The organism is Shewanella sp. SR43-4 (assembly GCF_014163845.1).
Lineage (GTDB): Bacteria > Pseudomonadota > Gammaproteobacteria > Enterobacterales > Shewanellaceae > Shewanella > Shewanella vesiculosa.
The window spans coordinates 1-57,671 of the sequence record NZ_JACJEB010000002.1 but is presented as its reverse complement, the minus strand read 5'-3'; the positions used below and the strand labels follow the sequence as shown (position 1 = coordinate 57,671).

The 57,671-nt window shown below is 41.8% G+C and carries 53 protein-coding genes and 1 riboswitch (1 of these 54 running past the window's edge); of the genes, 39 read left to right on the top strand and 14 right to left on the bottom strand.

Going from position 1 to position 57,671, the window contains the following annotated elements; all coding sequences use genetic code 11:
- A protein-coding gene (gene rne / locus H5123_RS02575; protein ID WP_182696941.1) for a ribonuclease E crosses the window boundary here: on the bottom strand, nucleotides 1-569 show its beginning. Its footprint begins 2,824 nt before the window's first position; only the first 569 of its 3,393 coding nucleotides appear in the window; it begins with the start codon at nucleotides 567-569; its stop codon lies off the left edge, out of view.
- Nucleotides 570-1,021: 452 nt separating this feature from the next.
- On the opposite strand from rne, the gene H5123_RS02570 reads away from it, so the two are divergent.
- The 3 genes from H5123_RS02570 to H5123_RS02560 are packed head-to-tail and all read left to right on the top strand — an operon-like array spanning nucleotide 1,022 to nucleotide 2,832.
- Entirely contained in the window at nucleotides 1,022-1,207 is a 186-nt protein-coding gene (locus tag H5123_RS02570) for a hypothetical protein (protein WP_182696940.1), read from the top strand.
- Complete coding sequence (gene rluC / locus H5123_RS02565; protein ID WP_124015730.1) at nucleotides 1,197-2,153, top strand: 23S rRNA pseudouridine(955/2504/2580) synthase RluC; 957 nt, start codon at nucleotides 1,197-1,199, stop codon at nucleotides 2,151-2,153. The genes H5123_RS02570 and rluC overlap by 11 nt, the downstream gene beginning before the upstream one ends.
- Nucleotides 2,154-2,184: 31 nt before the next feature.
- Nucleotides 2,185-2,832 carry an HAD-IA family hydrolase gene (locus H5123_RS02560; protein ID WP_220487530.1) on the top strand — a complete coding sequence of 216 codons (648 nt, stop codon included), beginning with the start codon at nucleotides 2,185-2,187 and terminating at the stop codon, nucleotides 2,830-2,832.
- A gap of 180 nt (nucleotides 2,833-3,012) precedes the next feature.
- Here H5123_RS02560 and H5123_RS02555 read toward each other — a convergent pair whose 3' ends face one another.
- Nucleotides 3,013-3,639 (bottom strand): nucleoside triphosphate pyrophosphatase, encoded by a 627-nt coding sequence (locus H5123_RS02555; protein WP_182696939.1) that lies wholly within the window; start codon nucleotides 3,637-3,639, stop codon nucleotides 3,013-3,015.
- A 248-nt stretch (nucleotides 3,640-3,887) separates the two neighbouring features.
- On the opposite strand from H5123_RS02555, the gene yceD reads away from it, so the two are divergent.
- The 12 genes from yceD to H5123_RS02495 all read left to right on the top strand — a co-directional run bounded on the left by yceD (nucleotide 3,888) and on the right by H5123_RS02495 (nucleotide 13,486).
- Nucleotides 3,888-4,412 (top strand): 23S rRNA accumulation protein YceD, encoded by a 525-nt coding sequence (yceD, locus tag H5123_RS02550; RefSeq protein ID WP_124015733.1) that lies wholly within the window; start codon nucleotides 3,888-3,890, stop codon nucleotides 4,410-4,412.
- Between the two features lie 18 nt (nucleotides 4,413-4,430).
- Entirely contained in the window at nucleotides 4,431-4,601 is a 171-nt protein-coding gene (gene rpmF / locus H5123_RS02545; protein WP_011636967.1) for a 50S ribosomal protein L32, read from the top strand.
- Between the two features lie 15 nt (nucleotides 4,602-4,616).
- Complete coding sequence (plsX, locus tag H5123_RS02540) at nucleotides 4,617-5,645, top strand: phosphate acyltransferase PlsX (RefSeq protein WP_182696938.1); 1,029 nt, start codon at nucleotides 4,617-4,619, stop codon at nucleotides 5,643-5,645.
- A gap of 8 nt (nucleotides 5,646-5,653) precedes the next feature.
- Nucleotides 5,654-6,613, top strand: a complete 960-nt coding sequence (locus H5123_RS02535; protein WP_124015735.1) for a beta-ketoacyl-ACP synthase III — start codon at nucleotides 5,654-5,656, stop codon at nucleotides 6,611-6,613.
- Nucleotides 6,614-6,644: 31 nt separating this feature from the next.
- Complete coding sequence (gene fabD / locus H5123_RS02530) at nucleotides 6,645-7,571, top strand: ACP S-malonyltransferase (RefSeq protein WP_182696937.1); 927 nt, start codon at nucleotides 6,645-6,647, stop codon at nucleotides 7,569-7,571.
- A gap of 10 nt (nucleotides 7,572-7,581) precedes the next feature.
- Complete coding sequence (fabG, locus tag H5123_RS02525; protein WP_011636971.1) at nucleotides 7,582-8,328, top strand: 3-oxoacyl-ACP reductase FabG; 747 nt, start codon at nucleotides 7,582-7,584, stop codon at nucleotides 8,326-8,328.
- A 163-nt stretch (nucleotides 8,329-8,491) separates the two neighbouring features.
- Nucleotides 8,492-8,725: an acyl carrier protein gene (acpP, locus tag H5123_RS02520; protein WP_011496723.1), complete on the top strand. Its 234-nt coding sequence runs from the start codon at nucleotides 8,492-8,494 to the stop codon at nucleotides 8,723-8,725.
- Between the two features lie 162 nt (nucleotides 8,726-8,887).
- A complete protein-coding gene (fabF, locus tag H5123_RS02515; RefSeq protein ID WP_182696936.1) occupies nucleotides 8,888-10,129 on the top strand; it encodes a beta-ketoacyl-ACP synthase II in 1,242 nt (413 codons plus the stop codon).
- 98 nt (nucleotides 10,130-10,227) lie between these two features.
- Nucleotides 10,228-10,716 (top strand): acyl-CoA thioesterase, encoded by a 489-nt coding sequence (locus H5123_RS02510; protein ID WP_124015738.1) that lies wholly within the window; start codon nucleotides 10,228-10,230, stop codon nucleotides 10,714-10,716.
- 14 nt (nucleotides 10,717-10,730) lie between these two features.
- Complete coding sequence (locus H5123_RS02505; protein ID WP_182696935.1) at nucleotides 10,731-11,606, top strand: NAD(P)-dependent oxidoreductase; 876 nt, start codon at nucleotides 10,731-10,733, stop codon at nucleotides 11,604-11,606.
- Between the two features lie 413 nt (nucleotides 11,607-12,019).
- Entirely contained in the window at nucleotides 12,020-12,355 is a 336-nt protein-coding gene (locus H5123_RS02500) for a tetraheme c-type cytochrome CctA (protein WP_124015740.1), read from the top strand.
- Nucleotides 12,356-12,856: 501 nt separating this feature from the next.
- A complete protein-coding gene (locus H5123_RS02495) occupies nucleotides 12,857-13,486 on the top strand; it encodes a LuxR C-terminal-related transcriptional regulator (RefSeq protein WP_124015741.1) in 630 nt (209 codons plus the stop codon).
- Between the two features lie 85 nt (nucleotides 13,487-13,571).
- On the opposite strand, the gene H5123_RS02490 is transcribed toward H5123_RS02495, so the two are convergent.
- Nucleotides 13,572-15,329 carry a M61 family metallopeptidase gene (locus H5123_RS02490; protein WP_182696934.1) on the bottom strand — a complete coding sequence of 586 codons (1,758 nt, stop codon included), beginning with the start codon at nucleotides 15,327-15,329 and terminating at the stop codon, nucleotides 13,572-13,574.
- Nucleotides 15,330-15,533: 204 nt separating this feature from the next.
- Between H5123_RS02490 and hinT the strand changes: the two genes are divergently transcribed.
- The 11 genes from hinT (at nucleotide 15,534) to H5123_RS02435 (ending at nucleotide 24,134) form a co-directional block, all read left to right on the top strand.
- Nucleotides 15,534-15,887: a purine nucleoside phosphoramidase gene (gene hinT / locus H5123_RS02485; RefSeq protein ID WP_124015743.1), complete on the top strand. Its 354-nt coding sequence runs from the start codon at nucleotides 15,534-15,536 to the stop codon at nucleotides 15,885-15,887.
- The gene (locus H5123_RS02480; protein WP_124015744.1) at nucleotides 15,887-16,396 is read left to right on the top strand and encodes a PaaI family thioesterase; all 510 of its coding nucleotides are present in this window, start codon (nucleotides 15,887-15,889) and stop codon (nucleotides 16,394-16,396) included. The genes hinT and H5123_RS02480 overlap by 1 nt, the downstream gene beginning before the upstream one ends.
- Entirely contained in the window at nucleotides 16,393-16,860 is a 468-nt protein-coding gene (locus H5123_RS02475) for a PaaI family thioesterase (protein WP_124015745.1), read from the top strand. The genes H5123_RS02480 and H5123_RS02475 overlap by 4 nt, the downstream gene beginning before the upstream one ends.
- Before the next feature lie 62 nt (nucleotides 16,861-16,922).
- A complete protein-coding gene (locus H5123_RS02470; RefSeq protein WP_124015746.1) occupies nucleotides 16,923-17,315 on the top strand; it encodes a YcfL family protein in 393 nt (130 codons plus the stop codon).
- A 135-nt stretch (nucleotides 17,316-17,450) separates the two neighbouring features.
- Nucleotides 17,451-17,558, top strand: a riboswitch (TPP riboswitch).
- Between the two features lie 57 nt (nucleotides 17,559-17,615).
- A complete protein-coding gene (locus tag H5123_RS02465; protein ID WP_182696933.1) occupies nucleotides 17,616-19,817 on the top strand; it encodes a TonB-dependent receptor in 2,202 nt (733 codons plus the stop codon).
- A 53-nt stretch (nucleotides 19,818-19,870) separates the two neighbouring features.
- Complete coding sequence (locus H5123_RS02460) at nucleotides 19,871-20,131, top strand: hypothetical protein (protein ID WP_182696932.1); 261 nt, start codon at nucleotides 19,871-19,873, stop codon at nucleotides 20,129-20,131.
- 5 nt (nucleotides 20,132-20,136) lie between these two features.
- On the top strand, nucleotides 20,137-20,847 hold the full coding sequence (pnuC, locus tag H5123_RS02455; protein WP_124015749.1) for a nicotinamide riboside transporter PnuC: 711 nt from the start codon (nucleotides 20,137-20,139) through the stop codon (nucleotides 20,845-20,847).
- A 78-nt stretch (nucleotides 20,848-20,925) separates the two neighbouring features.
- Nucleotides 20,926-21,882, top strand: coding sequence for a phosphotransferase (locus H5123_RS02450; RefSeq protein ID WP_182696931.1), 957 nt, complete (start codon nucleotides 20,926-20,928; stop codon nucleotides 21,880-21,882).
- Nucleotides 21,883-21,932: 50 nt separating this feature from the next.
- Nucleotides 21,933-22,778 carry a DUF6279 family lipoprotein gene (locus tag H5123_RS02445; RefSeq protein ID WP_182696930.1) on the top strand — a complete coding sequence of 282 codons (846 nt, stop codon included), beginning with the start codon at nucleotides 21,933-21,935 and terminating at the stop codon, nucleotides 22,776-22,778.
- Nucleotides 22,779-22,870: 92 nt separating this feature from the next.
- Nucleotides 22,871-23,470, top strand: a complete 600-nt coding sequence (locus H5123_RS02440; protein ID WP_182696929.1) for a DoxX family protein — start codon at nucleotides 22,871-22,873, stop codon at nucleotides 23,468-23,470.
- Nucleotides 23,471-23,585: 115 nt separating this feature from the next.
- A complete protein-coding gene (locus tag H5123_RS02435; protein WP_124015753.1) occupies nucleotides 23,586-24,134 on the top strand; it encodes an NAD(P)H nitroreductase in 549 nt (182 codons plus the stop codon).
- Between the two features lie 97 nt (nucleotides 24,135-24,231).
- On the opposite strand, the gene H5123_RS02430 is transcribed toward H5123_RS02435, so the two are convergent.
- Together H5123_RS02430 and H5123_RS02425 are read right to left on the bottom strand one after the other, a co-directional pair.
- Nucleotides 24,232-24,432, bottom strand: a complete 201-nt coding sequence (locus tag H5123_RS02430) for a hypothetical protein (RefSeq protein WP_124015754.1) — start codon at nucleotides 24,430-24,432, stop codon at nucleotides 24,232-24,234.
- A 189-nt stretch (nucleotides 24,433-24,621) separates the two neighbouring features.
- Nucleotides 24,622-25,326, bottom strand: coding sequence for a glutathione S-transferase (locus H5123_RS02425; RefSeq protein WP_182696928.1), 705 nt, complete (start codon nucleotides 25,324-25,326; stop codon nucleotides 24,622-24,624).
- 225 nt (nucleotides 25,327-25,551) lie between these two features.
- On the opposite strand from H5123_RS02425, the gene H5123_RS02420 reads away from it, so the two are divergent.
- The 3 genes from H5123_RS02420 to H5123_RS02410 all read left to right on the top strand — a co-directional run bounded on the left by H5123_RS02420 (nucleotide 25,552) and on the right by H5123_RS02410 (nucleotide 29,288).
- Nucleotides 25,552-26,598 carry a rhodanese-related sulfurtransferase gene (locus tag H5123_RS02420; RefSeq protein ID WP_182696927.1) on the top strand — a complete coding sequence of 349 codons (1,047 nt, stop codon included), beginning with the start codon at nucleotides 25,552-25,554 and terminating at the stop codon, nucleotides 26,596-26,598.
- 638 nt (nucleotides 26,599-27,236) lie between these two features.
- Nucleotides 27,237-28,640 (top strand): molecular chaperone, encoded by a 1,404-nt coding sequence (yegD, locus tag H5123_RS02415; RefSeq protein ID WP_182696926.1) that lies wholly within the window; start codon nucleotides 27,237-27,239, stop codon nucleotides 28,638-28,640.
- A 180-nt stretch (nucleotides 28,641-28,820) separates the two neighbouring features.
- Nucleotides 28,821-29,288 carry a CreA family protein gene (locus H5123_RS02410; protein ID WP_124015757.1) on the top strand — a complete coding sequence of 156 codons (468 nt, stop codon included), beginning with the start codon at nucleotides 28,821-28,823 and terminating at the stop codon, nucleotides 29,286-29,288.
- A gap of 190 nt (nucleotides 29,289-29,478) precedes the next feature.
- On the opposite strand, the gene H5123_RS02405 is transcribed toward H5123_RS02410, so the two are convergent.
- A complete protein-coding gene (locus H5123_RS02405; RefSeq protein WP_124015758.1) occupies nucleotides 29,479-30,855 on the bottom strand; it encodes an L-serine ammonia-lyase in 1,377 nt (458 codons plus the stop codon).
- 233 nt (nucleotides 30,856-31,088) lie between these two features.
- Between H5123_RS02405 and nagZ the strand changes: the two genes are divergently transcribed.
- The gene (gene nagZ, locus H5123_RS02400) at nucleotides 31,089-32,114 is read left to right on the top strand and encodes a beta-N-acetylhexosaminidase (protein ID WP_182696925.1); all 1,026 of its coding nucleotides are present in this window, start codon (nucleotides 31,089-31,091) and stop codon (nucleotides 32,112-32,114) included.
- 92 nt (nucleotides 32,115-32,206) lie between these two features.
- Here the strand turns inward: nagZ and H5123_RS02395 are convergent, their stop codons facing one another.
- The 3 genes from H5123_RS02395 to H5123_RS02385 are packed head-to-tail and all read right to left on the bottom strand — an operon-like array spanning nucleotide 32,207 to nucleotide 37,379.
- Nucleotides 32,207-33,199, bottom strand: a complete 993-nt coding sequence (locus tag H5123_RS02395) for a peptidoglycan binding protein CsiV (protein WP_182696924.1) — start codon at nucleotides 33,197-33,199, stop codon at nucleotides 32,207-32,209.
- The gene (gene mfd, locus H5123_RS02390) at nucleotides 33,189-36,725 is read right to left on the bottom strand and encodes a transcription-repair coupling factor (RefSeq protein WP_124015761.1); all 3,537 of its coding nucleotides are present in this window, start codon (nucleotides 36,723-36,725) and stop codon (nucleotides 33,189-33,191) included. Before mfd ends, H5123_RS02395 begins: the two co-directional genes overlap by 11 nt.
- A gap of 54 nt (nucleotides 36,726-36,779) precedes the next feature.
- Nucleotides 36,780-37,379 carry a hypothetical protein gene (locus H5123_RS02385; RefSeq protein ID WP_124015762.1) on the bottom strand — a complete coding sequence of 200 codons (600 nt, stop codon included), beginning with the start codon at nucleotides 37,377-37,379 and terminating at the stop codon, nucleotides 36,780-36,782.
- Between the two features lie 157 nt (nucleotides 37,380-37,536).
- Here H5123_RS02385 and H5123_RS02380 point away from each other — a divergent pair, with 157 nt between their 5' ends.
- Genes H5123_RS02380 through H5123_RS02360 form a run of 5 tightly spaced genes read left to right on the top strand, consistent with a single transcriptional unit; the run spans nucleotide 37,537 to nucleotide 41,601 of the window.
- Nucleotides 37,537-38,781 carry a lipoprotein-releasing ABC transporter permease subunit gene (locus H5123_RS02380; RefSeq protein WP_182696923.1) on the top strand — a complete coding sequence of 415 codons (1,245 nt, stop codon included), beginning with the start codon at nucleotides 37,537-37,539 and terminating at the stop codon, nucleotides 38,779-38,781.
- The gene (gene lolD / locus H5123_RS02375; RefSeq protein ID WP_182696922.1) at nucleotides 38,781-39,500 is read left to right on the top strand and encodes a lipoprotein-releasing ABC transporter ATP-binding protein LolD; all 720 of its coding nucleotides are present in this window, start codon (nucleotides 38,781-38,783) and stop codon (nucleotides 39,498-39,500) included. Before H5123_RS02380 ends, lolD begins: the two co-directional genes overlap by 1 nt.
- Complete coding sequence (lolE, locus tag H5123_RS02370; protein ID WP_182696921.1) at nucleotides 39,497-40,738, top strand: lipoprotein-releasing ABC transporter permease subunit LolE; 1,242 nt, start codon at nucleotides 39,497-39,499, stop codon at nucleotides 40,736-40,738. Before lolD ends, lolE begins: the two co-directional genes overlap by 4 nt.
- A gap of 24 nt (nucleotides 40,739-40,762) precedes the next feature.
- Nucleotides 40,763-41,344, top strand: a complete 582-nt coding sequence (locus tag H5123_RS02365) for a GNAT family N-acetyltransferase (protein ID WP_182696920.1) — start codon at nucleotides 40,763-40,765, stop codon at nucleotides 41,342-41,344.
- A 14-nt stretch (nucleotides 41,345-41,358) separates the two neighbouring features.
- Entirely contained in the window at nucleotides 41,359-41,601 is a 243-nt protein-coding gene (locus tag H5123_RS02360) for a DUF3624 domain-containing protein (protein WP_182697076.1), read from the top strand.
- A 473-nt stretch (nucleotides 41,602-42,074) separates the two neighbouring features.
- Here the strand turns inward: H5123_RS02360 and H5123_RS02355 are convergent, their stop codons facing one another.
- Nucleotides 42,075-42,584, bottom strand: coding sequence for a DUF2062 domain-containing protein (locus H5123_RS02355; RefSeq protein ID WP_182696919.1), 510 nt, complete (start codon nucleotides 42,582-42,584; stop codon nucleotides 42,075-42,077).
- Between the two features lie 31 nt (nucleotides 42,585-42,615).
- Between H5123_RS02355 and H5123_RS02350 the strand changes: the two genes are divergently transcribed.
- From H5123_RS02350 to H5123_RS02335, 4 genes are read left to right on the top strand one after another with little or no spacing between them, the layout of a single operon-like run.
- Nucleotides 42,616-45,108 carry a DNA internalization-related competence protein ComEC/Rec2 gene (locus tag H5123_RS02350; RefSeq protein ID WP_310736130.1) on the top strand — a complete coding sequence of 831 codons (2,493 nt, stop codon included), beginning with the start codon at nucleotides 42,616-42,618 and terminating at the stop codon, nucleotides 45,106-45,108.
- 37 nt (nucleotides 45,109-45,145) lie between these two features.
- A complete protein-coding gene (msbA, locus tag H5123_RS02345) occupies nucleotides 45,146-46,948 on the top strand; it encodes a lipid A export permease/ATP-binding protein MsbA (RefSeq protein WP_124015770.1) in 1,803 nt (600 codons plus the stop codon).
- A 16-nt stretch (nucleotides 46,949-46,964) separates the two neighbouring features.
- A complete protein-coding gene (gene lpxK / locus H5123_RS02340; RefSeq protein ID WP_182696917.1) occupies nucleotides 46,965-47,972 on the top strand; it encodes a tetraacyldisaccharide 4'-kinase in 1,008 nt (335 codons plus the stop codon).
- Nucleotides 47,962-48,138: a Trm112 family protein gene (locus tag H5123_RS02335; protein ID WP_182696916.1), complete on the top strand. Its 177-nt coding sequence runs from the start codon at nucleotides 47,962-47,964 to the stop codon at nucleotides 48,136-48,138. Before lpxK ends, H5123_RS02335 begins: the two co-directional genes overlap by 11 nt.
- A gap of 259 nt (nucleotides 48,139-48,397) precedes the next feature.
- Here H5123_RS02335 and H5123_RS02330 read toward each other — a convergent pair whose 3' ends face one another.
- From H5123_RS02330 to H5123_RS02315, 4 genes are all read right to left on the bottom strand, one after another.
- Nucleotides 48,398-49,282 (bottom strand): MBL fold metallo-hydrolase, encoded by an 885-nt coding sequence (locus tag H5123_RS02330; RefSeq protein ID WP_182696915.1) that lies wholly within the window; start codon nucleotides 49,280-49,282, stop codon nucleotides 48,398-48,400.
- A 277-nt stretch (nucleotides 49,283-49,559) separates the two neighbouring features.
- Nucleotides 49,560-52,625, bottom strand: coding sequence for an efflux RND transporter permease subunit (locus H5123_RS02325; RefSeq protein WP_182696914.1), 3,066 nt, complete (start codon nucleotides 52,623-52,625; stop codon nucleotides 49,560-49,562).
- Complete coding sequence (locus H5123_RS02320) at nucleotides 52,622-55,873, bottom strand: efflux RND transporter permease subunit (protein ID WP_182696913.1); 3,252 nt, start codon at nucleotides 55,871-55,873, stop codon at nucleotides 52,622-52,624. The genes H5123_RS02325 and H5123_RS02320 overlap by 4 nt, the downstream gene beginning before the upstream one ends.
- A gap of 12 nt (nucleotides 55,874-55,885) precedes the next feature.
- Complete coding sequence (locus H5123_RS02315) at nucleotides 55,886-56,959, bottom strand: efflux RND transporter periplasmic adaptor subunit (RefSeq protein ID WP_182696912.1); 1,074 nt, start codon at nucleotides 56,957-56,959, stop codon at nucleotides 55,886-55,888.
- Nucleotides 56,960-57,671: the final 712 nt, after the last annotated feature.

The following is a 57,671-nucleotide window of genomic DNA, read 5'->3' as shown; positions in this document are numbered from 1 at the left end:
TGATGTTGTAGTACTTTCAAGTCCCACTTTAGTTCTGTTGACTCTTTGCCTACACCAGCCGTACGCACGATTAAGCCCATACCATTAGGTACTTCTAGCTCAGACATCGCTTCTTTAAGTTCGGTGCGCTCATCACCTTCGATACGACGAGAAATACCGCCAGCACGAGGGTTATTTGGCATTAAGACTAGGTAAGAACCAGCAAGACTAATAAAGGTAGTTAATGCAGCGCCCTTGTTGCCACGTTCTTCTTTATCGATTTGAACAATGACTTCTTGGCCTTCTTGCAGGACTTCTTTGATGTTTGGACGGCCTTGGAAGGAATATCCTTTAGGGAAATATTCACGACCAATTTCTTTTAGAGGTAAAAAACCGTGACGATCTGCACCGTAGTCAACAAATGCGGCTTCAAGTGACGGCTCTACGCGAGTGATTTTACCTTTATAGATATTTGATTTTTTCTGTTCATGACCAGGACTTTCGATGTCTAGATCATACAGCTCTTGCCCATCAACTAGGGCTACGCGCAACTCTTCTGATTGAGTTGCATTAATTAACATACGTTTCATGATGACGTGATTCTTCTAAATGAGGTCATCAAACAACACGATCTTTCTGCATTACGGGCCTGAATTAATCGGTATAACCTCACGGCTAGATCCAGGCAATTAGGTGCTCATTACTGTAAAACGCAGTCACTGCGTGTCGCATCCTATTTATGGCTTATTTTCTAGTGTTTACAAAAACAAGGAATTCGTTGACTTACAACCAACCCCATAAATTATGGTATTTTAATCCGTTAATGCCCAAGTCGAATCGGTTTGTTTGATAACAAGCTAAAATGTTGTTCGAATTTGGGGCGATTTACCACAGTTAAATTAAAATCTTTATTGAATACTTACGGTTTAATTGTACAAACGGTTTCTTATCGTTTTTTAATAAATACAATTTGCAAATCAATGATTTGCTACCGGTTAGGTTCATTTTTATAACTGCTAGTTTTTCGCATTTGGTGAAAGTTGTGAACACTTTATCCACTGTTTACTCTCAACCTGTGGGCAAATATAGCAACAATCGCTATTTTCAGCAATCAAAAGCCCATATTCTTTCGCGTATTTATTTGAAGTCCAATGCGGCAATAGCCAAGCATTTACCAGATAAGGTACACTATTACGGTTACTACTATATGGCGCATCATGAATACTGAAACCACCCCCCAAGTTGAATACGTGACTATCGACGAAGATCATTTTGAACAACGCATCGATAATTTTTTGCTGACTAAATTAAAAGGCGTACCGAAAAGCATGATCTATCGGATTGTGCGTAAAGGCGAAGTGCGGGTAAATAAAAAACGCATCAAGCCGGAATATAAATTACAAATCGGAGACATCGTTAGGGTTCCGCCTGTTCGTGTTGCCGAAAAAGACAATCGCAAGGCGCCATCGCCTAATTTATCAAGAGTGTCTCAGCTTGAAGAACGTATCATCCATGAAGACAATCATTTAATTGTGTTAAACAAGCCTGCCGGTATTGCAGTACATGGCGGAAGTGGTGTGGATTATGGTGTGATTGAAGGCTTACGCTCATTGCGTCCACAGCAAAAATTTTTAGAGTTAGTACATCGTTTAGATAAAGATACGTCTGGTGTGTTGCTTGTGGCTAAAAAACGCAGTGCCTTGAAGCATCTGCATGAACAATTACGCAGTAAAACCATGCAAAAAGATTATTTAGCCTTGGTGCGTGGCGAATGGCAGGCAAGTGATAAAGTGGTTAAAGCACCACTGTTAAAAATCACTTTAAAGTCGGGCGAACGCATTGTGCGAGTCAATAAAGAGGGTAAAGAGTCTGAAACCCGCTATAAGATTATGCAGCGTTACCAAGGTTGTACTTTAGTTAAGGCAAGTCCTGTTACAGGACGAACCCATCAGATACGAGTGCATTGTCAGTATGCTGGTCATGCTATTGCTTGTGATGATAAATACAGTGAGCAGCAATTTGATGACAGTATGCGGGCCTTAGGTTTAGACCGTTTGTTTTTGCATGCCGCAGAACTTAAATTTACTCATCCTGAAAATGATCAAGTTATGCAGGTTAAAGCGCCTTTAGACCCAGTGCTACTGAGCACACTTGAGAAGTTGAAAAGAGTATAAAGGCACACAGCAAATAGAGTAGGGCATTATATTGAACAGTAAAGAGAAAGCTTTTGACCTGGTTATTTTTGATTGGGATGGCACGCTAATGGACACTGTGGGTAAAATCGTGTCTTGTATGCAAAATGTCGCTCAAGAATTAATGTTACCCATTCCATCCGAGCAGGAAGTGAGAGATGTCATTGGTTTATCTTTACCCCAAATTATGCCGATTTTATTTGCTGATCATCAAAACCATCAACAAATTATTGATTGTTATCGACGTCACCATGTTGCGAGTGTGCTACTCACGCCTTTATTCGATGGCGTCGAATTACTGATCCGTAATCTATTTGATGCGGGTTATCATTTAGCTATTGCTACAGGGAAAGGTCGACAAGGTCTTGATAATGTATTAGCTCTCACAGGGTTAGGCGATTATTTTCATGCGACCCGTTGCGCCGATGACGCACAAAGTAAGCCGCATCCTGAGATGTTGTATTCGTTATTGGCTCATTTTGATGTTACCGCAGACAGAGCCATTATGATTGGCGATTCAATTCACGACTTAGCCATGGCCAATAATGCTGGCATGGCAAGTATAGGTGTGAGTTATGGTGCCCATAATGAATCAAGACTCAATCTATTAAACCCGCGTGCTATTGTTGATCAGCCTTGTGCGATTCGTGACTATCTTTAATTTTTATGGACGATGTTATGATGATAGTCGCATTACAGCATTGAAGATAAGTGTGTCCGACGCTGTATCGTATTCGCTTCTGTGTGATACTCAGCTTACTTCTGTGTTATGTCTCTTGTTATGACCACATCAAGTACAAACAGCATTATCTATCCCCATCTCCCCTTATTAAATTCGATATCAGTATTTGTTGGTTGAGCATTCTGGTGCTTGACTGAGCACATCTACACCGTGCTGAGCGAGTAAATCTATCAGTTTAATTAATGGTAGACCGATTAGGGTGTTAGGGTCATCACCTTCTAAACGCTCAAACAGAGCTATACCTAACCCTTCACATTTGAAACTTCCGGCACAATATAATGGTTGTTCTGTATTGATGTAGTAGCGAATTTGCTCCACTGATAAATGTTTAAAATGAACCGTGAACGGTTCAACACAAGATAACATTTGTTGATTGGCACTATTGAATACTGCAAGGCCGGTATAAAAAGTAATAGCTTGACCTGATGCCGCGCTTAATTGCGCTATCGCATTGTCTACTGTGTGAGGCTTACCAATAATTTGACCGTTAATCAGTGCAACTTGATCCGAACCAATAATTAATTGCGGCACTGATTTGTTCTCTATTAGTTGGGCGCCTGCGAATGCTTTTTGTTCGGCTAAGCGTTTGACTAAAGATAATGCAGTTTCATCTTTTGCTGGGGATTCATCAATATTAGGGTTAACACAGTTAAACGGCAGCATTAATTTAGCTAATAATTGCTGACGAAAAGGTGAGGTTGATGCAAGTACAAGATTGAATTCCATTGGCTTTGTTTCAGTATTTGTTGGCTAATAACAGAATATTAGTCAGTTTACTGTATTCATCTATGCAAATGGAGCATTTTTATCGAGTAATGCTTGTGTGATTGGGTTGGGTTCGGTAAAATTTGCCAACTTTCAAATTCAATGCCGGATTTAAAGAGTACCTAAAGTTCGTTATTAGGTAAGGTTACCGTATTTTTACGGAAATTTTCTTTGACTCCAGCGTTTTCAAACTATAATATGCGCGCCTTATGCAAACAGTAAAGATACCGGTTTCAATTGATCCTATACGCGCTGCCTCTAGCGGCCTTCGTTATGAAGGTATCATTTTAGGCAAGCAACTAAAGCGATTAAGCGAGTTATGTGCCGGCGACTGTTCCGACGTAGTTGTGTCGTTGGAATGTGGCGTCGATTTACAGGGGATAGTCTACCTTCGCGGGAAGGCTGTGACGGAGCTCACTCTGCTATGTCAACGTTGCATGACACAATTTACTACTGAGGTTACGGTCGACTTTTGTTTTAGTCCTTGTAAGACTGAGGCAGAAATCGATGAGCTCCCGGATGCGTATGACCCAATTGAGTGTAATGAGATTGGTGAAGTACGTCTGCATCAATTGATTGAAGATGAATTGATAGTCGCTATGCCTATCATCCCGATGCACGATGATAATAATTGTAAGTCTGGGTCGAAAGATATAGTTGTAGGCGAGATCGAACCCGCTCATGAGGAGCGTCCAAATCCGTTTGCAGTGTTAGAAAAACTGAAGAGCAAGTAATCGTAGGAGACAGGTCCAATGGCTGTACAACAGAATAAAAAATCACGTTCAAAGCGCGGAATGCGTCGTTCACATGATTCATTGAGCACTGCTCAATTGTCAGTAGACGCAACTAGTGGTGAATTACATCTACGTCACAACGTGACTGCTGATGGTTTTTACCGCGGTAAAAAGGTTATCAACAAGTAATTTGTTGCTAATTGAATGACAAATCTGACGCTTGCGTTAGATGCGATGGGGGGCGATCACGGCCCCCACGTGACAGTGCCTGCAGCCTTGCAGGCATTGAAATTTAATACATCCCTAAAAATTATTTTGGTTGGCAATCAAACCGAAATAGAAAAATATATACCTCAAGCTGATCCAACAACTTTATCCCGCATTGAAATAATTCATACCACTGAAGCTGTCACTATGTGTGATAGGCCCATTCATGCTTTGCGTTCACGTAAAAATAGCTCAATGAAAATTGCTATTGAACTGGTGCGCGATGGAAAAGCAGCTGCCTGCGTTAGCGCGGGTAACACGGGGGCGTTGATGGCGATGGCTAAGGTATTATTAAAAACCTTACCAGGCATTGATAGACCAGCATTGGTATCTTGTTTACCAGCTATGACAGGCAAGCCTGTTTATCTGCTGGATTTAGGCGCCAATGTTTCTTGCGATTCCGAGACTTTATTTCAGTTTGCTATTATGGGGTCGGTATTGTGTGAAGCTGTTCATAAAAAGTCCCGGCCGAAAGTGGCATTATTGAACGTTGGTATTGAAGCGATTAAAGGGAATGACCAAGTCCAACAGGCTGGCCAAATTCTTCAACATACGGACCAAATTAATTATATTGGTTTTGTAGAAGGCGATGAAATTTATACCGGTAATGTTGATGTGATCGTTTGTGACGGATTTGTCGGCAACATCACCTTAAAAACCTCAGAGGGCATTGCCAAGCTATTAGTTCATCAATTAAAACGCGGCTTAAATGATGGTTTTTTTGTGCGTTTACTCTCCAAACTCATCGCTCCTCGCATACAAGCAGTACTCAGTAAGATGAACCCCGACCACTATAACGGTGCAAGTCTGATAGGATTGCGCGGAATAGTAGTAAAGAGTCATGGTAACGCGGATGAAGCTGCATTTTTACAAGCATTAAATTTAGCAGCAACAGAAGCAAAACGTCGTCTTCCTGAAATGATTAAAGATCGTTTGGAGTCGATTCTTTTAGACATCAATAGCTGATCTCATATATGCACACAAAAATTCTCGGAACAGGTAGCTATCTACCTGTGCAAGTTCGTAGCAATCAAGATCTTGAAAAAATGGTTGAAACCAGTGACCAATGGATTGTTGATCGAACCGGTATCTCTGAGCGGCGTATTGCTGCAACAGACGAATCGGTTTCAACAATGGGTTATCAAGCGGCATTAAAAGCGCTTGAAATGGCTGGGATAGAAGCCAGTGATCTTGATATGATTGTTTGCGGAACCACAAGTGCATCAAACGCATTTCCTGCAGCTGCATGCGAAATTCAAGCCTTATTAGGCGTCAAAAATATTCCTGCCTTTGATATTGCAGCCGCATGTTCTGGTTTTATTTATGCCTTATCCGTTGCAGATCAATTTGTTAAAAATGGTTCTGCTAAAAAAGTATTAGTCATTGGTTCAGATGTATTGTCGCGGATGTGTGATCCTTCTGATCGCTCCACGGTGATTTTGTTTGGTGATGGCGCTGGCGCTGCGATTATTGGTGTCAGTGATACTCCAGGTATTATTGCAACCCATATTTATGCAGATGGTAGCCAAGGGGACTTATTAAAATGTTCTTTCCCGCCTCGCGCCAATGAAAGTTCTACAGCGGTCGGTTTTATGACGATGAAAGGCAACGATGTCTTTAAAGTGGCCGTGACACAGTTATCGAATGTCGTCACCGAAACCCTGCGCCTTAATAATGTCGATAAATCTGAAATTGACTGGTTAGTACCACATCAAGCTAACTTTCGCATTATCAATGCCACAGCAAAAAAATTGAACATGAGCTTAGATAAAGTGGTGCTTACCTTAGCTAGGCATGGTAATACCTCAGCCGCTTCCGTACCAATTGCATTAGATGAAGCCGTTCGTGACGGCCGAATTCAGCGTGGTCAATTACTATTGCTGGAAGCCTTCGGTGGCGGTTTCGCTTGGGGCAGTGCATTAATTCGTTTTTAATTTTTAAATTATTTTTTACAGGTAACCGTTTATGGAAAATGTTGCTTTTGTATTCCCTGGTCAAGGTTCTCAGGCCGTAGGGATGTTAGCTGAATTAGCTCAAACTCATGCCATTATTGGCCAAACCTTTGCCGAGGCGAGTGATGCTTTAGGTTATGATTTATGGGATCTTGTTGCCAATGGCCCAGCTGAAACCTTAAATGAAACCGATAAAACTCAGCCTGCATTACTCACAGCAAGTGTGGCTATTTGGCGGGCATATCTAGCGTCTAACAAGCCTATGCCTTCCATACTTGCAGGCCATAGTCTTGGAGAATATTCTGCTTTAGTATGTGCCGGGGTGATTGAATTTACCGATGCTGTTAAATTGGTTGAGCTACGCGGGAAATTAATGCAACAAGCTGTACCTGCGGGTTCTGGAGCTATGTTTGCCATTATTGGACTTGCTGATGAGGCTATTGCCACTGCATGTGCGGAATCTGCGCAAGGTGATGTAGTGAGTCCTGTGAATTACAATAGTCCAGGGCAAGTTGTTATAGCGGGTGAAAAAGCCGCTGTAGAGCGCGCAGCCGCTGCGTGTAAAGCTGCAGGTGCTAAAATGGCAGTCGCGCTACCTGTTAGCGTTCCGTCCCATTGTGCATTAATGAAGCCTGCAGCCGATGAATTAGCTAAAGCCTTAATTGAGATGAGGTTTTCTGAGCCTAGCATCAAGGTAATCAATAACGTTGATGTGGCAATGCCAACCGACGCTCAAGCAATTAAAGATGCGTTAGTGCGCCAATTGTATTGCCCGGTACGGTGGAGCGAAACTGTTGAGTGTATGGCGACACAAGGTGTTACAAAATTAGTAGAGTGTGGACCTGGTAAAGTATTAACCGGTTTAACAAAAAGAATTAATAAATCGATATCCGCTCAAGCGGTTAATGATGTTGCTTCATTCGCAGCATTAGTCGAATAAAGGAGTTGATATGAGCTTTAGCATTAATTTAGACGGTAAGGTTGCATTAGTCACAGGTGCTAGCCGTGGTATTGGCCGCGCAATTGCAGAGTCGTTAGTACAAGCGGGTGCCATGGTTATTGGCACAGCAACCAGTGAAAAAGGTGCAGCGGCGATTCAAGCTTACCTAGGTGACAAAGGCTTCGGGATGGTGTTAAATGTCACTGATAGCCAGTCAGTGGCTGATTTATATAGCCAGATCAAAGAAAAAGCCGGTGAAGTTGATATTCTTATTAACAACGCAGGCATTACTCGTGATAATTTACTGATGCGAATGAAAGATGATGAGTGGCAAGATATCATTGACACCAATTTGACATCATTATTTAAATTGTCTAAACCAGTAATGCGATCTATGATGAAAAAACGTTTCGGACGTATAATCAGCATTGGATCAGTTGTGGGTACAATGGGTAATGCTGGCCAAGTTAATTACTCGGCGGCTAAAGCGGGTTTGATTGGATTTACAAAATCTCTTGCAAGAGAGGTTGCATCTCGTCAAATAACAGTGAATGCTATTGCACCTGGATTTATTCAGACAGATATGACAGATGAGCTGACAGTAGAGCAGCAACAAGCTATCATGTCGCAAGTTCCGATGGAACGATTAGGGCAAGCACAAGAAATTGCCAATGCAGTATTGTTTTTGGCCTCGGATTCAGCCGCTTACATCACAGGCGAAACATTGCATGTGAATGGCGGCATGTACATGGTTTAAGAGCGATAGGTAGGTAACTACCTTCATTTGAGTCAGTGTTAGTGATAATTCAATGTCATTTTTTGTGGTTAGACCACAAAATCTAAGCTTGCATTGTTATCTAATTCGAATAAACTACTCGCAATCTTACGCAAGTGCGTAATTTGAATAGGAAAGAAAACTAATGAGCAACATCGAAGAACGTGTAAAGAAAATCATCATCGAGCAACTTGGCGTTAAAGAAGAAGACGTTAAATCAGCTGCTTCTTTTGTAGACGATTTAGGCGCTGATTCTCTAGACACTGTTGAATTGGTTATGGCTCTAGAAGAAGAGTTTGATACCGAGATCCCTGACGAAGAAGCTGAAAAGATCACTACTGTTCAAGCAGCGATCGATTACGTTTCTAAGAATCAGTAATCAAGAATTCACAAAAACAGGCGGCATTTATGCCGCCTGTTTTTGTTTAAAGCATTTGTAAACGCTCGTTCCATTTAATTGCACTAGAACACCCTTCCTTATATCTCTTTAGCTTTATCGCAATAATGGCATCGTGGCAGATTTTATTTAAAGGTGAATATCATGTCTAAACGTCGTGTCGTCATCACAGGTCTTGGTCTTGTGACTCCTGTGGGTAATGATGTCGAATCTTCTTGGAATGCCTTATTGGCTGGTCACAGTGGTATTGCTCCCATTACTAAGTTTGATGCGAGTGAATATAGCACTCGCTTTAGCGGCTCAGTCAAAGATTTTGATATCGAAAAATACTTAACCAAAAAAGATGCCCGTAAAATGGACTTATTTATCCAGTACGGTATGGCTGCGGGTATTCAAGCGGTGCAAGATTCTGGCCTCGATATGAGCCAAGAGAATCCCGCTCGAATCGGTACCGCGATTGGTGCTGGTATGGGCGGCATGTGGTTAATTGAACAAGGTCATTCAGCTTTGCTCAATGGTGGCCCGCGCAAAGTGTCACCATTTTTTGTCCCTAGTACCATTATCAACATGATAGCGGGTCATTTGTCGATTATGTATGGCATGACAGGTCCTAACTTTGCAGTGACAACAGCCTGTACTACGGGTGTACACAATATCGGTTTTGCCGCACGTACTATTGCTTATGGTGATGCCGATGTAATGGTTGCCGGTGGCGCTGAAGATGTGACTAGTCCATTAGGTGTTGCAGGTTTTAGTGCAGCTAAAGCATTATCTACTCGTAATGACGATCCCAAAGCAGCCAGTCGTCCTTGGGACAAAGACCGTGACGGCTTTGTTATTGGTGATGGTGCCGGTGTCATTGTGATGGAAGAATATGAACGAGCTAAAGCCCGCGGAGCTAAAATTTACGGCGAGTTAGTTGGTTTTGGTATGAGTGGTGATGCATTCCACATGACATCGCCACCTAGTGATGGTGCGGGTGCGGCGGCGGCAATGGTTAATGCCATTAATGATGCGCAAATTAAAAAAGAGCAAGTGGGCTATATTAATGCCCATGGCACATCTACCAATGCGGGTGATAAAGCTGAAGCTGCAGCTGTAAAGTCGGTATTTGGCCCTTATGCTTATGAGGTGCTGGTGAGTTCGACTAAATCAATGACCGGACATTTATTAGGTGCCGCGGGGGCGGTAGAGGCCATTTTTACTTTGCTTGCGCTGCGCGATCAACATGTTCCACCAACGATTAATTTAGACAATCCAGATGAAGGTTGCGACTTAGATTTTGTTGCCCATACATCTCGTCGCCATCAATTTGATTATGCTTTATGTAACTCATTTGGTTTCGGCGGCACCAATGGTTCTTTATTATTCAAAAAAATCGATTAGTTTCGTTAAGCTAAAAAAAGCGCCTCTGGCGCTTTTTTTGTAATAACACAAAGTGTATCGTTATTTATAGGTACATCTTGCGATCATCAGGAGGTTTTATGGCCGGTAAAGATAGACAACTTACACTACGTTTTTTGGCTGAGCCTGCAGATGTCAATTTTGGTGGAAAGGTGCACGGCGGTGCGGTTATGAAATGGATCGATTTAGCCGCTTATGCCGCTGCCGCAGGATGGAGTGGTAAATACTGTATTACGGTTTACGCTGGTGGTATTCGCTTTGTTAAACCTATTCACGTAGGTAATATTGTTGAAGTGACTGGTAAAGTGATTTATACCGGTACTACATCGATGCATATTGCTATTGACGTTAAAGCCGGTGACCCTAAAGAGTCAGAACGTCATTTAACCACCCATTGTATTGTCATTATGGTTGCTGTAGATGATGACGGTAATCCTATCTCAGTTCCAGAATGGATCCCCACTACCGCTGATGATATTCGTTTGCGTGATAGTGCTATGCGATTAATGGATATGCGTAAACGTATCGGGGCTGAAATGGAAGCCCACGTTAAACCTTCAGTTGTTTAAATAAAGAGGATGATATGGCCAAAGTAGCATTTATTGGTTTAGGCGTTATGGGATACCCTATGGCGGGACATTTAGTTAAGCAAGGGCATGATGTTACTGTGTACAACCGCACTGCCAGTAAAGCTCAACAATGGGTTGAACAGCATGGTGGTAAGGCTGCAGATACGCCAAAAGATGCAGCTAAAGGTCAAGATGTTGTTTTTACCTGTGTGGGTAATGATGATGACTTACGCCAGGTCGTCTTAGGTGAACATGGTGTCGTTCATGGCATGCATGCGGGGGCCATTTTAGTTGACCATACTACGGCTTCTGCCGATGTTGCCCGTGAAATTGCTGCACATATTGAGCCGCTAAGTATCGCTTTTTTAGATGCGCCTGTTTCTGGTGGCCAAGCGGGTGCCGAGAATGGTGTATTAACGGTAATGATGGGTGGCGAGCAAGCGCATTTTGATACAGTTAAGCCTGTTATTGAAGCGTATAGTCGTTGCGCTGAGCTATTGGGGCCTGTCGGTGCGGGACAATTAACCAAAATGGTTAACCAAATCTGTATTGCTGGTGTGGTGCAAGGTTTAGCGGAAGGACTTCATTTTGCTAAAAGTGCCGGTTTAGATGGCTTGAAAGTGATTGAGGTCATCAGCAAAGGTGCAGCGCAAAGTTGGCAGATGGAAAACCGCTATCAAACCATGTGGCAAGGTAAATACGATTTTGGTTTTGCTATTGATTGGATGCGTAAAGATTTAGGCATTGCCCTCGATGAAGCTCGTCGCAATGGCAGCCATTTACCCGTAGCAGCGTTAGTTGATCAGTTTTACTCAGAGGTTCAGGCCATGAAAGGTAACCGCTGGGATACCTCTAGTTTACTTGCTCGTCTAGAAAAATCGCGTGATTAGTATTCATAATTTGTTGTAATAAAGTGCTATTACAGTAAAAAGCTCCGATTTTTATCGGGGCTTTTTTATTGACGATAAATAAGTAAATCGTCATTTATCTGCGTCCGTCTTTTTAATGCTAGTAAATTTATTGAATAAAAACCATCGAGTTACATGATGTAGCGCACATATTCAAAGTATTAACGCTGCTATTATCATTCCATCTAAATTAATTTTGCTTAAAGTGGATTGATTAACTAAGTTTATATTGCCCATCAATTTTAGACTACTTTATAAGTTGTTTAATAAATCGTTGGTAAATCATTTATAAACTAGGTTGTTGAGTAAGCCATAAGTAAAGTGTTGTGCTGCAGTGTGATGACCCGCGTCAGATAAAAAGAATGTGGGCATACGCTAAATTGGAGGAATGAATAGTGAACAATAAACTACTAAGCGCATTGTTTGCGGCTGGTTTTGCGGTAATGATGATGTCTTCTGCATCATTTGCTGCTGATCAGACGCTCGCAGAGTTTCACGTTGAGATGGGTGGTTGTGAAAACTGTCATGCTAATGAAGAACCGTCTGCTGATGGTGCTTATGAATTTGAACAATGTCAAAGTTGTCATGGCACACTAGCCGAAATGGACGAAAATCATAAGCCACATGATGGTGTCTTAATGTGCGCAGATTGTCATGCACCACATGAAGCCAAAGTAGGTGATAAACCAACATGTGATACATGCCATGATGATGGTCGTACAGCAAAATAAGCTATCTTTGATGGCAAAAAATACCGACATTTTGTCGGTATTTTTGTTTCTATTAGACGAATGTTACCGTGTTATTGTTGCTAGAAATATCTTCTTGTCGCTGAATAAAGAGTATCCAATCAAATTACGCTTATCAAAAGTGGTCCTGGCATAGACCTTTTCTGCTCATTAACCATCTAGGTAAGTAATCTCAATAACGTTTTTATATGACTTAGCCGTGTCAATTTGACTGGGCTAGTGGAGATAATGGCTCAAAAGCGTCACGTCATTTTTATTTTATTAGCTTAAAGTTAGGCATTCTTCAATCAAGTTAACTAGAATGAGATAACGTCAATAATCAATTGCCAATCAGTACTGATCACTAGTATTAAGGTCTATTTTTGATTGTTTTGATTATTCTTTTGACTGATATGCAGACGAGGCCATGGTTGTTAGTATTACCTTGTTTGAATATAGGTTTAGCATTGAAGGCTGTTGATTTAATCACATGGAGTGTATCAAATGTTTAAAGTCGTAAATTGGATGATAGTATCGAGGTCTGAGTTATTAGTCGATTTGCTCGATTGCCGATGGCCACAAGAGTTTTTGGTTAAATTAACTAAAACCCAGCCTAGCAATATGGCTAAAATGTTAGCAGTTGAACCGATTGTGATAGTTTTTTTTGACCTATCAACCATAGATTTACAACAAGCCTATCAATTACAACGCCTGATTGAACGTGAATATTGCTCTATTCATACTGTGTTTATCAATTTCCCTAAGCAGCTTGATACCCGATTTCTTATTCATCCTTTAACGATAGGAGTGTTTTATACTGATAGCAGCCTTGCAGAAATTAGCATTGGTTTAAATGACATAATGAAAGGTCGAAGAGTCATACCGCAGGATTTATTACGTTCAATGGTGGACGATGATAATCATGATGATAATGAGCAGTTAACAATCCGCGAACGTGAAGTGCTACAAACCTTGCTAACTGGCAGTACCAATTTAGACATAGCTAACCAATTATTTGTAAGTGAATCAACCATCAAAACGCATTTATATCGCGCCTTTAGAAAAATCGGTGTGTCTAGTCGTGGCCAAGCAATTGCTTGGGCGCAAACTCACATGCATGAAGTAAGGTTATAAGCACTTGCTTGTCGGTTAATCATATGGCGAAAAAACACAAGATAAAAAGAGGTATACAAAGATACCTCTTTTTATTTTTGAGTGATTAACCAAGCCACAATGATGTTTTAGATGCATCTTTGATGCTAAGGGAAATAGTATCTAAAGCGGCTTCACTAATTGGCAAGGTTCCTTGCATCAGTTCATCACGTCTAAACCAGTGTAGGCTGATTTGCTCACCAACCGTCAAGCTTTGCAATTGCTGTTCAAATTGTGCTGTAACTTGTAAATTATCTGCTGCAATTAATAAATCACCCGCACTAAGACCCGCTTGATGGGCCGGACTGTGTTGGATGACGCTCAACACTTTTAAGCCCAACGATTCCGCTTTTGTTCTAGCACCAAAGCCAATGTTAAAGCCTTTAGCATCACCGCCACCTAAATCTGTGTTACCTTCGCTTGCTCGAAGCGTCATAGACACCCCTACCTGAGCCAGTAAGGCTTCAAGCGGTATATCATCACAGCTATTGAGGTAAGCAAATACATCATCACATGGACGTTTTAGGATGGTTTCAACAATCCGTTGATGGCTAAGCGGATCGGTACCGACACCGGTTAAGCCGTATTGTTGCCAAAGCTGACGCATAACATCGTCTAAACTTTTTTGCCCCTGGGTTTCAATGCGAAGGGTTAAATCTAAAAATAACCCAAACAGTGCCCCTTTGGTGTAATAGCTGACAATGGCATTAGCGGCATTTTCATCTTGCTTATAAAACTTGGTCCAAGCATTAAAACTTGACTGTTTTAGGGTTTGCTTAAAACGACCTTGACCTCTATATACTCGGGTCATAATTTGGCTAAGCAAGGTAAGGTAAGCGACTTGATCAATACATTGAGATTTAAAGGTAATTAAATCATCATAGTACGAAGTAATCCCCTCATATGCCCATAGTTGCTCTGTGTAAGACTCTTGCGATAAATCAAATGGGCTAAATTCAGCCGGTTTAATTCGTTTCACATTCCATGAGTGAAAGTATTCATGGCTGCACAGTGACAAATAAGTGCGGTAACCTTTATCGACTGGTGCTTCTAACGACTGAGGTAAATCATTACGTGAACACATTAGTGCAGTTGAGGTTTTATGCTCTAAGCCACCAAAACCATTGTCTAACACTGTGGTCATAAATACATAGCGTTCAAAAGGAGCTGGAGTGCCAAATAAATTGATTTGGTATTCGCATATGGCTTTAAGATCTTTGGCTAAGCGAGCCATGTTGGCTCTATGCTTACCACTTAATACGATATCGTGAGGCACGCCGGCTGCATAAAATGTCTCTATGGTTAGCTCGCCCATTTCAACCGGATGATCGATTAAGTCGTCATAGTTTTCCGCACTAAAATCACCAAAGCCGAATTGCTCGCCAGTGGTTCGAGTCATGCTGGTGGCCAAGATCCAATGGGATAATTCAGCTAGTGCTGGTGTTGCAATTGTGACTCTATGTGATTGAGATTCCAGCCCTTTAGCGGCTAAAAACACACTACTGCCATTGAAGAAGCCATGATTAGTGTCCAAATGTGCAGTGCGGACAGACAAGTCCCAAGCATAAATTTGGTAGCATAAGGTAATATGGCTACCCTGATTATTTAACTGCCAGGTTTGTTTGTCTATTTGAGTAACGGATAGCGGTTGTTGATTTTCTTTAGCATCAATTTCAATTATGTTTTTAGCAAAATCGCGGATCATGTAGCTACCGGGTAGCCAAGCGGGTAAACAAAAAACTTGTGATGGAGATGCTTCAGAGACAGTTAACGTGACTTCAAATAAGTGTGCTTTTGGATCGATCGCATGGATATGGTAATGCATAAAGAATTCCGAATAAGTAGGCGAGTCACAATCAAAACGATTGAGCTATAATCGACAATGCTGCCAAAAATGCCGACGTTAAGCAAACGAATCCCATTTTGAGCAAAAGATTATCCATAATGAGCGGTTTTACTGGAGTGATAGTTCAAAGAATTGATAGTATTATCAAAAGCAACAATGCAGTTATTTAATGAGGGCCCCAAAATGGCTGAAGAAACCATATTTAGCAAAATTATTCGTCGTGAAATTCCAGCGGATATTTTATATCAAGATGATTTAGTTACTGCATTTAGGGATATTGCACCGCAAGCTCCTACCCATATTTTGATTATTCCTAACCATCTAATCGCCACGACTAATGATGTTAAGGCCTCTGATGAACAAGCATTAGGCCGGATGATGACGGTCGCGGCTAAACTTGCTGATGAAGCCGGTATTGCACAAGACGGTTATCGATTAATTATGAATTGTAATAAACACGCTGGCCAAGAGGTTTATCATATCCATATACATCTTTTGGGCGGTAAGCCGTTAGGCCCAATGCTGAGTCGTGACTAATGAAAATCAACAGCGATTTTTTTCCGTTAACCGAAGTGGCTAGTCGATTTGTTAATCAGTTAGCTCAATGCCGCCGTTTAGGGCTTACTGTCCAAGAGGCCAGTGAGCATCACGTGCTTATTGAGTTACCTTACAGCCAAGACATCATTGGTTATCCTGACACCGGGGTGATCCATGGCGGGGTGATTACCACCCTAATAGACACCGCCTGTGGCACGGCAGTGGTATGTGCAATATTAAAAAAATATCAATCGTTAGAATTGTCACCGACACTGGATTTACGGGTCGATTACATGAAACCTGCTGAGCCGCATAAATCGGTTTATGGGTTTGCAGAATGCTATCGATTATCGCCAAGCGTGGCTTTTACCCGCGCGATAGCTTACCAAGACAGTATTGATGAACCTATTGCTCACGCAGTGGGATCGTTTATGCGCATTAGCCCAGAAATGGTTGGTGAATCGTTTCGGCAAGCATTAATGGGTAATTTGCCGGAGACGAAATCATGAGTGAGCCAAGCAATATCAGTACGCAAACGGGTTTAGATGTTCAAGATGTGGTCAAACGGGCCATAGAGTTAAATGACTATAGTTACCTTCTTGAAAAAGTACCTTACTCACAATTTATAGGTATGTCTGTGGCGCGTTTTGGCGATGAAATGGTATTTAAATTACCCGCTAAAGATGACAATATTGGTAATCCTATATTACCTGCTATTCACGGTGGTGTGCTTGCTGGGTTTATGGAAATGTCAGCTATTGTGCAGTTAATGGTGTTTATGCAAGCTAAGAAAGTGCCTAAAATTGTCGATTTTTCAATTGATTATTTACGCGCAGGTTTGCATCAAGACACCTTTGCTGAATGCAAAATTACTCGCCAAGGTCGTAGAGTCGCAAACGTCAGCATGAACTGTTGGCAAACCAACCGCAAGCAGCTGATTGCGACAGCACGAGCACATTTTCTACTGGATTAGTCATGATGTGCTGCTGTGTTAGAGACAAGTTCAATTGCATCTATTTATTAAGGGAATATTGTATGAAAACATCATTATTATGTCTTATCGCTTCTGCGCTGTTACTTTCGGCTTGTGCGCATAATACTGCGGGTATCTCTGCTAATTCTAGTGGCCAACTTAGGGTTGATAATACCTCATTTGCTCGTGACGTTAACGTGACCGATGTTTCATCACTTATGGTCGCAGACTTAATCAAAGCGTCAGCATTGATTCAAAGCCAATCGAGTACTGATTTGCGTATTCAATACAAATTCACTTGGTTCGATGCGAGTGGATTTACCGTTGAAGATGAAGCAAGCAGCTGGAAATCAGTTAAGTTACATGGCAAGCAGCAGTTACAAGTCGGTGCGGTTGCGCCCAATTCGCAAGTCACCCGATTTGAGGTCTATGTGAGGCAAGCATTCTCCAATTAGACTCCATTATCATTAGCTTGAAGCTTATTTATGACAATAATCGATGTGATTTAGTGTGAGGGTTAATTAATTGCATTGTTGAGTTATCAAATTGTGTCACTGCTCGTGTATTCATATTGAAGTTAGTTTATAATCGAGACCGCCAAGGGGTGTTCAGTAAAACCTGAACTGAGATGTCTGTATGACGAACCCTTAGAACCTGATCCGGCTTATACCGGCGTAGGAATGGGCCACACTATAACTCGGTGCACCTCTTATTCGCTACTCTTGCCGGATCTCAAAATTACTATTTGAGGTCCTATGTTCACGAAAAATTCTATTAGATTACACCACACCCCCATTGCCTTAGCGGTGATTACAGCCATAAGCTCACCTATTGCTATGGCTAAAACCGCTGATGTTGAACGCGTAACACCTGAATATGAAAAAATGGAAGTCATTGTCGTTAATGCTGATTTTAGTAATATCAGCCTTGAGAAAATGCCCTCCAGTGTCACCGTTATTGATGCGCAACAATTAGAAGATGAAGGCGCACAGCATTTTGAAGATGTGCTAAATTCGATTGCTAACTTTAATTGGTCTGGTGGTAGCTCTCGACCTAAATACTTCCAAATTCGAGGTGTTGGTGAGCAAGAGCAATATCAAGGTGCACCTAACTCATCAGTTGGTTTTGTGGTCGATGACATCGATCTATCAGGCCTTGGCATGGTATCGAGTATGTACGACATGCAACAGGTTGAAGTGTTGCGTGGTCCGCAGGGGACTCAGTATGGTGCCAACGCATTAGCCGGATTAATTTACCTAAAAAGTAACGATCCTACAGAGTCGTTTGAGCATGGCGCAAAAGTCAGCTTAGGTGACGATAACCTGCGCACTCTGTCAGGATTCAGCTCCGGCCCGCTTAATGATTCAGGCAAACTACTCTACCGGGTATCGTTAGAGCAACATAACCAAAATGGTTATCGTGACAATCTTTATCTTAATCGCGACGATACCAATGAGCGTGACGAATTGACTGCCAGAGCGAAGTTACGTTGGTATGCGACTGACGATTTGCAAGTTGATTTAACCTTGTTACATGCAAACTTTGATAATGGCTACGATGTGTGGACATTAGACAATAATCCCAGCAATACTTTAACTGACCAACCTGGCGTTGATACGCAAAAAACCTCCGGTGCTGGGATTAAATTTATTTATTCTGGTATACCAACATTTGATTTCACGTCGTTAACCTCGTTTGCGCAAACCGACCACAATAATGGTTATGATGGCGATTGGGCTAATCCAGAATATTGGGCAAGCAAACAATGTGCAGCTTATGATGACTCTGGTGCCGTTAATGGCAGCGAACCTTGTGTTTACGATTATACCTGGGATAAAAAGGGCGACCGTAAAACCTTTACCCAAGAATTTCGTCTATCGTCAAAAACCGCTGGGCGTATTTTCGCCGGCAGCACCGACTGGTTAGTTGGCGTGTATGCGATGAATTTACAAGAAGATAATGACTTGTATTCAGAGTACAACACTTATCCAGATGAAGTGCTGCAGTCCAGTTACGATGCGACCAATTATGCGGTATTTGCTCAATTAGACAGCCATTTAGGTGATGAATATTTATTGTCTACAGGACTTCGACTTGAACGTCGTGACAGTGATTATAGTGACAGTAATGAAGATAATTTCGCCCCATCAGAAGATATGTGGGGCGGGCATATTGCGTTATCAAAAGCCATTAATGCTGACCACAATGCCTATGTACGTATTGCCCGCGGTTATAAAGCGGGTGGTTTTAATATGACATTACCAGCTCAATTATCAGACAAAAAAGAGTTCGATACTGAGATCCTATATAACTATGAATTGGGCTTAAAATCGAGCTGGTTTGACGGTGAAGTCGATTCTACATTTGCGTTATTTTATATGGATCGCCAAGATCAACAAGTCGCCGCGTCGTTACAAGATCCTGATAGCCCCCAACGGTTTATTCTATTTACTGAAAATGCAGGTAGCTCGAATAACTATGGTGCAGAACTCGATGCTAAATGGTATTTAACCGAGAATATTGAGTTTTATGGCAGCTTTGGTTGGTTAGAAACCGAATATGGTCAATATCAATACAGCGATAAATATGGCTCAACTGTCGATTTGTCTGGCCGTGAACTGGCTCATTCACCTAACGTTACCTACAGTGCCGGTATGACCTATGTTGCTGACTCTGGTTGGTTTGCCAACGTGAATGCCAGTGGTAAAAGTCAGTTTTATTACTCAGACAGCAACGAGTCCAAGTCAGATGCTTATACCATTTATAATGCCCGTGTAGGTTATGAAACGCCAACTTGGTCGGCTTATTTATGGGGCCGTAATGTGTTTGATGAGCAGTATGGCGTGCGTGGTTTTTACTTTGGCAACGAGCCAGATCAAGGCTGGGTAGATAAACAATATATTCGTTACGGTGACCCTCGCCAGTTAGGTGTGACCTTAGAAGTCCAATTTATGTAATTAAACAAGGCCGCTGTAACTTAATTTACAGCGGTGTTAATTAAGGAATTAACATGAAATTAACAGCAGAAATCAGCATGTATCCGTTGAATGAAAATTATCTTGATCCGATTAAGTGGTTTATCGGCAGACTAGATAGTTATAGCAGTATTGAACGAGTCACTAATGCGATGGCAACACAGGTGTGTGGCGAGTATGCGGATGTAATGTCGATGCTAGCCATTGAAATGCAAGCGGCTCATCAGAAATGGGGCAAGGCTGTGTTCGTGTGTAAATTTATCGGTGGTGAACTTGACCTTGCACATAGCGAATAACATTCATGAATGATTTATTGTTAACGCTGCAACAAGCCTTGAGTGAGGCGTCATTAATGACGTTTTGGGAGGCGATTGCGGTTATGTTAGCCTTGGCTTACTTAATTCTGGCGATGAAGACCAATATTTGGTGCTGGTCTGCCGCATTCGTTAGCACTGCGATTTACACGGTATTATTTTGGAATGTTTCCTTGTTGATGGAATCGGTGCTCAATATCTATTACATGGGGATGGCGGTATACGGTTATTGGTTGTGGTTACATGTACCAGACTTGCAGCATAGAAATTCCCACAATATTGATTCACATAATAATACTCATCACACCATAGATACTCACCAGCTGAATATAACCAGTTGGTCTTGGAGTGCTCATGCCGTTGTGATTAGCGTAACATCATTGGTTTCTATGCTGGTGGGGTATGTTATGGCCAATTATACCTCGGCAGCATTTCCCTATGTTGACGCGGCAACCACGTGTTTTGCGGTAGTAACAACCTACTTAGTCGCCAAAAAAGTGTTGGAGAACTGGCTTTATTGGGTAGTCATTGATTTTGTGTCTATCTATTTGTACTTCCAAAAAGGCTTGATGTTGACCTCTGGGCTGTTTGTTTTATATGTCGCGATGGCCTTGGGTGGCTACATCATGTGGCGCAAGAAATATCGTCACAATATAATACAGCAACAGAATACCATCCAAGAAGTGGTTGGCGCATAGCCAACCACTTTCCCTTTTTAATAGAGTAAATATCAGATGCCACAAGCCTTGTTATCTCTGCCTAATGAGATACTTGATATGATTGAGCAAACGATGCCAGTCCCATTGTTTCAGCAACTTGCTGCACAATGTACGGCGGTAATGGTTTTTAATACAGGCATGAGCAATATTAATATTAAGCTCTGTTGTAACGATGGCGATAAGGTATTAAGAGTCAATCAAGCTCACAGTAATTGGTGTGATAGAAAGCTTGAAGTGGCCTGTTGGCAAGTCGCGATGGCAGCTAACATTGCACCGGCCCTGATTTGGGTCAGTGATAATAATCAAATATATTTAAGTGAGTTTATTGATCAGCAAAACATGGATTGGTCGATCTTGTTTACAATGCGTGGTCAGGCATCGATTCGACAAGCAACAAAGACGCAGATTACAGCAGTGGATGCGGTGCCTTTATTAAGCGAATTATTTCGAACGCTCAGTGGATTACCCATACCGAATAAAAGTATGACTGTGAGCACTCAGTGGCAACAATACGCACATCAATTAGACTCATTAAGTGCATCTCAAACCAATTTGCAGTGGCAACACGCTTGGCAGCAATTATTGCGCTTAAATGGCCTTGTTCGACAGTGGTTATCGCAGCTGGAGGCTTGTGTGTTGCTGCCTGCTTTTTGTCATCGAGATTTGACCCCGCATAATTTACTACTCAGCGGTCATCAATCGCAGCGCTTATTATGCATTGATTATGAATACGCGGTGGCCAGTCATCCGTTATTTGATTTAGCCAGTGTGATCGCCACACATGAGTTATCATCAAGGCAAGTAAATCAATTAGTTGATAGCGTTATCTTGCAGTATTGCCAAACCTCTAATCTTACAGATGTTGCTGCAGCTAAAGCGGCATTACCAGCAGCCATCAATTGTTTTTGGCTATTTTCAGCGATGTGGGCATTATTAATGGCCGCCAAAGAACCACAAAAATCCACACAATACATACATTACTTTACAAAATATTTTACATTAATGACTTGCTAATATGCCCTGATAACGTACAAATAAGATAAGTTTTGCAAAGGGAATCATTTGTGTCTAAAAAATTAATTATCCTGCTGTTAAGTAGTTTATTTTTTGTTGGCTGCTCAACTAAAGTAAGTTACTTCTTTTTGGATTGGGCGATTGAGTGGGAAGTTGAAGAATACGTAGACTTAACCTCAGAGCAACAAGACAAATTTGATCTCATTGTTGAGTCTTTTCTCGTCTGGCATCGCCAGCAAGAGTTGCCACGTTATCGTGATCAACTGTCATTATTATCAAGCTTAACCAATCAGCAGACCATGACGCCAGAGTTATGGCTTGAACAAGTCTCAATGGCAAAAGCTCATTGGTATCGTATTTTCGATTTTGTTATGCCAGATCTGTTACCTCTTATTGCGAGTCTAAGCGATGAACAAGTGGAGCAGATTTTAGTGCAGCTGAAAAAAGAACAGCGAGAGTTAATTGAAGAATATGCAGGTAAAGATCAAGCCGAATTGATAACCGACTCAGACAAAAGAATCGCGAAGCAATTATCTGAATGGACAGGGAATGTGACAGATGAGCAAAAAGGTATTATTCACCAAGCCAATACTGAACGTTTAGCAACATTAGATATGTGGTTAGAGTATCGCCATGAGTGGTTGAGCCAATTTGAACAAGCACTGAAACGCCGCCAGCAAACAGAATATTTTACTCAACAAATGACGTTGTTGATGGTTTCACCTGACGAGCTAAAATCTCAAGTCTATCGAGATAATGTAACTGAAAATACCCGAAAATTCGGTTCAATGTTGATTACTTTAAATCGCACTTTTAGTCCAAAACAACGTAAGCATTTCGATAAAAAACTAACAGAGTTAGTGGATGATTTAACTGAGCTTCATTTAGACAAATAAACAAGCATCTAATGAGTATCATAGCCTCAGCTGAAATCTTTTCTATTCTTAGCGGGTCTCTTGTAGTAATAACGAGATCAGTAGGGATGATTATGCAAATGCTTAGCGGGTTATATCAACAGTTTTTAAATGTCATTAAACACATTCAAGGTTTTGCGCCATTAGCATTGAGAATTTATTTGGCACCTGTGTTAATGCAAGCAGGTTATAACAAATTATCACATTTTGAAGACTCCGCCGCTTGGTTTGGTAATCCAGATTGGGGATTGGGTTTGCCTATGCCCGATGTCATGGTAGCAATGGCAGCAGGTACAGAATTGTTTGGTGGTTTTTTACTGCTAATCGGACTTGCTACTCGCATGGTTGCAATGCCTATGATGATGACCATGTGCGTAGCCGCTTTTGCGGTGCACTTACCTAATGGTTGGTTAGCCATTGCCGATCCCAGTTCGTGGTTAGCAAATGAGCAAGTATTAGCATCAGCGGAAAAGTTGGCTGCGGCCAAGTCTATTTTACAACAGCATGGTAACTATGAATGGCTTACCAGCTCAGGTAACTTGGTTATCCTTAATAATGGTATTGAGTTTGCTATGACCTATCTCATCATGTTGTTTGCTCTCTTTGTACTAGGGGGCGGGCGCTACACCAGTGTTGATTATGTTATCGCTCAGCGTTTTTTAAAAAATGCCTAACTAGGATCTGTTTTAATTGAGTCCAAAAAGATCAACCCTGTTTTGAATATATCCCACCCAATAGGTGGGATATTTGTTAATATCGGTACCTGAATTCATTCCAAAGGAGCGTATCTTGGACGCAACACAACTACTCCTGACTCGCCAGTCTACACCACGCCTAATTGCCCCAGCACCAAATGCTGAGCAACTTACATTATTGCTCAATGCCGCTGCAAGAGTGCCTGATCATGGAGCATTGAACCCATGGGAATTTATTATCGCAATTGATGATGGTTTAGCTAAATTGGCAGACATTTTCGTTGACGCCGCTAAAATAACGGGAGCCGATGAAGCATTTCTCGCCAAAGTGGCCAATATGCCTTATCGCGCCCCCATGGTCATTACTGTGGTTGCAAAAACACAAGTACACGATAAAGTCCCCATTTTGGAACAGCAAATTGCAGCTGGTTGCGCCACAATGGCAATGCAACAAGCCGCTTTTGCCATTGGACTCGGTGCAGTATGGCGCACTGGTGATTTTGCTTTTGATGCTAATGTACACCAACAATTAGGCTTGTCTAAGCAAGACCAAATTGTTGGTTTTTTATATGTGGGAACACCTGCGGTAACTGCGCCAATAAAACCACTAAAAGAAGGTCAGCAATTCGCTCGCTATTTATAAGCTAAGCCAATACAAGATATGAGCCTTACTTTAACGAATATAAAATGAGGCTCGTTTTGGCGATTCAATAAGCTAATAAAAGCATTTATGTCAATGGCTATTCGTAGAACTCAAGTGGGATCATGTTCTGATAAACATAATAACCTAACGGCCCCATTAACAAACTGAGTGAAGACCACACAATCCGTTGGGCATTTTTGATATGTGCTTTCGACGTTAAGGCTCGATAGCAAAAGTGAATATGTAAAATCAATAATGCAATAAGCATTAAGACTAACGTAATGTCCATATTATCCATGTCATGTTCCTTTGCGTTCCAGCAATGACTTAGTTAAGTATAAGTTTACAATTGAAATCTGTAGTCAAAAGAATAAAAATCCATTTTCTCTAACTGCTATTCATTGTTTATGTTATTTAATTTACTTGAAAAATAAACCAATTCATAGCCTGTAAACCATTAAATATTCATAATTTTTTAATTTTTGCACTAAGGTATGACGCGTCCATCATCATTCGTTGAATGTTTGAACTGGATCTTATTTTGTTGTGGTAACCACAATGGATATTTGTACATCGCCAGAATAAATAATCGGCTATTGACTAGCGTGGCCAACCAAGTATGGACTTTAGGGTAGGGCATGCCGTTAAACCATGCAGGTTCAACATTAGCAAATTGCCTAATAAAGGGGAAAATAGCAAAATCGGCTAAAGTAGGCGTGTCGGTACACAAATACAGGTGTTTTTGTAACTGATTTTCCAGTAACTGAATAAACTGCTCAGCGTGTTGTCGGTAGTAAAGTTGACTGTATTCAGGGTACCTGTCTGCATACTTGTATTTATCTAGCCAAGGCTTAAAGTCACAATCGTTAGCATTTATGAGCCTTGTCGTTGTGGGCTTATCTAACCATGACAATAGCGATTGATACTCGCCAGGCGTTAAGTGATGGGTTGCAATATCAGGATACTCAGTTAATGCATAGCGCATGATATCAATGCTTTCACTGATCACTTGGTTGTCCTGTGTGACTAATACGGGCACAGTACCTTTGGCTGATATCGCTAACATCTCCCTAGGTTTATGTTTAAGTTCAATTTCACGTACTAGTGGGTTTAGCTGGCTTAAATGTATCCCCATACGGGCGCGCACTGCATATGGGCAGCGACGAAAGCTATATAAAATGGCACAATTCATTAGATGTCATATAAAATTAAGTCTTACTAATAGAGTAACGCTTTAGAGATAAAAATCCCAAAATAAAATGCAAATCACAGTGAAAACCGTGGTTGGAATTGTTTTAGTATTTTTTTTAGTGTGATTTAGGTATACTTTCGGCCGTTTTTTTGAGTCTGCACACTGTGTGCGGACCTTATTATATGCACTGGAAATTAAGTTCCAGCTAGCGGAGACGCCACTGTTATGCAAGACACTCATCAACACCTTACTCAACACTCTCAGCCAGAGACATTGCAACCCAGCTCTAAAGTTGCGGTGTGCGCATTATATAAATTTGTTGCCTTACCTCATTTTGAAGCTATTCGTCAGCCATTGCTGACTGTGATGGAACAACATGATATCAAAGGAACCTTGTTACTGGCCCAAGAAGGGATCAATGGCACCGTTGCTGGAACCCAAGCAGCGATTGAAGATTTATTGACTTGGTTAGACACACAACCAGGTCTAGATAACATTGTCACCAAGTGGTCTTTTGATGATGAAATGCCATTTTATCGCACCAAAGTAAAGCTTAAAAAAGAAATCGTCACTATGGGCGTTGAAGGTATCGACCCGCGTAAAGTGGTAGGTACCTATGTTAAGCCGAAAGACTGGAATGCCCTGATTTCAGATCCTGATGTGGTGCTGGTTGATACTCGTAATGATTACGAGGTGAAGATAGGCACATTTAAAAATGCCGTCAATCCTGTTACCGAGACGTTTCGTGAGTTCCCTGAGTACGTTAAACAAAACCTCGATCCTGCTAAGCATAAAAAAGTGGCGATGTTTTGTACTGGTGGTATTCGTTGTGAAAAATCGACGGCTTATTTAAAAGAGCAGGGCTTTGATGAGGTTTATCATCTTGAAGGTGGCATTTTAAAATATCTTGAAGAAGTCGAGCAAGAACAAAGCCTATGGGAAGGTGAGTGTTTTGTATTTGATAACCGCGTGGCGGTGAATCACAGCCTTGAAAAAGGTCAATACGATCAGTGTAATGCTTGTCGTATGCCGATAACTGAAGCTGAAAAGCAAACTGATGCTTATGTTCAAGGCGTGAGTTGCCCGCATTGCATCGATAAGGTACCCGCTGAGCAGCGTCAGAGATTTATTGAGCGTGAGCGTCAAGTTCAATTAGCCAAACAACGTGGCGAAGTTCATATTGGCAGTGACGTAAAGCAAGTCATTGATGCACGCCGTCAGCACAAAGAAGCTCAGCGTAAAGCCCAAGAAAAAGTAAACAGTAAACAGTAAAGGTTAACCGTTAAACTAAAGAGTGAACTAAACAGTTAAAGCCCATCATTGCCGATGGGCTTTTTTGTGGCAGAGCGCCGTTATCATCGAAGCTCACTAAGTTGTCACTGATTGACTAAAAATACATTACAGCGAACCCATTCCTTGATTAACGCTAGATAAATAACATCAAGCTTTTCTTGTAGATGAATCACCTTATCTTGTATTTTCGCCATTGCTGGATAATAAAATTGCGCGCCATACAGAGGCAACACGAGCCTTAAAAAACTCTCCATGCTACTCGAAAAATACCTAACAACCGTACACGTTCAGTTAATGGACCATGTTTATCGTAGGCTTCTTGCAACACTCAGGCATTAAAGGATAACCAAGATAACTCTTAGTCAATTGAGCAATTTTTAAGCCGAAGATGCAATGAGACCTGTTAGAAGATTGATATGCGACATATTGAATTATCACTATCTAACTAAAAGTATTAATGGAGAAATACTCTGTGGCACTTAGTTTATGAGCTTTTATGACAGATTTATTGATGGGCTAAGCTTTTCCTTGGTACAAAACCGCATAAATGGTTTAGCAAAACCGATTATTATGCTATTTTGAGCGCTTTTTTTATTTGAATGACTAAAGGTAGGCCGATGTTTGTTGGATTCGATTATGGCAGTGCTAACTGCGCGATTGGGGTAATGATTGATAATGCAGTGGCATTATTGCCATTATCAGCGGACTCAGATTTCATGCCGTCAACATTATATGCGATGGACCGCGAGCTAATAGCCGAAGCTGTATATTGGGGCTTACCTGAACATTTAAAAGCGCAGTATTCTCATTTACGCAGTTCGCAATTGATGCGGGCAAAACAAATGCGCCATGAGCTAGATCTGTCACCAAACGAGCAAGCCGTGTTTGTTGGACAAGCTGCAATAGATGCCTATTTGGAGATGCCTGAAGAAGGTTTTTATGTGCGTTCACCAAAATCTTTTTTAGGTGCTAATGGCCTGCGTGTTGAGCAAATTGCCTTATTTGAAGACATTGTCACCTTGATGATGCAGCACGTTAAATCCCTAGCCGATAAGGCATTAAATGCCAAATCACTGACATCAGCGAGCCATGCGGTGATCGGTCGACCAGTTAACTTCCAAGGCATTGGTGGCGAAGAAAGTAATCTGCAGGCCGAAGCTATTTTACGTCTAGCGGCGACGCGTTCGGGCTTTACTGATGTAACGTTTTTATTTGAGCCCTTAGCGGCGGGGATGGATTTTGAGTCAAATCTTAACGATGACAATACCGTGCTTGTCGTTGACGTTGGCGGTGGTACCACTGATTGCTCTGTAGTAAAAATGGGCCCGTCACATATTCATCAACAAGACCGAACGTCGGACTGCTTTGGCCATTCAGGCCAACGTATCGGCGGTAATGATTTAGATATCGCACTGGCAATGACAGGCTTAATGCCAAGTTTTGGTGCTGACACCTTAATGATTAATGGTAAACCTATGCCAAGAACGCCTTTTTGGAACTCGGTTGCGGTAAATGACATCAGTGCTCAACGTGATTTTGTTAGTTTACAGTCGCGCAAATTAGTTGAGCAGTTAATTAAGGAAGCTCAGCAACCTGAGCGATTAGTTCGTTTACAAAAAGTACAAAAAAATCAAATGAGCTATCAAGTTGTCCGTCAAGCTGAAGCGGCGAAGATCAGTTTGTCTGATCATGACACGATTCAATGCCCATTGGATTTTATTGAAAAAGGCTTGTTTGTCCCTCTAAGTGCAGCGCAGTTTGCGCAAGCCATCAATGATCCTCTCGCTAAAGTTGAGGCGTTAATGAAACAAGCAATGCAAACGGCTATCACTAAAGCGGAACAACAAGATTGCGACATGCCAACCACTCCTGATATCGTGTATGTCACAGGCGGTACAGCCCGAAGCCCAGCGATATACGATAGAATTGCGAGTGTGTATCCAAATGCCAAAGTCGTGGTGGGTGATTATTTTGGTTCGGTAACAGCAGGTTTAACTCGTTGTGCTCAAAGCGCATTTTAACGAGATTACATTTAACAGATAAAGGCTCGTTATTATGCGAACAAATAGCCTGTAGGTTAGCAACCTTGTCAGCCAAGGGCTCGACCTTATGAAGCCCTTAATTAAGTGTAATGAGGCGGTGCGAAGATATAGGCAAGCTCTTTTGACGATAATTACTGTCCAATTTTATAAGGTTTACTGATGAAAAAAATACTTACCGCGATATGTTTAGCTACACTTGTTACTGCGTGCTCTGATAACGAAGTTGGTGATGTTTCACTGGGAATGTTTACTACGCAAGATATAAAACTAAATATTTTAAAAGATGAAATTGTCTCTGGTGTAACTTGTCATATCGCCTCAATCGAAGCCAATCTGAGTTTTTCAGACCCAAGTGATAGCTCCATCTCTTGCAGACAAACTGGTGAGATCACTGCGGATATGATTGCACAAATAGATAAGAGTAAATCAGGTGAAGTGGTATTTAAAAAATCAAAAAGTATTTTTTTCAAATCAATGAAGATTAGAAGGATCTTCGATGCTGAAAATCAAACCCTGATGTATGTTTCTTATTCCACTAAAGAAACATCAGGAAGTTTTAAGCATAGTCTTTCGACAGTGCCACTTTGGGGAACCAAAGCCTATGTTGAGCCAATTCAAGCTCAATAATCACCAGGTTAGCGCTAGCTCATGGTAGTCACTACCTTGGTTGACGATTGTTCGTAGCCATTAGATATAACTGCTTGTGAGTTCAATAAGTCGCTATTCACAGATCCTCGATATTGTTTAACATATAAAAAATGCCTGTTAGGGTTACTAACAGGCATTGTTACTTGATTTCATTTACTTTATGCGTGAATTAACATTCGACGATATTCACCGCAAGACCGCCTTTGGCCGTTTCTTTATATTTACTGCGCATATCTTTACCAGTTTCCATCATGGTTTTAATCACTTTATCCAGTGAGACTTTATGATTACCGTCGCCGCGCAGCGCCATACGTGAAGCATTAATCGCTTTTACCGCTCCCATGGCATTACGTTCAATACAAGGCACTTGCACTAAGCCGCCAACAGGATCACAGGTTAAGCCTAGGTTATGTTCCATGCCAATTTCAGCGGCATTCTCAACCTGTTCTACAGTTCCGCCCATAATTTCAGTTAACGCACCGGCTGCCATTGAACAGGCTACGCCTACTTCGCCTTGGCAACCGACTTCGGCGCCAGAAATGGAGGCATTTTTCTTGTACAAAATACCAATAGCAGCAGCGGTTAACAGATAGCGACTACATACATCGATATCCACTTCTTGAACAAACATGTCGTAGTAACACAATACCGCAGGAATAATCCCCGCAGCACCGTTTGTGGGTGCGGTTACGACGCGATCGCCTGCTGCATTTTGCTCATTAACCGATAAAGCAAACAAATCAACCCAGTCCATGGCGGTCAATGGGTCAGTGTTATTGCGTCCTTCTGCTTTTAAGCGGCGGTAGAGCGCGGGAGCACGTCGGCGTAACTTTAAACCGCCTGGCAATATGCCTTCCTTTTGATAACCGCGTTCAACGCAGTTTTTCATGGTTTGCCAAATTTTCCACAAACCTTGCTTGATTTCATCTTCACTGGCAATGCTAAGTTCATTGGCCATCATTAATGATGAAATGCTTAAGCCATTATCACAACACAGTTGCAGCAATTGCAGGGCACTATTGAAGTCATAAGGTGCTTGTTCAATTGGCGTTGCTGGAGATGCATTTTGTTGAGTGATTTCATCTTCATCGAGAATAAAACCACCACCAACAGAATAATAAGTACGTTGATATATGCATTCGCCTTTAGACAAAGCATATAAGGTCATGGCATTAGCATGCGCGGGTAAGGTTTTACGTCTGTGGTAGGTAACACCGTCTTCGCGAGTAAATTTAACCTGACGACCGTCTGCCAAGGTAAGCTTTTGGCTGGTAGACACTGTCTCTAAAATGGCATCAATGGCATCGGTATCGACGGTTTCTGGGTCTTCACCCATTAGGCCTAAAATAACCGCTTTACCTGTGCCGTGGCCTTTGCCTGTTTGACCTAAGGATCCAAATAATTCTGTTTGTAACTCGTCGGTATTCGCTAATAAATTATTATCAGCGACATGCTGTATAAAAATTTTACCAGCTTTCATAGGACCCACAGTATGAGAGCTAGAAGGACCGATACCAATTTTGAACATGTCAAATACACTAATCATGTTGTTTAACCCTTGCTGAGTCGTTTATTGTTTTCGTTATAAGTGAGTATAATCGTCACATGTAATGTTGGCGGTTTATCTCTTATTCCTGCTAGAGTATCCCACACATTAATCAATGTTAGTTCATTAGATTTTTTGATGCATTATTTTCACATTAGCCAGTCTTATACTTAATGGGTTATTTGACGTGGTTAACCTGACAAAGTCGTCAGCTTTATAGATAGGAGAAAGGTTTGAGCTATTTAATGATGGATCTTGCAGGTTTAGCAGTATCTGTGCTTGAAACCGAGCAATTACGGCACCCTCAGGTGGGTGGTATTATATTATTTAGTCGTAACTTTGAAAGTAAAAGTCAACTAATTGAACTGGTTAAGCAAGTTCGTCTTATTCGTCCTGAATTATTAATTGCCGTTGATCACGAAGGTGGTCGAGTTCAACGTTTTCGTGAAGGCTTTAGTTTAATTCCTGCTATGGGTGATATTTTACCTGCTGCTAAAGGCGATTTAACATTAGCTAAACAATGGGCGAAGGAGTGTGGTTTTTTAATGGCTATTGAGCTTTTAGCCTGTGACATCGATTTAAGTTTTGCGCCCGTATTAGACGTAAATGGTATCAGTGAGGTGATTGGTAAACGCAGTTTTAGTGCTATTGCTGATGAAGTTAGCGTGTTAGCCCAACAATTTATTATTGGCATGAATGAAGCCGGGATGGCTGCCGTAGGTAAACATTTTCCTGGTCATGGCAGTGTCGCTGCCGATTCACATATTGCAATGCCTGTTGATCCGCGCAGTAAAGAACAGCTGGAAAATGTCGACATGTTGCCGTTTACCCAACTGATTGGATCACAGCAGTTGCAAGGTGTTATGCCTGCACATGTTGTTTATTCTAATATTGATCCTAATCCTGCGGGGTTTTCACCTTATTGGTTACAGACCATTTTACGTCAACAATTAGGCTTTAATGGGGTTATTTTTTCTGACGATTTAGGCATGAAGGGCGCGAGTTTTGCCGGTGATTATCTTGGGCGGGCTAAAGCGGCATTAGATGCGGGTTGTGACATGATTTTGGTATGTAACGACCCCGTTGGTGTAAAGGCTTTATTAACCGAGTTTGATTGGCCCGCTGCAGAGCCTATGCATACCGCTCTAACGTTAAAAGGCGATGCAGAGCAAACACTAAAGGCACTTGAGCAGCAAACTCGGTGGCAGGCAGCGCAACAATTGGCATCCGATATCACAGCCATGGCGCAGTCGTTATAAACAGTTTCGATAGTAAATGAGCTTGGTATTAAGCAAAAAAACCGGATCAATCGATCCGGTTTTTAATTATCTGCTTGTCAGATACTCAGCTATTAACCTGTATATGGCACAGCTTGATTAGTGGTAGAACGTTCTGTTAAATCAATCGGTTTCACATTAGTGGGTTGAGCCATTTTACGAATTTGCATCACAATACCCAATTGTGGGTGATCAAAATAATGGATTTCACCACTGCGAACCCGTCGATTTTGGATCAGTGGAATACTTTCTAAGTAAGGCGCCAATTGTTTTTTACCTTCAATGTCTAACGCTGAATATTCGTTAAACTCCAAAGGACTCGATTCCACCATTTTTTGAGTCGGTTTACGCAAGGCCAAATTATTTTCAATGTAAAGATAATGACTGAGGTAAATGTTAATTGAGCCGTCTAATTCCCAGACCGGGTTAATCTTCGGCGCTTCATAAACATCACCTAATGCACCAAACTCTGTACCTGGTTTTGTTTCTGCTGGATTTGGCTTTTTAACACTTAAACCATGATATTCAAAACTCTTTGAAAAATCCTTACCACCAAAAATACGGATAGGCTTAGCTCGTCGACGAGATTGCATATTTTGCTGCCAAGTTAAATGCACTAGCCCTTTAACATACGGTTCGCGGCTAATGGTTCTAATTAAGTCACTAAATTGACCTTGGCTATTAGCCAGCAACAGTGGCCCTTGACTTAAGTATGCCTGTTGTGGCGAGCTAGCTCCGATATTAAATGGAACTTGGCTTGGATAGGTGACCGTAGTATTGCTGACTATTGGATCATTACAATTGCTAGCACCATTGGTCCAGTCGGTTGAAGTACAACCATTTAAGCCAACGGCCACTCCGGTGATGTCGGTACTGATCACTGGGGTAATAATATCTACCGTATCGTTACTCAGTTTGGGAGGTGCGGCATTTAACCACTTTTCAACAGAGGGTTGTTGGCGTTCAAATACAAACACTTCAACTTCAAACCATGATTCTGCATGGGCTGAAAAGCTGTGGGATAGCGCTGTGATAGCGGCGATAGTAATCGCAAGTTTACGAAGCACTATTTGTCTCCAAAATTTGATGTTTAGCGAACTGTTCAAGCAAGGTACTGATGAGCTCAAGACGCTCTTTGCTTGTTTCAGCAGGAATATTGAACTTTAACTTATTTGGCCCGTCCATTCGATAGATTTGTGGCTGGTTTTGCAACAAACCAATAATAAACATTGGATCGACGTGATTTTCTTGACCAAATTCAACACTGCCGCCTTTAGCGTGCATTTCTATTTTGGCAATACCCAATGCCGTTGCCTGGTGTTTGTATAGCGTGAGCGCCATTAGATTTCGCGTTGGTTGAGGTAACATACCAAAACGGTCGATAAATTCGACTTTAAGCTCATCAAGCATGCTATCTGTTTCGCAGTTAGCAATACGTTTGTAAAGTGACAAACGCATGTTAACGTCACTGACGTAGTCTTCAGGTAATAACGCTGGAATACGTAAATCAATTTCTGCTTTGGCGCTCATCATATAAGCTAAAGAAGGCTCTTTTCCTTCTTTGAGGGCCTTTACGGCAGATTCCAGCATTTCCATGTATAAACTAAAGCCAATTTTTGAAATATGGCCACTTTGTTCATCGCCGAGCAATTCACCTGCACCGCGAATTTCTAAATCTTGAGTCGCCAGTAAAAAACCGGCTCCAAGATCTTCTAAGGCTTCAATCGCTTCAAGACGTTTACGTGCATCTGGGGTCATGCGTTTAGGATGCGGGGTCATCATGTAAGCATAAGCTTGGTGATGCGAGCGCCCAACGCGACCACGGAGCTGATGCAGTTGCGCTAAACCAAACATATCTGCTCGGTCAATCATAATGGTGTTGGCACTGGGCACGTCGATGCCGGTTTCAATAATGGTGGTACACACCAGTACATTAAAGCGTTGATGATAAAAATCAGACATCACTTTCTCAAGATCGCGCTCACGCATTTGACCGTGGGCAGTAATCACGCGCGCTTCTGGCAACAAATCGCGAATGTTTTGTGCGGTTTTCTCGATAGTTTCAACATTATTGTGCAGATAATACACTTGGCCACCACGTAAAATTTCACGCAATATGGCTTCCCGTGTGGTGGCCTTATCATATTCGCGCACAAAGGTTTTAACCGCTAAACGTTTAGCCGGAGGCGTAGCGATAATCGATAAATCTCGCATACCCGACATGGCCATGTTTAAGGTTCGCGGAATAGGGGTGGCTGTGAGAGTAAGAATGTCGACGTTGGCTCTAAGTGCTTTAATTTTTTCTTTTTGACGCACGCCAAAGCGGTGTTCTTCATCGATAATCAGTAAGCCAAGATTTTCAAAATTAGCTTCTGATGACAGTAATTTATGAGTGCCGATAACAATATCGACTTTGCCTTCAGACAATTGTTCAACCACATTGCTTTGCTCTTTGGCTGTTCTAAAGCGCGACATGACTTCAATCACTATGGGCCAATCGGCGAAACGGTCGGTAAAGTTTTCATAATGTTGCTGCGCCAACAAGGTTGTTGGCACTAATACTACCACTTGTTTACCGGCATTCACCGCCACAAATGCTGCGCGCATGGCCACTTCTGTTTTGCCAAAGCCCACGTCACCACAGACTAAACGGTCCATAGCTAATGGCGCTTGCATGTCTTCAAGTACCGCAAGAATGGCGCTTTCTTGATCAACCGTTTCTTCAAAGGGGAAACCTTGGCTGAATTGAGCGTATTCTTGTTCATCGATACTCATCGCTTCGCCTGGACGAGCTTGGCGACGGGCATATACATCAAGTAATTCAGCTGCCACATCTCGAATACGTTCAATGGCTTTTTTCTTGGCTTTTGCCCAGGTTTCGTTACCTAACTTATTAAGATGAGTACTGCCGTCGGCACTGGCATTGTAGCGGCTAATAAGGTGCAGTGATGACACGGGCACATACAGTTTGTCGCCACCAGAATATTCCAGTTTTAAATATTCGGCGACTAAGCCGCCGGTATCAAGGGTTTCTAACCCCTGGTATAAGGCCACGCCATGTTCAAGATGCACTATGGGCTGACCGACTTTAAGTTCGGCTAAGTTTTTAACTAATACATCTGAACTAACTTGTTTTTGTTTTTCGCGGCGACGTTGCTGCGAGATACGTTGACCAAATAACTCGGTTTCACAAATGATGCTCACGGCACCTTTTGTTGTGTCGGTTAGTACACACCCACGCGAGAGCGGGGACACGATTAAACCAATACGGTCTTCGGCGGCTAAGTAATCATTAAGATGATCAAACTGTTTAGGTTTGATGCCAATTTTAGCAAATAGCTCTAATAAGGCCTCACGGCGACCTTCTGATTCCGCACTAAATACTAAGGCTGGGTGCTGTTGACAATATTCTTGTAACGCAATCAGCGGTTGCTTGAGTTTATGATTGGCATTGATGTCGGGCAGTTTTTCAACGTTGGCTACAAGAGTGTGTTTAGGCAGTGCAACTTCTGCCAACGGCTCGCCAGCATTGTTAGTATCGCTAGCAATATACTGCTGTAATAACTGCGTGCGGTTATAGGACTTAAATGCCGAAAATAACTCATCATTAAGCAAGTAAAGTTCTTGTGGTGCCAGTAATGGCCGCAGAGGATCGACTCGTCGGTCTTCGTAACGGACATTCACTTCATGTAAGTGGGCTAAGCTGGCTTTTTCAATATCGCCTAAAGTGATAAGTTGACTATCTTGTGGCAAGTAATCAAATAGTGTGGCGATATCATCGAAAAACAGTGGTAAGTAGTTTTCAATGCCGGCAGGCATTAAATTACGACTAACTTGTTGATAAACCGACTCTGCCTCTTTTGAGATCACCTCAAAGCGACGACGATAACGTTGTCTAAAACCTTCAATGGCATTGCTGTCGGTAGGAAACTCTTTCGCGGGTAGCATGCGAATGGCATCACGAGCCATGCCTGAACGCTGGGTATCAACATCAAAAAAGCGGATCGATTCCACTTCATCATCAAACAGTTCTATGCGTAACGGTTGTTTCGATCCGGTAGGGAAAATATCAATAATAGAACCACGAATAGCGAACTCACCGTGCTCATAGACTTGATCAACTAAATGGTAGCCTGTGTCGGTAAGGTGCTGTCTGGCTTGCTGTAAACTGTAAGTATCACCTTTATTAAGCACCATGACATTAGCAGTCATAAATGATTTAGGCGGTAAGCGAACCATTAAAGTGTTTACTGGCACTATCACCACATTATGCTGACTTTGGCCAATATTGGCCAAGGTTTCAAGACGCTGTGAAATCAGGTCTTGATGTGGCGAAAAACTATCGTAAGGCAAGGTTTCACGGTCGGGAAACAAACACACATTGATATTGATGTGATTTAATAAATAACTCAGCTCAACCTCAAGTGACAGCGCACTGGGCGTGTCATGGGTGACAATAATACTGGTACCAGCATGGTTATTAATTAAGTTAGCAAGGGTGATGGCTTGTGAAACCCCACCTAACGTTGCCAAAGTTTGCGTTTGTTGGCCTTTTTTTACACTCGGCGGCGTGAGTACACTAAATAGGTTCATTAAAATCTTTGTCAGTTCCGTTTGCGATCAAGTCGTATTGAATGAGGGGATGCTTCAGCTGCGCTGCCTATCGATAGTCTGTTTGCGTTTTTTGAGCATTTTTTGTTGTACATTCAAGCTTGCTTTAACTAATTGCTCAATATCATCCTCAAGTATTTGACTAAACTCAAGGTCACAGCGCCAATATGGGGTTTCTATGGCATCATCTGTTGCTAAAGGGGTACAGGTTTTTATTTGGCAAATACACAATATGGCAACTAATTCCGTGTGCAAGTAGATGTGGGTTTTAACGTGGTCATTGATATCCAATGGACGTGATGAAATGATACTCACGCCACTGCCACCAAACTGATCGCCTGTAAATAACTCGCCATCTTGCACTTCTTTTTCAAGCACATGTTGTAATACTAAATCGACTTTGCGTGATTGTAGCTTTAAAAAATCGACCACAGCTTTAGCATCATTGTCTAAATTTCGCAGCTGCAGTAAACAATTGGCTTCAAGACTTTTCACTTCTGTTAGTAGTTTTAACCCAACAGATTGCATGTCTCTAAGCTCATCATCTGTGGGTAAGGCACGCTTTGGATCCCACAAAGTGAGATACACATTAAAGTGGTGAGGCACACTAAAATAAGAATTGCTGTCAGGTATCAAGGTTTGCCTCTTTATTTATCACACTAATAGCCCTATTATCGTGCCCAACTTAATGATTTAGCAAGTCATACACGCTGGCTTGTTGTTTTCATGTCATCATTTAGCCCGATTGTCTGACTAATACGCCTAAACTGGCGCACAGGATTAGTATTTTTTTATGAATTTAGGATTTTCATTTTTTATTGGCTACCGTTACTGGCGAGCCCGAAAAGCGAATGCTTTTGCCTCTTTTATTACCTTTTTTGCAGTGTCGGGTATTTTTTTAGGTGTGGCAGCATTGATCGTGGTGAGTTCAGTCATGAATGGCTTAGAAGGTCAGCTCAAAAATCGTATTTTAGGTGCTGTGCCACAGATGACCTTGATCAGTGACATGGGATTTCGTGATTGGCAGCAAAGCACCCAGAGTCTATTGGCTGATAAATATTTATTACAAAAAATTCGCGGCATTGTGCCTAGTGCAACCACTCAAGCTATGATCCAATCGAGCAGTAATATCCATGCGATTCAGATGTATGGGGTGTATCCAGAGCTTGAACAATCCCTGTCGAGCATTGCTTCACATACTTATTCCGATGCCTTTTCAACCTTAAAGGCCGGCAAGTATTTAATTGTCCTTGGAGCTGATCTTGCCCGTAAATTAGATGTAAAAACGGGTGACCGGGTCAGGGTGCTAAGTGGTGATGGTGTGGTGTACTCTCCAATGGGTCCAGTACCTAGTCAGCGTAAATTTACCGTTGCGGGTATTTTTGAAATGGGCTCGCAAGTCGATTCGAGCGTGGCCTATGTGCATTACAAGGATGCGCGTAAGTTGATGCGTCAAGACAGTAATACTATAAATGAGCTGCGAGTATATTTGAAAGATCCTTTCTCGGCCCCGACACTAGCATCGAAAGTGGTTGCCGGATTTGCCAAGCAAAATATTGACATTCAAACCCGTGATTGGCGCCAAGATTTCGGTCATTTATTTTCGGCGGTAAAGATGGAAAAAAATATGATGTCATTGATGCTCAGTTTAATTGTGGCTGTGGCTGCATTTAATATTGTGTCAGCATTGGTGATGATGGTCGTGGATAAAACTACCGATGTTGCGGTGTTAAAAACCCAAGGGTTAACGACTACTTCGGTAATGACGATTTTTATTGTCCAGGGCTCCCTTAATGCATTGTTAGGGCTAATGCTTGGTACTATTGCTGGCATAGTGTTAACCCTCAATTTAAATGAAATATTAACCTCGCTTGGCATTTCTATTTTAGGCTTAGGTCAGACTCTGCCGGTGCAATTTTCATTAGCGCAATTGAGTCTTATCATTTTGGGCACATTATTTATGACCTTATTTGCCACCCTTTATCCTGCGTTGTCCGCCGCAAGGGTTCAACCCGCTACCGCTTTGAGATACGAATAATGAGTCAGACACAACAAGTATTACTTCAGGTTCAGCACGTTAGTAAGCATTATCATGATGGTGAAGTGACCACTCAGGTATTATCTGGGGTTGATTTAACCGTTTATAAAGGTGAACAGTTGGCTATTGTCGGCAGTTCAGGATCGGGTAAAAGTACGCTTTTACACATTATGGGTACCTTAGATACACCCACATCGGGTAACGTCATGCTAGACGGCGAAGACTTATATCAATTGTCTAGTGCCCGTCAGGCGATAATACGTAATCAAGATTTGGGCTTTATTTATCAATTTCATCATTTGCTACCTGAGTTTTCCGCATTAGAGAATGTCGCTATGCCGGCATTCATTCAAGGTAGAGATAAAAAGCAAGCTTTGGTAGATGCGCAAAACTTACTCGAGCGTGTTGGCTTAGGCCATCGTTTGCATCATATTCCGGCACAGTTGTCTGGTGGTGAACGCCAACGTGTAGCGATTGCTCGTGCATTAATCAATAAACCTAAGTTGGTATTAGCCGACGAGCCAACCGGTAATTTAGATGCCAGCAGTGGTAACAATGTTTATGCGATGATCCGCGAGTTGGCCCAGCAGTTTGGCACTGCATTTGTGGTGGTGACTCATGATCACAGCTTGGCCGCTAAAATGGATCGTCAACTCACTATGAAAGATGGTGTGCTTCAAGTTACTGCCAATCCACCTGCTGTAGGGTTAGCAGAATGAGTAAGTGGCTGCCGTTAACCATTGGCTGGCGTTTTTTTCGCGCGCGACAGTCTAATGGCTTTATTGGTTTTATTTCTTTTGCGTCGACCGCTGGTATTGCTTTAGGCGTTGGCGTATTGATTGTCGTATTATCGGCCATGAATGGTTTTGAAAAAGAGTTGCAAGAGCGTTTATTAGGCGTGGTGTCACACGGTGAACTTGTTGGTGTTAATCAACCCATTACCGATTGGCATGTTATCGCGAAGAGTGCCTCAAACATGCCGCAAATTACTGGCGTAGCTCCATTTATTCGTTTACAAGGTTTAGTGCAAAAGCCTGGCGGTTTTCAAGGACTAACGGTCAATGGAATTGATATTAAGCATGAGTCAGATGTGTCGAGTATTGCTGATTATATGCCTAATGATGCGTGGCAATCATTGGCGGGTGATGACAACCATATTGTGCTTGGTCGCAGTTTATTGACAAAATTAGGCTTAAAAGTTGGTGATACTTTAGCTATGTATACCCCTGACACGAATAGTAGTCAGTTAACGTCAGCTAAGAGTCATCGCTTTGTGGTATCCGGTGTATACGATTTGGGCGGCGAAATCGAGTCAACCCAAGCGTATGTGTCGCTTAATTATTTAGCCGATTTACTTGAGTTAGGAACCGGCGTTTCTGGTGTGCGAATTCAAGTCAATAATGTCTTTAATGCGGCGAGTATTACCCGTGATTTAGGCTTTGCTCAAGAGCAATATTTATATATTAATGATTGGACTCGCAGTCAAGGGCATTTGTACCAAGATATTCAATTAGTCCGCTTAGTCATGTATCTGGTACTCGCTTTAGTGATTGCAGTGGCCTGTTTTAATATCGTGTCGACACTTGTAATGGCGGTGCGCGATAAAGCGTCTGAAATTGCAATTTTAATGACTATGGGGCTCTCTCGTGGTGCGATTATGACCATATTCATTCTGCAAGGTGCGCTTAATGGTGTTATGGGCTGTGTTATTGGGGGCGTGTTAGGCGTCAGCTTAGCGTATAACTTAAGTGCCATTGCGAGCAGCATTGAACACCTTTTAGGGGTGCAGTTATTGGCTTCTGATATTTATTTTATTGATTTCCTACCATCAGAATTACATTATCAAGATGTGGCAGTGGTGCTATTAATAGGCCTATTTATGAGCCTTATCGCAACCATTTATCCTGCATGGAAAGCGACTAAAATTTCTCCAGCTACCGCATTGGCGGGCAGATAAGCTCTATGAACCAACGAGGTTGATATGGACTGTAATGCTAATGTGCGTCCACTAAAGTGTCCAACGTTAACCTCGGGCAGCTTAATCATCCGGCCATTGACCTTAGATGATTTAATTGCATTTACCGCTTATAGAGCAGATCCTAATGTTGCTCGATATCAGAGTTGGACGGATTATCACTATCAAGACGCACTAAGCTTATTGAATTTAACCAACTACCAAGATTTTGCTAAAGCAGGGCAGTGGTATCAATTAGCCATTAGTGATCAGCATGAGCTGTTAATGGTCGATCTGGCGGTACATTTTATTGATGACACCCAAGTTGAAGTGGGTTTTACTGTCGCTCCAGCATTTCAAGGACAGGGAATTGCAGCACAAGCGTTAACTTGTTTATTGCAATATTTGTTTGTGGAATTATCTCGTCATCGAGTTATTGCTCAAACTGATTGCCTCAATCTAGCCAGTGCAGCGCTTTTAGAAAAGTTGCAGTTTCGTCGTGAAGGCCATTTTATTAACAATGTGTTTTTTAAAGGCGCATGGGGTGATGAGTATCTGTATGCCATGTTGGCGAGTGAGTTTGATACTCAATATTCTGAGTATAAATGATAAAGAAAGCTGTTATGTCTTGTAACCAATGTACTGATTCCGTTTTCAAACAAAAAATTGGTCGCTGTAAACGCTGCATGTGGCAATTGACGTTACTGAGCGCAATTACATGGCCACTTTGGTGGTATTGTTATGCAGATACCCCTAAGAGCGTAGAATCTATCGCGCTACTTTTCTTTGCAGTTAGTTTTAGCGGGTTACTTACGCTGCACTTGGTTGTATGGACCTACCGCAACCTAACTAGTCCCCGCCGTTAATCTAAATGGTGTTTAATCAGTCCTTTGAATGACTGATTTGATTGTGTTTATTTGTAATAGATAAACTATCGACGCTGCGAGTCACAAGAACGTACGCTTTGTTGTGTAAAACAAATTCCCCCTCATAAATCACAGCGTTGCTTAACTAAGCAACAATCACGACAACATCTGTATCTGTTTTTGTTTACCGAACGAGTCTGCATCAGTATTTCGCTTCAGTACCCCGTAGCACTGATCCACCACCAAATCTTCGCTCAGTTGGCCATGCTCAGGTTCAAACTCCCTAATGGTGTATGAGTGCTTAATTGCAGCATTAGGATTTGTTAATGTTATATTTACGAAAGTGGATTAACAGACCAAAAAATTGCACGTTTAGCATAGCGGATGGCACAAAACTTAAATCAACAGCTTTAGTTATAAAAAAGACCGCTATTGCGGCCTTAGTGATTTCAGTTGATCAATATATTCAAAGCTTACTGGCCTTTACGCTTTTGCCATTTAAATAAAATTGAATAGCGCCACATACTTTTAATGACAATATAACCGATTAACGCTGACACAATGCCTAATACTAAGCAACCCACCAAAAAGGGAGGACCTATGGTTGACAACGAGGCCTCAATCCATGCCCAAGTGGCTTCAAACTGAAATGCCTGCGCTCTATGTCCGATGATTTTAGCACCTAACAAATAGGCGCCATAAAACATGATAGGCATGGTTAGTGGATTAGTTATCCATACCAGTGCGACAGCAACGGGGAGGTTGACGTTAAATAAAATCGCAAACCCTGCAGCAACCACCATTTGAAATGGCATGGGGATCCAAGCCACAAATAGTCCGACCGCAAAGGCACCAGGAGCTGATTTGCGATTTAATGCCCACAAATTAGGTTTGTGTAATAGTTTGCCAAACACCCGTAAATACTTATGATCACGGAGTGTTTCTGGTTTGGGCATAAATCTTTGTATTAATTTTTTTGGCATATTTGTCGATTAATGTCTTAACTAATTCATTATGAATCGATTTATCTATGGCTTTTGCGCCTGTTCTTTATCAGCGATGTTATGGCCTTCGCTGGCACCTTTATGGTGTTTACCTATTCTATTTTTGGCTATGCTACTTTGCCTTCGCAAAGGGCCACTTATGGCTGGCTGTTTATTCGCCGTCATTTGGCTGAGCCTGTTGTTTCATTGTCTATATATGCATCAATATGCTGAAAAGTCGCAACAAATTGAGTTTAAGGCGCAGATAGTATCACTAGTTAGCCAAAACAGCGACTGGATTAGTTTTGATGTGCGCGTTATTTCTGAAGCTGATCAAGACGCCTTTTTTGATTCTTGGGCGCTTAACAATGTGCAGCGATATTACCGATTAACATGGCAAAAGCCAGATAAAATTGTTGTCGGTCAAATATGGCAATTTAGTGCAAAGTTGAAAGGGATCTCGAGCATACAAAATCAAGGAGGCTTTAATCAACAAAAGTACTTCATTACTCGGCATATTATTGCCAAAGGCCGCGTTAAACAAGCTGACTTAATTCGTTATGGTGGGTCTTTACGCCAAGATGTTACGCAGAAACTAGCTCCTATATTGGCACTACTTGCTCAGGGCGATATTTTACAAGCGTTAATTTTGGGTGATAAAAGTGCTTTAACCACAGCGCGATGGCAGCAATTGCGTCAAACAGGGGCAGGGCATTTAGTCGCTATTTCTGGGTTACATTTATCGGTCGTTTTTGGCTTGTTTTATGGCATTTTTCTCGGAATAAGCCGTTATGCATTTTCTTGGCAGCATTTAGGTAAAATGCAATTCGCCATGATATTAGCGGGTATATTTACCTTTGGGTATGGCTATTTATCGGGTTTTGCAATTGCTACGCAGCGTGCTTTATTGATGTTATTTCTGTTGCTCATTTTTAGTTTTATTAAGCAGTTTAGCCACCATTGGGATCGATTGGTGTATGCCTTGTTTTTTGTGTTGCTGGTAGATCCTTTTGCATCGCTTGGTGCCGGATTATGGTTATCGTTTGGCGCATTGGCCATTATTTTGTTGTCGGTGCAAGCCAATACGGTTGAGCAGCAGGCAGAGATAGGCACTGATTATGTAGCTAAAAGTATTTCTGCATCTTCCTCTAATATGGCTGAGCGATGCGTACAAAAAATCCTAAAACTTAAAGGTAAGCTGCTTCATGGACTCAGTGTGTTGTGGTCAATTCAATGGCGATTAGCGCTGCTATTGGGAGTACTGCAAGGCATTTTGTTTGGCAGCATTTCACCTCATAGCATATGGCTCAATATGCTGCTCGTGCCTTGGTTTAGTCTGGTGGTGATCCCATTAACGATACTCAGTTTTTACATTTGGTTAGTGGTGTTGTGCATTTTTTTGTTATTGGGTATCGATAGCGACTCGCAACAACACTTAGGTACGATGATCTTTCAATGGGCGAATATGAGCCTTGAGCCATTTGCCTGGTTGTTACAGCTGAGCGATCATTTGCCAGTAAATCAGTTGCTATTAACTGAACAACAACTGGCTGGATTGGTATTTTCTATTTTTGCGATGATGTTGTTGAGCATTCGTCGTCATGTGGCTAAAAAGCAAAAGAGAATTTACCTTTTTTTCGTTACCATATTGCTGCTGCCAATCGTCATCAATAAGTTAGTGACTCAAGAGATATTGCCTGCGCCATCATCTTCATTAGGCTCAACACCATGGCAGCTTCATGTTATTGATGTGGCTCAAGGCATGGCAGTCGTTTTACAGCAAGGTCGACACGGGATTATTTACGATACTGGTGCCGCTTATGGGGATTTTAGCTATGCACAACGGGCAATAGTGCCTTTTCTTGCCAGCCAAGGTATCCGTTTTATTGATTATATTATTATAAGTCATGATGATAATGACCATGCTGGTGGCGTGCATGTGTTGCGTGAACAATTTCCACTGGCGAGGTTAATTGCTGACTTTGCCATATCCTCCAAAGCTTTATCGCTGTCACCAGCCGTCGCACAAGCTTGTAAAGGGCAAATACTCTGGCGCGGTATACAATTAAACTTCATTGGTAATCCGTTAACGGCATCGAATGATAATAACAACTCATGTGTGGTTAAATTGTCTGATGGCTTGTCTTCAGTATTGTTAACTGGAGACATTGAAGCCGACAGAGAGCAGACATTAATTACAGCAAAGGCTGATATTCGAGCCGATATTTTATTGGTGCCGCATCATGGTAGCCGAACATCGTCTACCCCAGCATTTATCGATAGCGTCAATCCGCAATTAGCCATTTTTACCGCTGGTTTTTCTAATCAGTATGGTTTCCCTAAACCTGAGGTTGTTGCGAGGTATCAACTGCAGGGCTGCAAAATATTACAAACGGGTCATGCCGGCCAAATTAGTATTACTTTTGATCAAGGCGAATATAAAATCGCCACTTACCGCCAACAAATGGCTCCATTTTGGTATAACCGTTTGTTTAGATTTGGTGAGTCACTTAAAGCAGAGTAGAATATCATTTATGTTTGTTAGTTAAGTATTGGATTCAATGTCAGCATCACCTAAAAATGAAATGTGGATCGTTTTCAAACGTTTGATGACCTATGTCGTGCCAATGAAAGCCATGTTTATTATGGCTGTACTCGGCCTTATTACTTATGGCGCTGTCGATGCAGCGTTTATCGCATTTATTAAACCTTTTATTGATGAAGGTTTTAGTCAAACGCCAGCCATAGTGGCAGGAGTCGACTTACCTACTCATGGTGGGTTTAATGCCAATAAAGACATTATGTTAATGGCGCCGATTGCGGTTATTTTAATGTTCAGCTTACGTGGTTTGGCTAACTTTGTGTCGACCTATTGTGTGTCGTTTATGAGTGCACAGCTCATTATGGATATGCGCCAACAAGTGTTTGAGCATTATCTGCGTTTGCCTGTAAGTTATATCGACCGCGAAAATAGCGGTAATTTGATTTCGCGCGTCACCTTTGACACTGAACAAATTGCCCGAGCATCTGGCAGTGCGTTAATTTCAATTGTTCGCGATAGCATGACCGCCATCGGCATGTTAGGCATTATGTTCTATTATTCGTGGAAATTATCCTTATGCATACTAGTGATAGGCCCAATTATGGGCGTTGTCATCAGTATTGTGAGTAAGCGCTTTCGTAAGGTGTCTAAGCAGATCCAGTCTGCTATGGGCGGCGTAACGGCAACGACTGAACAGATGATTAAGGGCCATAAAAACGTATTAGTCTTTGGTGGTCAAAAAACAGAGGTTGATCGTTTCTATCAAGTTAACGACCAGAACCGTTACCAGAATATGAAGCTAGCGGTAGCTCAATCTGTTAGTCAGCCATTGATCATGGTTATTGGATCTTTCGCACTGGCGTTTGTGTTGTATGCCGCCACTTGGGATAGCATGAAAACCGATCTGACCGCAGGTACGTTTGCGGCTATTTTAGGTGCCATGTTAGCCATGCTACAACCGATTAAGAACTTAACCCGAGTTAATGCGGAGTTTCAACGCGGTATTGCAGCTTGTACTACTGTATTTGAATTATTAGATACTCCGCCTGAGCCTGATAATGGCCCGTTCACTATTGATCGCGTTCAAGGCAAACTGACATTTGAAAATGTGACCTTTTCTTATCCTGGGCAAGATAAACCCGCTTTGAACGGCATTGATTTTGAAGTTAAACCCGGTAAAACCATCGCTTTAGTAGGGCGATCTGGCTCTGGTAAGTCCACTATCGCGAGTTTGATTACGCGTTTTTATGGTGGATTATCAAGCGGTGATATTCGCCTTGATGACACCAGCATTTACGATTACCAATTAAAATCATTGCGTAATCAAGTGGCGTTAGTGTCGCAGCAAGTGACCTTATTTAACGACACCATAGCGAATAATATTGCCTATGCTTACCCAGGCGAAGTTACCCGCGAGCAAATAGTTCGCGCTGCTGAGCTTGCTTATGCGATGGAGTTTATCGAGACATTGCCAAAAGGGCTCGATACCCAAGTGGGCGAAAATGGCGTGTTGCTTTCTGGTGGTCAACGTCAACGTATTGCGATTGCTCGCGCTATGTTACGTGATGCCCCAGTATTGATTTTAGATGAAGCCACATCGGCTTTAGATACTGAGTCTGAAAAAGCGATTCAAAAAGGCCTAGATAATCTGCGTCATAACCGTACCTCAATTGTTATCGCTCATCGTTTATCGACAATTGAAAGTGCTGATGAAATCTTGGTTATCGATCAAGGTCGAGTTGTTGAGCGCGGTAATCACAGTGAGTTAATTGCTCAAGCTGGTATTTACGCCAATCTTTATCAGATGCAGTTCAGTCAATAATGATTAGGTGTTTGTAATGCAACAGTTTATTCATCGGATTTGGTATCAAGGTCATCAAGCCAAATGGTTATTACTGCCATTGTCCGGTTTATTTTGGCTCATATCTACTATTCGCCGTGGACTGTTTCGTTTTGGGCTTAAACAGGCACAAGTTTTACCCGTGCCTGTGATAGTGGTCGGTAATATTACCGCTGGTGGCAGTGGTAAAACCCCCACAGTGATTTATTTAATTGAGTTATTACGCCAACATGGTTATAAACCTGGGGTGATAAGCCGAGGTTATGGGGTGAATATTGATGGCGTAATGGCTGTTAATCATCATGCCAAAGCCTGTGAGGTTGGTGATGAACCGGCCATGATAGTGGCTCGTACTCAAGTGCCTATGGTTGTTGGCGCCAGTAGAGTTAGTGCCGCTCAGGCTTTACTCTCTGAGTTTGATGTTGATGTCATCATTAGTGACGATGGTTTACAGCATTATGCTTTGGAGCGTGATATTGAAATAGCCTTGGTCGATGGTGAACGCCGTTATGGTAATCATTGTCTATTACCCGCAGGTCCGTTACGAGAAGGTTTGTGGCGTGTAAATTCGGTTGATTTTATCATTAACAATGGCGGTCCGGCTTATGACGGTGAAGTGTTGATGACTTTGGAGCCAGCGCCGCTTTGCCAGATCAACAGTCTTCTGCACCATGAATTTAGTCAGCAGGACAGTGTGGTGGCTATGGCTGGTATAGGTAATCCACAACGTTTTTTTAGTAGTATTAGCCAGTTAGGCTATAAAGTAGTACAAACCGTTGAGTTTGCAGATCATCAGGCTTTTGACGCAAAGCAATTAAACGCGTTATCTGTGCAACATTCATTATTAATGACTGAAAAAGATGCGGTTAAATGTCGCGATTTTGCACAATCAAACTGGTGGTATTTACCTGTAAATGCGAAGCTTAACTCAGAATTTGATCACGCATTGTTGAGCCGACTACAGCAAGTGGCTCAAACTAAAAAAGGATTGTCTCATGGCATTTGATAAAAAATTACTCGAAATTGTGGCTTGCCCAGTATGCAAAGGCAAGCTTGAATACGACAAAGAGTCACAACAGCTTATCTGCAAGTTTGATAAGTTAGCTTACCCTATTACCGAAGGTATTCCGGTTTTGCTGGAAAATCGTGCTACAACCTTAGTTTCTGAATAACCCTAGTTACTGAATACCCTAGTTATTTAATAACGTTAAAACAGTAACTCTGGGTATAATATGATTAAGCGTCCGTTGGACGCTTTTTTATATTCATTAGGTAAGCACATCTAATAGTGGCTAATTTACTTTTAGGGCTTTACAGCATAAAAAAAGCTTGCCGATAAAGGCAAGCTCATTAACCTCTGGAGACCATCACATCAGATTAATTATATGACGCGACAAGATTTACCTTGATAAACCGTCAACGATACTAAGGTTACCTTTGGGTGGATAAATCTTGATATAAAGTTTCAATCCATTTATCTGCAGAGATAAATTCCCAGCTCCAATCAGCGTATTTTTCTGGTACACCTTGTTTTTTGATGCTGGCTAAATCGTTCCCTAGTTCAATTTCACCTCGCATCCAATTAATGCTGTCATCTAGCATATGCTTAAATTTAAACAGTGCATTTTTATCGGCTAAATCGCCATGGCCTGGGATCACTTTGGTCTTGTTGTCTAAACGATCCAATATCAAGCTGACGTTTTCACGATAACCCGTCACCGATCCTCCGGCATCTAAATCAATGTATGGGAAACGATCTTTGAAATATAAATCACCCATATGAATAATATTAGCCTTTTGCCATATCACTACGCTGTCACCATCAGTGTGTCCGGGACCTAGGTGGATAATCTCTAAAGTGTCTTGGTTAAAATGAATGGATATATTGTCTCCATAAGTGATAACAGGCAGGGCTGAGGAGGCGATTTTATTTTGTGTTTGAAGACGCTTGAGAACATTATGGTGAGCTAAGATTGTACCTTGTTCACCAAAGTGAGCATTGCCGCCAGTATGGTCTGCATGGTAATGAGTGTTGACTATGTACTTGGGAGCACCTGGTTGAATTTGATTCAGTGCCGCGGTAATTTTATCGGCTAAGGGGGCATATTGGTCGTCAATGATCAATATGCCATCACTGCCAGCAGAAACTCCAATGTTGCCTCCAGCACCAATAAACATGTAAGTATTATTATCGAGTTTTTTCGACTTAATGGTCACATCATTAAATTTATCATCAGCCATGGCAGCTGTTTGAGTGAGTGCTAGCAAAGCGAGTGCACTGAGTCCGATGATATGACGTTGAAATCTTAATTTCATTATTATTCCCCATTGCTGTCTTAACAATTGTTTTATTGTTACTAGTACTGCCTAGGTTAACAATTTGATCACATATACAGCAATGATAAATCATACAAAGGTCTAAAGTATCGGTTCGCTAGCTTACACTGGTTCAGAGCACTTAACGCTAAGTATTAAGTGCTCTGATGTCTTAGTCCGAGTAGCTATTTTGGCCAAATGGGTTTAATACCTAAAACTTATTGCGGCTTAATGCTGTTAGCATGCACTAATCGCTTTAGATTAAAGTACCTAGAAACTACTTGGTCCACGGGAGTATTTTTTGGGCAAATGTATTCGATACTCCTAATCTTATCGCGGCTTTATGGCGCATGAGATACAAGGCTTGGTAACATAATGGTACTAAATATAAGCTAGTTACCGTTGAAAAGGTTAACCCACCAATAATGGCAATCGCCATAGGGGAATAGGGGGGGCCACCGCCGCCAATCTGTGTGTCTCCCATTGCTAAGGGAACTAACCCCAGTACCGTGGTGGCCACTGTCATTAGTACCGGCCGAAGACGTGTAATACACACACTGATAATCGTGTGACTTAGTTTATCTAAATCAGGTGTCATTTGATTGATTTGATCAACCAATACAATACCGTTATTCACCACAATGCCCATCAAAATAAGAATTCCAATCATCGACATTACCGACATGGGTGTGCCGGTTAACCACAATGCCCAAAACACTCCCGTTATTGAGAACAGAATTGAGGTGATAATAGCGGTAGGTAACAATAATGACTCAAACAAGGCTGCCATGACGATATAGATCATCGCAATCGCCAAAATCATATTGACGACCATAATTGACTGGTCTTCATCTTGGCGTTCAAACCCACCCCGCAGTGAGTAGCCGTATCCATAAGGGAAGTTGACCGAGTCCATGACTTGAGTGATTTTAGTTTGCGCTTCTTCGGTTGTCATATCCTCAAGGTTTGCGCCAATGGATAATGCTGTTTGGCGATTAAAATGACGAATAGTATCAAATCTAGGAACTACAGTGGCTTCGGCTAAACTGTCAAGGGTATAGACTCGGTCACCTTGGCGAATAATCGGTAACTGCTTAAGTTTTTCAAGCGAGTTTTGCCAGCTTTTGTCATAGGCCAGTTCAATGCGGAGCTCGCCGCTAGGATCATGGCGAAATGAACGTAACTGCGAGCCTCTTAACGCGATCGCAATATTTGAAGCAATATCACTTAAGGTTAAATCCAGTCTGGCTGCCATTTCGCGGTTTATTACCACAACCACTTCTTGCTGAGCGCCATTCACTTCCGAGCGCACATCAACTAAGCCCTCAATATTGTCGAGTAATGGCATCACCTGCTCACTGATCCGAATGAGCTCAGTTGTCGATCGTCCGGTTAAGGTCACACGAATACCGTTATTTTCATTGCCCCAGCCAAACTGAGGCGTGGCAATGGAAAACTTAGGGAAGCCTTCGCGGATCATTTTCTTTAGTTCGCCAATATCTATCGGGATGTCTTTTTGCAATAAAATGGTCGATTGTGCATCTTGCGGCGCGTAATAACTGTAAACCGCATCAATATAAAACTTTTCTTTATTGCTATATAAGTAGGTTTCCATGCTGTTAATCATAGCTTCGGTAACCGCTAAATTATGCCGACCCTCTAATTGATAATTAATGTACAAACGGTCATTACCTTCCCCGTCACCCTGATCTTGTTTCACCATGCTTAACGGCAATGCGGTTGACACTAATATTGCTAAGGCAATGACTCCAGAACGTTTTGGCCGCGTTAAAATCCAAGTGAGACTACGCTCATAAAATCGTCCCAAACGGTTATTGTCTGCAGTGGTTTCGACATCAAAATGAAAGTGATTGAGCATCAATGGGATCAGGGTTTTAGCGACCAACAACGATGCTGAAAGCGAAATACAAATCGCCACTGCAACATGTTCTAAAAAGATGGTTAGCTGCACTTTAACGCCAAAAATATTGGGTAAAAACACGATGGCAGTGGTTAAGGTGCCCGCCAGAACGGCTAAAGAGACTTTATCCACGCCAGTTAACACGGCTTGTTGGTTCGCTTTTCTCTGACAAGTATCGTCAATGTGTGCGGCTTGTTTTTCTTGCAGCACGCTTTCGGTGACAACCACTGCATTATCAATCAGCATGCCGACGGCTAATAACAATCCCATCATAGATAAAATATTTAAGCTGTAGCCTAAAAAGTACATACCGGCCAATGTCATACATAGAGAAATCGGTACAGATGAGATAACCACTAAGGTCATTTTAAGGTTATGTAAAAATAGATACAGCACCCCAAATGATAATACAGCTCCCATCAAACCAGACAACAGTAAGTCTTTTAACGATGATTTAACCCCATAGGCTTGATCTTCCATAATGAATAGCTTGATGCCATTAAATTGCTGATCTTGCTTAACCAGCTCGATGACCTTGAGTACCCGATCAGATACTTCAACTAAATTGGCGCCTGACTCTTTAAATACATCAATTCCCACAGCATATTTTTGGTCTAAATGTCGGCCTTCAATTTTTTCTGGCAGGGCATAGCTCACCATAGCGATATCTTGCAGGCGAATACCCGGTACAATGACCAGATTATTAATGTCATCAAGACTGGTAAACTCACCTTTTGGCGAGACTTGGTACACTCTCGAGTCTTCTCTTAACGTACCGGCACTAATGACAAAGTTTTCCGCGAGTAAACGCGAGCGTAAATCGAGACTGTTGAGGCTTGATGCCACTAATTTATCGGCATCAAGGCGGATTTCAATCTGCTTTTGTTCAACACCATAAAGAGTGACTTTCGACACGCCATCAACGCGTTCAAGTGGCTTGCGTAACTGTTTATCCAATAAATCAAAGGCATTTGATAGTTCGCGCTCGCTTGATATGCGGATAGTGAGCACTGGCATATCGGCAGTTGAGAACTGTTGGATCATCACCCGCTCGACATCTTTGGGAAGTAAATGTCGTACCGAGTCTATTTTCTCACGCGCTTCAAGGCTCTTAGTGGCAACATCTTCACCCCATTTCATGTTGAGCTGTATAAAAGCACCATCTTGAGTCGAGTCGGAGCGCACCTCTTCAATGCCGCTCATGGTGGCAAGTGACTCTTCCAGAACTTTAGTTATATCGCGTTCAACTTCTGCTGGGCTAGAGCCTTTATACGGGACTTGCACCACAACTTGTGGAATATCAATCCCTGGAAACATTTCTAATGGCAGCATTCTACTGGCCGCCATGCCAAATAACATGATGGCTAAGAAGAACATACAGGTGGTTACGGGGCGTTTTATGGCTAGCTGAGTGATATTCATGCTGGCGTCTCCGCAGTATTCAGCTCATCATCATTTTGGGTGTATTGTTTGCGGTCAAATAGCGCATATAAGGCAGGAATAACCAGCAATGTGAGCAAGGTAGACATGCTTAAACCAAAAATTACTGTAATCGCCATGGGCGCGCGGACCTCACTGCCATCGCCAATCCCTATTGCCATAGGCAATAAACCTAACGTTGTGGTTAACGTGGTCATCATGATAGGACGCAAGCGAGATTGCGCAGCTTGATTAATTGCCGTGAGCTTATCCATGCCTTCTTGGCGCAGTTGATTGATGCGATCCACCAATACAATGGCATTATTGACCACAATCCCTGCCAGCATAATTAAACCAATAAACACCACGACACTTAAATGAGTACCGGTAATAAATAAACCAATAATGCTGCCTGCTACGGCCATGGGCACAGCAATCAAAATTAATAATGGGTGTAACAAGGATTCAAACTGGCTGGCCATCACTAAGTACACTAAGAAAATGGCTAGAACGAGGGCAATTTTTAATGAGTCAAATGATTGTTCCATTTCTTCATTTTGGCCACCAAATCTGGCTTGAATAGAGCTTGGGAATTGCTGTTGAGTCAATATTTGCTGTGCTTGAAGTACGGCTTCACTTAAATCGCCGTAGGCCAAATTCGATGACACGATAGCCACGCGTTGTTGGCTAATACGGTTAATCGCTGACGGACCAATTTGTAAGTCAATGGTAGCGATGGCACTTAACGGAATCGGCTGGGCGCTATTGGGGTTAATGATTAATGATTCAATGTCGCTTATCTGATCGCGCTCATTTAATTCACTGCGCACCAAAATATCCACTTTACGATCACGCACGGTGAATTGGCTGGCAATAGTGCCACCGACACGTTGAGCAATACGGTTAGCGACAGTGGGAGCATCCATACCTAACGCAGCGAGGCGAGCATGATCAAAGCGAATGCTGATCTCCGGCTGCCCGTCTCGTAGGGTAGTATTGATGTCACTAAAGCGATCTGATTCAGACAAGGCTTTTACCAGCTGATCAGCACTTTGCTTAAGTTGCACTAAATCATAACCTGATAACTCAATTTCAAGCGGGGTTTTGAAACTGAATAATTCAGGATGTTCAATCTGCGCTTCGAGTTCGGGGATATTTCTAGCTGTATTGCGCAGTACCTGACGAACCGTAGTAAAGGCTAAAGGATCATTTAGTACCACTTGTAATCTGCCCCAGTTTTCACCGCCTCGAGCAGTATCAGATGTCATTAATCCGCCGCTGCCTGCTTGACTATAGGCATGCTTAACATCCTCACGGTCTTTAATCGATAAGGCTAATTGTTGTAATACCGCATCCGTTTCACTGACTTCTGTGCCAGGTGGTAATAAAATTTCGACATAAAACTCACCTTGATTCATTGGTGGAATCAGCTCAACACCGAGCTTAGGCAATAGACTAGTTGATGCCAGAGTTATCACTAGCGCAATGACAAGGGTAAAGACTTGGTGGCGCAGGACATGGTGAAGGACTCGGTAATAAAATGATTCTACTATGCGGTAGATGACATTAAATCCAGCGCAAATAGGTTTAAGTAATAGGCCAAAAACGCTACTTACAAAACGACTAATAACGATAATAGCGGTTAACAATCCAGCGGGTAAGTAGCTAAATAGTAGCTTAAAGGGAAAGCTCAACACGGCTAATAAGTAATAGCCAATTTTACCTTTACGGCTAGTCGGTTTTGGTTTTATCGCGACTTCTAGCGGTTGTGGCAGACTGGTAAAACCTTGGCGTGAAGCCAGCATAGGAATCGCTGTTAAGGCGACAAACAATGAGGCGAGCAGGGCAAAGGTGACAGTGAGTGCTTGGTCGGCAAATAAAGCGCCTGCGATACCATCAACAAACACTAAAGGCACAAATACTGCCAGAGTGGTCAGGGTTGAAGCAAAAATGGCCCCAGAGACTTCTTTACACCCCGTGACCGCAGCCTCAATTTTACTCATGCCTTGAGATTTATAACGGTCAATGTTTTCTAATACCACAATCGCATTGTCGACCAGTAAACCAATGGCTAATGCAATGCCACCTAACGACATAATATTTAAGCTAATATCAGCAAAATACATCATATTGAATGTCGCAATAACTGAAAAGGGAATTGAGATTGAGATGATAAGTGTGGCAATAATATCACGTAGAAACAGGTAGATAACTAACATCGCCAGTAAACTGCCAAATAACGCAGCTGAGGTCACTTCATTCACGGCACTTTCAATAAATTCAGATTGGTCGTAAATAATCTTTAACTGATTCTGCTCACTTGCTTGGTTAATTTTATCGAGTTCTGTGCGTATTTTTTGCGCTACCGCAACAGTATTGGCGTCACCTTCTTTGTAGATCGCCAATTCAATCGATTCTACTTCGCCGATGCGGGTAATGTCGCTGCGTTCTTTATAGGCATCACTGATATCAGCAACATCAGATAATCTGACTAAGGTTTGACCATCGCGATAAACAATGACTTGGCCTAATTCTTCAAGAGAGTTAAATTGATTTAAGGTTCTGACTAAGTATTCTTTATCACCTTGGATCACTTTACCTGCCGATAGGTTGATGTTCTCTTCATTAATTCGGCGCTTAATTTGGTCGGCATTCAGATTGAGTTGGCTTAATTTTTGTTGATTTAATTCAATGTGAACTTCTTGTTCTAATCCTCCCGACAACCTTACTGCGGCAACCCCCGATAAGGCTTCTAAGCGGCGTTTTAATTCTTCATCTGCAAAGGTACGCATTTGCTTTAGTTGCTCAGCATCTGCATCAGGCAATGAAAAAGCTAAGCGCATGATGGGGTCAAGATTGGGGTTAAAACGCAATAATAATGGCTTATTAATGTCTAATGGCAGCTCGATAGTGTCGATTTTTTCGCGGACTTCAAGGCTCGCCATGTCCATATTTGTGCCCCATTCGAACTCGAGTACTACATCAGACATACCGGAGCGCGAAATTGAGCTGATTTTGCGTAACCCTTTAACCACGCCAACAGCTTCTTCAATCGGTTTTGAAACCAGCTGTTCAATTTCAACTGGCGCCGCGCCATCATAGGCCGTACGGATAGTGACACTGGGATAGCTTAAATCGGGTAATAATTTTACCGCAAGGCGAGAAAATCCAACCATACCAAAAAGCATCACAGCTAGCATGAACATCCACACAGTAACCGGGCGGTTAACAGACGTATTGATTATCGACATTATCCCGCTCCGTTATCGAATAGCAGCGAAGCTAAGTGGGGTAATTACTTCTACCAAGGCTTGGTCTTTAAGGTTTTGCTGACCGCGGATGACGATTTGTTCACCCGCTTCTACGCCTGATAAAATTTCTACTGTGTTATTTTCACGAAAGCCCAAACTCACTTCTCGTCGCTGGGCCTTAGCGTCTTTAATCACATACAAAGCTTGAGTGTTGTCTTGGTTGATTAAAGCGTTATAAGGTACTGTAAGTACATCTAAGTGGGTGTCGTATTTAAGCTCAACCCGTGTAAACATGCCTGCTTTTAATGTTGCATCTTCATTAGGTACGGCTAATGTCACTTTAAAGGTGCCGCTTTGCGCATCTACAACAGGGCTAATTCGCAGTACCTTAGCATCGATAATATTAGATGTTGTTCCCTGATGTTGTTGAATAATACTGGCTTGTTGCCCAATACGTAAGCTAGCAAGTTGCTGCTCTGGCAAATGCAATATGCCGTAAAGCTGGTCCTGGTTTACCACATAAAACAGTTCTTGAAACTCTTTTGCCATATTGCCGGCTTTGACATAACGTTCGGCAATAACGCCATTAATGGGTGAGACAATTTGGCTTTCCTTAACTTGTAATTCGGCTAAGTCACGTTGCGCTTTCGCTGCCTGTAAATTGAATTCGAGTTTAGCCATTTGATCTTGGCTAATAAACTCTTTGTTATTCATTTTATTTAAACGATTTAGTTCTTGTTGAATAATTTGCACTTCGGCTTCAGATCGATTGAAATCATAACGCTGACGTTTGGCATCAATTACCGCAAGTATTTGCCCCTTAGTCACTCTGTCGCCTTCTTCAACATTTATAGTTTCAATAATACCTGCAATACGGCTCATCACATGGGATTCCTGTGGTGCCTCCAGTGTTGCTGTCGTGCTGTAAAAAGAAGAAACATTGCCTGTGGCGACGAGTGTTGTTTCGACTGGAATAGCAAATTTTTGTTCTTCTTTTACTTGCTCTTCTTCGCCAGTGCAACCGCTAAGCGCAGCAATACAAAGTAAAGGGAATGCTATTTTTTTCACGTTGATGAACCTATCCATGTGGTACCTGCCAGTATTATATATTTAGTTAAATGACGTGAGTCAGCTTATGTTATGCCTAAGTAAGTAAACGTCACGTGTTATTTGTTATCAATGTTAATTAACAAACAGTTAAGCACTAAATGTGCCATATTTTATTATCCATATATAACAGTAGTTTACATTTTTTATTCGATGAGGTTAGTCATATTGACAATGTTAAATTGGTGAAAATAATTAATTGTTGGTCTAATAGATTAATTGGGATTCATCACTATTGAGTTCATCAGTTACTGTGGTTGGTTCTTGGTCTAAAAGTGAGTGCATCCGTATCTAACCGTAAGTAAGGGCGAGGTATTACTGATTAAAGGAATCGCTATTTTTTCTTATTAGTATTGCTATAAACGGGATGGCTTAAATGATGAAGTAAAGCTAAAAATTTTATGTGCTAAGTGTAAAAAGTTAAATGTGAATAATCAATAATCAATAATCTTTTCAGTCGTAGCGTAAAATGGATAATTAATAGTGCAATCCAGAAATAGTGGCGGTAATTAAAGATAATGAAATTTCATGGGACACTGTGTAAGCAAAATTTATTGTTAAAGTGTCACACGATAAAACATCCTTGATGATGCAGTATTGTTTCTTCTAGATTTTTATGAGGAAAATTATATTTATAAAGTTAACTAAGCTGAAGTAATAATATTTTTATAACTATAACTATAACTATAAC

Bases quoted from the DNA above. Each gene is read 5' to 3' on its own strand.
- rluC (WP_124015730.1), top strand. From the start codon at position 1,197: ATGAATACTGAAACCACCCCCCAAGTTGAATACGTGACTATCGACGAA.
- H5123_RS02555 (WP_182696939.1), bottom strand. From the start codon at position 3,639: ATGGAATTCAATCTTGTACTTGCATCAACCTCACCTTTTCGTCAGCAA.
- yceD (WP_124015733.1), top strand. From the start codon at position 3,888: ATGCAAACAGTAAAGATACCGGTTTCAATTGATCCTATACGCGCTGCC.
- rpmF (WP_011636967.1), top strand. From the start codon at position 4,431: ATGGCTGTACAACAGAATAAAAAATCACGTTCAAAGCGCGGAATGCGT.
- plsX (WP_182696938.1), top strand. From the start codon at position 4,617: ATGACAAATCTGACGCTTGCGTTAGATGCGATGGGGGGCGATCACGGC.
- H5123_RS02535 (WP_124015735.1), top strand. From the start codon at position 5,654: ATGCACACAAAAATTCTCGGAACAGGTAGCTATCTACCTGTGCAAGTT.
- fabD (WP_182696937.1), top strand. From the start codon at position 6,645: ATGGAAAATGTTGCTTTTGTATTCCCTGGTCAAGGTTCTCAGGCCGTA.
- fabG (WP_011636971.1), top strand. From the start codon at position 7,582: ATGAGCTTTAGCATTAATTTAGACGGTAAGGTTGCATTAGTCACAGGT.
- acpP (WP_011496723.1), top strand. From the start codon at position 8,492: ATGAGCAACATCGAAGAACGTGTAAAGAAAATCATCATCGAGCAACTT.
- fabF (WP_182696936.1), top strand. From the start codon at position 8,888: ATGTCTAAACGTCGTGTCGTCATCACAGGTCTTGGTCTTGTGACTCCT.
- H5123_RS02510 (WP_124015738.1), top strand. From the start codon at position 10,228: ATGGCCGGTAAAGATAGACAACTTACACTACGTTTTTTGGCTGAGCCT.
- H5123_RS02505 (WP_182696935.1), top strand. From the start codon at position 10,731: ATGGCCAAAGTAGCATTTATTGGTTTAGGCGTTATGGGATACCCTATG.
- H5123_RS02495 (WP_124015741.1), top strand. From the start codon at position 12,857: ATGTTTAAAGTCGTAAATTGGATGATAGTATCGAGGTCTGAGTTATTA.
- H5123_RS02490 (WP_182696934.1), bottom strand. From the start codon at position 15,329: ATGCATTACCATATCCATGCGATCGATCCAAAAGCACACTTATTTGAA.
- hinT (WP_124015743.1), top strand. From the start codon at position 15,534: ATGGCTGAAGAAACCATATTTAGCAAAATTATTCGTCGTGAAATTCCA.
- H5123_RS02480 (WP_124015744.1), top strand. From the start codon at position 15,887: ATGAAAATCAACAGCGATTTTTTTCCGTTAACCGAAGTGGCTAGTCGA.
- H5123_RS02475 (WP_124015745.1), top strand. From the start codon at position 16,393: ATGAGTGAGCCAAGCAATATCAGTACGCAAACGGGTTTAGATGTTCAA.
- H5123_RS02470 (WP_124015746.1), top strand. From the start codon at position 16,923: ATGAAAACATCATTATTATGTCTTATCGCTTCTGCGCTGTTACTTTCG.
- H5123_RS02465 (WP_182696933.1), top strand. From the start codon at position 17,616: ATGTTCACGAAAAATTCTATTAGATTACACCACACCCCCATTGCCTTA.
- H5123_RS02460 (WP_182696932.1), top strand. From the start codon at position 19,871: ATGAAATTAACAGCAGAAATCAGCATGTATCCGTTGAATGAAAATTAT.
- pnuC (WP_124015749.1), top strand. From the start codon at position 20,137: ATGAATGATTTATTGTTAACGCTGCAACAAGCCTTGAGTGAGGCGTCA.
- H5123_RS02450 (WP_182696931.1), top strand. From the start codon at position 20,926: ATGATTGAGCAAACGATGCCAGTCCCATTGTTTCAGCAACTTGCTGCA.
- H5123_RS02440 (WP_182696929.1), top strand. From the start codon at position 22,871: ATGCAAATGCTTAGCGGGTTATATCAACAGTTTTTAAATGTCATTAAA.
- H5123_RS02430 (WP_124015754.1), bottom strand. From the start codon at position 24,432: ATGGATAATATGGACATTACGTTAGTCTTAATGCTTATTGCATTATTG.
- H5123_RS02425 (WP_182696928.1), bottom strand. From the start codon at position 25,326: ATGAATTGTGCCATTTTATATAGCTTTCGTCGCTGCCCATATGCAGTG.
- H5123_RS02420 (WP_182696927.1), top strand. From the start codon at position 25,552: ATGCAAGACACTCATCAACACCTTACTCAACACTCTCAGCCAGAGACA.
- yegD (WP_182696926.1), top strand. From the start codon at position 27,237: ATGTTTGTTGGATTCGATTATGGCAGTGCTAACTGCGCGATTGGGGTA.
- H5123_RS02410 (WP_124015757.1), top strand. From the start codon at position 28,821: ATGAAAAAAATACTTACCGCGATATGTTTAGCTACACTTGTTACTGCG.
- H5123_RS02405 (WP_124015758.1), bottom strand. From the start codon at position 30,855: ATGATTAGTGTATTTGACATGTTCAAAATTGGTATCGGTCCTTCTAGC.
- mfd (WP_124015761.1), bottom strand. From the start codon at position 36,725: ATGAACCTATTTAGTGTACTCACGCCGCCGAGTGTAAAAAAAGGCCAA.
- H5123_RS02380 (WP_182696923.1), top strand. From the start codon at position 37,537: ATGAATTTAGGATTTTCATTTTTTATTGGCTACCGTTACTGGCGAGCC.
- lolD (WP_182696922.1), top strand. From the start codon at position 38,781: ATGAGTCAGACACAACAAGTATTACTTCAGGTTCAGCACGTTAGTAAG.
- lolE (WP_182696921.1), top strand. From the start codon at position 39,497: ATGAGTAAGTGGCTGCCGTTAACCATTGGCTGGCGTTTTTTTCGCGCG.
- H5123_RS02365 (WP_182696920.1), top strand. From the start codon at position 40,763: ATGGACTGTAATGCTAATGTGCGTCCACTAAAGTGTCCAACGTTAACC.
- H5123_RS02360 (WP_182697076.1), top strand. From the start codon at position 41,359: ATGTCTTGTAACCAATGTACTGATTCCGTTTTCAAACAAAAAATTGGT.
- H5123_RS02355 (WP_182696919.1), bottom strand. From the start codon at position 42,584: ATGCCAAAAAAATTAATACAAAGATTTATGCCCAAACCAGAAACACTC.
- H5123_RS02350 (WP_310736130.1), top strand. From the start codon at position 42,616: ATGAATCGATTTATCTATGGCTTTTGCGCCTGTTCTTTATCAGCGATG.
- msbA (WP_124015770.1), top strand. From the start codon at position 45,146: ATGTCAGCATCACCTAAAAATGAAATGTGGATCGTTTTCAAACGTTTG.
- lpxK (WP_182696917.1), top strand. From the start codon at position 46,965: ATGCAACAGTTTATTCATCGGATTTGGTATCAAGGTCATCAAGCCAAA.
- H5123_RS02335 (WP_182696916.1), top strand. From the start codon at position 47,962: ATGGCATTTGATAAAAAATTACTCGAAATTGTGGCTTGCCCAGTATGC.
- H5123_RS02330 (WP_182696915.1), bottom strand. From the start codon at position 49,282: ATGAAATTAAGATTTCAACGTCATATCATCGGACTCAGTGCACTCGCT.
- H5123_RS02325 (WP_182696914.1), bottom strand. From the start codon at position 52,625: ATGAATATCACTCAGCTAGCCATAAAACGCCCCGTAACCACCTGTATG.
- H5123_RS02320 (WP_182696913.1), bottom strand. From the start codon at position 55,873: ATGTCGATAATCAATACGTCTGTTAACCGCCCGGTTACTGTGTGGATG.
- H5123_RS02315 (WP_182696912.1), bottom strand. From the start codon at position 56,959: ATGGATAGGTTCATCAACGTGAAAAAAATAGCATTCCCTTTACTTTGT.